This is a genomic window from Pseudomonas sp. 58(2021) (assembly GCF_017491585.1).
GTDB lineage: Bacteria > Pseudomonadota > Gammaproteobacteria > Pseudomonadales > Pseudomonadaceae > Aquipseudomonas > Aquipseudomonas fluorescens_BT.
This window is the reverse complement of record NZ_JAFGYZ010000033.1, coordinates 1-55474: the sequence shown is the minus strand read 5'-3', so window position 1 is coordinate 55474 and position 55474 is coordinate 1. Positions and strand designations below refer to the sequence as shown.

Here is a 55474-nt window from a genome sequence, read left to right as displayed (position 1 = left end):
ATCCAGTGGAGGGCGTTGGGTGTGGGTCGGAATGGAGATGGATTGGTTGGTTCGGGGAGGGAGTTAAATGAATTTGCGTCCGTAGTTTTTATAGCTATTCAGAATTTTGGTTGTTCTGAATAAGTATTAAAAACTGTTATTTCTATCAGGTGCCGTTGTTGCTGTTTGTGTTGATACTTTGTCTGGTGGATGGGGCGGAAAATAAATCTGTCCCCTTTGTTTTCGATTTATTTAATCTTCCCCTTTTGACGTTAAGCTGTTTTTTCTGGCCGTCCTTGTTTTCTGAGAAGAATACGACTTCCGGTGATTTTCTCGATTTCGTCGACGAATCTCATGTTGCCAGTCAGTTGGCCCCGCTGAAGTGCGCCCCTTATGAGTTGCAATTCATTCGTGTGTGTCGCCATCTCAACAAACGATTTATAGCGTTCACGCCGTATGGCATCCGTAGGCCCTAGCTTCAGAAAGCAGGGATCTTTGTCCAGCCATGTGGATTCAGAAAAATCGCACAGGCGCAGAGCAAAACTTGACCAGCGATAATCCTCTGCACGCGCCACCATGCGGGCTCGCACTGGGTTTAACTCGATGTATCGACTACAAGCCAACAGATAAGTGTCGGATTGAACGACACTGGATTTGTAGCGACTTTCCCACAGCGTCCCGGTTCTCCCCTCGACCTTGTTGCGATACCGCGTCATCCGCCCGGCGAGGGCTTTCATGAGCTGCCCAAGGCTGGACGTTGATTCTCCTGGGGCAAGCAGCAAGTGGACATGGTTGGTCATCAAGCAGTAGGCATAAACTTTTATACCTAATGCTTCTTTGAGTTCGCGCAGGTCAGAGAGGTAGCGCTCGAAGTCCGCTGGCTCTGCGAAAACGACCTGTCTGTTGTGGCCGCGCTGCACGATATGGTGCGGATAGTGCGGTAGCACGATGCGTCCCGTTCTGGGCATGAGTCTTCCTACGTCCTTGTTTTGATGGATGAAGCTTAGAAGGTGGCGACGTATAGACAGGCAGGATGTGTCAGAGAATGTAACCGCGGGGGCTGAGGGAATGAATTAAATAAGTCTGTGTCTGCGAGCTCTTATGATTTTTCAGAATTTTGGTTGTTCTGAATCAGTATTAAAAACTGTTATTTCTATCAGGTGTGGTTGTGGTTTTTTGTGTTGATACTTTGCTCGTGGGAATGCAGAAAATAAATCTGTCCCCTTTAATTGAATTTTTAATGTTTGGCAAGCGCGGGAGAGCGTGAAAAAATGGAAAAAATATTAATTTGCAACTTGCCTCTTTCAGAGAATCGGCAACTACTTTCCGAAAGTATTTACTCTAGCCTGAAAGTTGAGTTGCTGGGCGTTGATTTTTTTTGCGGTAAAGAACGAGGATACGCCGTGGCAGAAATTTCGGCTAAGCCTCAGGCATTGACTCTCAAGCGAGCACCTGGGAGGGAGGCGTATCCGGGCGATGTGTTTTATTTACACTCTCGTCTTCTAGAAAGGTGACCCTATGAATCAATCTATCGTGAGTGCATTGGTGGCGTCGATTGTCGCTCTAAGCGGACCTGTGCGGGCGCAAACTACTCCAATCACTTGAATCAAAAGGGGACAGATTTATTTAATCGTCCCCTTTTGATTTTAAGTGGTAGCGAAGACAAACCTCGCCGCTGCGGCTTATTCCGTCGGCACGACTTTATCCAGCACCTGATTCACCGCCAGTTCCGCCAACATCACCACCTGCGCAATACCTTGCGCAGTCTTGCGGTGGGGGCCCTGGAGGAGGTCGGCGAAGTTGTTGAGCATGACGTTGGCCGAGCCGAGGGTTTCGGCGGCGTCGACCAGCAGGGATTCGTTGCTGCTGGTCGGGTTGGTCTGGTAGAGGCGGTTGGGGGAGTAGGGCGCGGACATCATGTGGGCTGTCATCGGGCCGAGGTGGTAGTCGAGGGTGCGGTTGGCAGCTTCGTTGAATTTCTTCGAATCAGGGCATTCGTAGGGGGAAGTTGGGTCGGTGATGCTGGCCGGTTCGGTGACCGGGGGATTTGGCGTTACTTTGAACATGTTCATTCTTTTCCTATGGTGAAGCCGCCAGACCCGAGCTACTAAACAAGGGTGGAGGCAGCTGTGCGCAGGTTAGTAGACCGGGGAAAAGAAGAAAGCCGGCGTGCCCGAGGGCACCCTACGCACAGCCACCATCAAATCCAGGTATGGAAATACCTGACTGACAGACACCTGTGCACTCTTCAATTACCAACGGGCTACTAAACCCGATCACTGCGAATCAGTGACCCGATCCAAGTTACCGGCCGACCCCAGGGCGCACAAGCCGGCGGATTCTGGCGTAGCCGTAGGCGCTGGCGCAAGGATTTGTGGGCAATTGCGCGTAACTCGAAGTGTCTTTAAACACACGCATCGAAACGTGTTTAGCGGCCCACAAAACACACTGAAACATCCGTCAGAATCCACCCTGAAAGCCGCCATGGCTTCAAACCCGCCGTTGTGTCTGTAAACTGGCCGCCCGAAACGGCGCGCGATCGCGCCGTCCTCACTGCCAGCGAAGGACTTTCCCATGGCCAACCAAGACATCACCTACACCCCGGATCCGGATGCAGACTCGATCTCTTCGGACGTGACCGAATTCAACGGCATCCTGATGTCGACCCAGATTCCGACCCGTGCCGATGGCAGCCTGGAACTGGGCGATGTCACTGCGCAAAGCGAATGCACCCTGCAGGCGCTGAAAGTGGCGCTGGAAAAGGCCGGCAGTTCGATGGATCGCGTGCTGCACCTGACCATTTACCTGACCGACATGGCTGATCGCGCTGCGTTCAACGAGGTGTACAAGCGCTACTTCGCCAAGCCTTGGCCGGTGCGAGCGGCGGTGGGTGTGGCGGCGCTGGCGGTTGAAGGGATGAAGGTGGAAGTGACTGCGATGGCTGCCAAGGCCTGATTTACGCGTCAGCGGCTATTTCAGATAACAGCATGGCGGCATTGAGTATCAATCAAACGACTCGGGCCGCCATTTGAAATTCAGATTTGAGATTCAGTTTTTGCGAATTAAATAGATGCTCTAAAGTTCTATGGCAACTCCGTATTTTTTCTTCAGAAGCTCATCGTGAGTAACAATAATCAAACAAGGGATGTTGGCAATCAGCCAGTCCATAATTCTTTTGGCCGTTATTCTGTCCAGTGCCGAGGTGGGTTCATCCAGGATTATTGTTGTTTTCTCTCTTAAAATCGCTCGCCCTATGACAATTCTTTGTCGTTCTCCGCCGCTAAGTCCTCCTCCTGAAATGTCTATGGCGGTGGATAGCAAAGCTTCAATGTCAGCGTTGTCTCTAGAGAATCCTAAAAGTTCAAGAATCAAAGCCAATTTTTGTGGGCTGGCACTTTCAGTTCCATAAAGCAGATTGTCTTTTAGCGTTCCGGGTAATAGCACCGGATTCTGTGGTACAACAGAAACTTCGGACAGTATGTACTCACTTAATGATTCATCTATGGGGTGTCCTTTATAGTGGGCTGTACCTTTATAGCTGTCTTCAAATCCTAGCAGGGTGTTTATGAGTGTCGTTTTTCCAGTGCCGGATCGGCCAGATATTATGTGTATGCCTGGTCCAAATTTATAACTGACGCTGCTTAGGATGATTTTGTTGTCTTTGGTGAGTGATACACCATGCAGGGAGAATAGAAGTGTGTCTTTGTGCTTTGTTGGGTAATACGGTTTATTGATATTCTCTTCGATGTATTTAATTCCAATGTTTAAAGATACGAGATTTGCCTGAAGATTGATTAACGTTCCGGCCAATATATGTAGTTGCATGGTGAATATGGTGATGTAGCCCACAATCATGACAAAGTCACCGGCGGTAAGGCGAGTAGGGTCGCTCATCCCCGAAAGTATGACAAAAAAGGTTAGTGTGGTGCCGATCGCCAGCCCCTGCAAGCCGAGGCGCATTCCCATGTGAAGATTTGCTTTTCTGATTGTCTTCACGTATTTGTCGAAGAAGGATCGCCCCGAAAGAAGTTCTTTGGGGAGGCTGTTGTTGAGCCTGATGTCATAAATTCTTCCGAGCCTTTGAATGGTGTAGCTGGAAAGCTCATTGTCAGCCTCAAATATGGACTTGTGAATATGTGAGCTCGATTTGGCTACGTGGACGGCTATCAAAATCAAACCAATGCAAAAAACAAAAAACAGGATTGCATAGAAATAACCCATGGTCGTAAAAAGAACGCTCATTGCAATAATCATTTCAAATGCGATGGGAACGATTGTCCAAAAGATGCCTATGGTGACCATGCTGAAACTGCCTGCTGATCTGTTTATATCGGCGACAATGTATCCAGGGTCAAGGGTCTGCTGCTTTCGATGGGAGTATCTAAAAACCCTGGAAACTATTTCTTCGTAAAGGGTTGCATCGCATTTGGCCAATATCCACGCTGAAAATACCCCGCGAACATTGGAGAGAATCTGTGATGCTGTCCACAGGATTGCATAGGCACTGGCAAAAACAAGGAATTGAGTCTGTGCGCTCTGTATTTCATTAATAGCGTTGGCTGCATTTTTCAACAAAATGGGGAGGGCCGAACTCAAGGAACTGCATGCAATGAATATCGTGGAGACCCCGATGAAACCCGTCACGAATCCTCGATAGTTCTTCGATATGATCTTGAAAGTTTTTAAGTAGTAACTGATCCAGTTCACTTGCGACCCTTTATGTGTAAGCAACTGCTCGAACTGGGGTACCGCAAACCAGTACGCACTCGATAAATCGATCAGTTCTTTTCTGTGGTCAGGAACGGTAAGGAACTCGCTCTAAACTCTCCAGTCGGCGCATTCCGGTGTAGTTGTAGGTAACGGCGCAAGATTCTGTAGCCGGATTTATAGCAGCCACCCGGCAGCACAGACGTGCCGCCCACGCGTTTCGCGGCTACAATGCGCGCCTCAACCGTGACAGCCTGACTAAAAAAACATATGTCCTTGCCCAAACATCACCTGGAACTGCTCAGCCCCGCCCGTGACGTGGCCATCGCCCGCGAGGCCATCCTGCATGGCGCCGACGCGGTGTACATCGGCGGCCCGAGCTTCGGGGCGCGCCATAACGCGTGCAACGAGGTGAGCGAAATCGCCGAACTGGTGGAATTTGCCCGTCGCTATCACGCGCGCATCTTCACCACCATCAATACCATCCTGCACGACAACGAACTGGAGCCGGCGCGCAAGCTGATCCATCAGTTGTACGACGCCGGCGTCGATGCGCTGATCGTCCAGGACCTGGGCGTGATGGAGCTGGACATTCCACCCATCGAGCTGCACGCCAGTACCCAGACCGACATCCGCACCCTTGAGCGGGCCAAGTTCCTCGATCAGGCCGGTTTTTCGCAACTGGTACTGGCCCGTGAACTGAACCTCAAGGAAATCCGCGCGATCGCCGATGAAACCGATGCCGCCATCGAGTTCTTCATCCACGGCGCGTTGTGCGTGGCGTTTTCCGGTCAGTGCAACATTTCCCACGCGCAGACCGGGCGCAGTGCCAACCGGGGCGACTGCTCCCAGGCCTGCCGTCTGCCGTACACCCTCAAAGACGAAAAGGGTGGCGTGATCGCCTACGAAAAACACCTGCTGTCGATGAAGGACAACAACCAGAGCGCCAACATCCGCGCGCTGGTCGAGGCCGGTGTGCGTTCGTTCAAGATCGAAGGTCGCTACAAGGACATGGGCTATGTGAAGAACATCACCGCCTATTACCGCCAGCGCCTCGACGACGTGCTCAACGATCGTCCGGACCTGGCCCGCGCTTCCAGCGGCCGCACCGCGCATTTCTTCATGCCGGACCCGGAAAAGACCTTCCACCGTGGCAGCACCGACTACTTCGTCAGCGAGCGCAAGATCGACATCGGTGCGTTCGATTCGCCGACCTTCACCGGTCTGGCGGTGGGCGTGGTCGAGAAAGTCGGCAAGCGTGACATGCAGGTCATCACCCACGAGCCGCTGTCCAACGGCGACGGCCTCAACGTGCTGGTCAAGCGCGAAGTGGTGGGGTTCCGCGCCAACATCGCCGAAGCCAAGGGCGAGTTCGAGGAAGAAGGCGAGAAACGCTATCGCTACCGCGTCGAGCCGAACGAGATGCCGGAAGGCCTGTACAAGCTGCGCCCGAACCACCCGCTGAACCGCAACCTCGACCACAACTGGCAGCAGGCCTTGCTCAAGACCTCCGCCGAGCGCCGTATCGGCGTGAGCTGGCTGGCGAAGCTGCGCGAAGAGCGTCTGGAACTGACCGTGACCAGCGAAGAGGGCATCAGCGCCAGCGTCGCGCTGGAAGGCCCGTTCGGCGTCGCCAACAAACCGGAACAGGCGCTGGAGACTCTGCACGACCTGCTCGGTCAGCTCGGCACCACCGAGTACCACGCGACCTCGATCAATCTGGATGCGCCGCAAGCGTTCTTCATCCCGAATTCGCAGCTCAAGTCGTTGCGCCGTGAAGTGATCGAAGCGCTGACCGCCGCCCGCGTTGCCGCCCACCCGCGCGGTTCGCGCAAGGCCGAGACCACGCCACCGCCGGTGTACCCGGAAGCGCATCTGTCGTTCCTGGCCAACGTCTATAACCAGAAGGCTCGCGATTTCTACCACCGTCACGGCGTGAAGCTGATCGACGCGGCGTACGAGGCACACGAAGAGGCGGGCGAAGTGCCGGTGATGATCACCAAGCACTGCCTGCGGTTCTCCTTCAACCTGTGCCCGAAACAGGCCAAAGGCGTGACTGGCGTGAAAACCAAAGTCGCGCCGATGCAGCTGATTCACGGCGACGAAGTGCTGACCCTGAAGTTCGACTGCAAACCGTGCGAGATGCACGTGATCGGCAAGATGAAGGGCCACATCCTGAATCTGCCGCAGCCGGGCAGTGTGGTGGGGCATATCAGCCCTGAAGACCTGATGAAGACCATTCCTCGGGCACCGCACTGATTCAAGGGCAATAAAAAACCGGTGACGCAAGTCACCGGTTTTTTTATGCCTGCCAGAAACTCAACTGGCTTCGTAGCGCGATGCCGTTGGTGGTGCCGCTTCGCCACTCAACGCATCGACCATCGGCGGATGCTCCTGCGCTGCCTGACGCAAGTCTTCGGTCACCCGCAGCTCGGCGCCAGTCGGCGAGAAGGTCGCAGCCGCCGCAAACGGCGCCGGATTGGCCGGCACCGGACGCTTGCCACGGCGCCAGAAGAAGAACGTCACCATGCTCAGGTTGACCAGCGCGAAGGCCCAGAACAGGCCGGTTTCGCCGTGGGCGTTCATTGCCGGCGAGATCAGCAGCGGGCTCATCGCCGAGCCCAGCGAGTTGATCAGCAGCATGCCCTGAATCATCGGTACAAGCGTTTCAACCGGCGCACGGTCGGCGGCATGGCTGACCGCAACCGGGTACAGCGCGAACACGCCGCCACCCAGCAGGAACAGCATCGCTGCGAGCATGGCCGAGGACAGCGGCACCAGCACGATCACCAGCGACAGCACGGTGCACGCGGCGCACAGCACGGTCAGCACTTGCAGGCGATCCTTGCGGTCGGACCAGCGCCCGACCGGGTATTGCAGGAGCATCGCGCCGAGGATCGTCCAGGCCATCATGCTGCCGACTTCGCCGACGTTCAGGCCGATGCGTTGCAGGTACAGCGGCAGCAGGGTGTAGATCGCCGCGATGGTCACGCCGGAGCCGAAGCAGCCGACCAGACCGGTGGGCGACACGCCGAGCAAGGCCCGTGGCTTGAGCGGTTCGACCTGTTCCAGCAGCGGCGAAACCCGCGGCAGGATCACGATCGGCAGCACCGACAGGGTCGCGAGCATGCCGGCGACCATGAACGGCGCGGTGTCGCCGAGCCCGGTGACTTTCCCCAAAAACGCCTGACCCAGCACGCCGGCGCCGTAGAGGACGATCATGTACAGCGCCAGCAGACGGCCGCGAATCTTCGCGTCGCCGGCCAGCAGCAGCCAGCTCTCGATCACCAGAAACACGCCGACCGTGGCCCAGCCGTTGATCAGGCGCAGAACGACCCAGCCCCAAGTGTCATAAAACAGCCCTTGCAGCAGGATGGTCGCGGCGATCAGCGAGGCGAAGCTGCTGTAGGCGCGGATGTGGCCGATGCGCAGGATCAACCGGTCATTGAAAATCGCGCCCAAGGTCAGGCCGATGAAATAGGCCGAGGACACGATGCCGATCATCGTCGCCGATTCGCCGGCAGCGCCCAGGCGCAAAGTGGTCAAAGAAGACAGAAAGCCGTTGCCCAGCGCAACAATGAATAGCCCGAGCAGGGGCGCCAGCGCCATGGCCAGCAAACGCGGTGTCATAAAAACCTCAAGTGATCGAACAGCGGAACGTGCGCCTCTGCGCATGCGAGTGCCAAGCCGAAGTGTGTTGAAGACAAACGACCGCCGAACGGGCAGGACGATTGAGCCAGGCTGACTTCGTGAAAGTCGCCGGCTGTTCAAACCTGAGGGTTGTCATGGCTGCGGGCAGGCGCCGTTCGGGCGACTGCAAGAGGAGGCGCGATTTTAAGCCTTGTGGGGCGTTTGCCAAGGTGCCGGGCCTGCGACGTTGGGACGCAGGCCGCAGGTACGTTCGTTCAGGTTGGGGCAATTGCGCTCATTCCCGAGTATTTCACCGCGGCGCCGGTTAGCATGGCGCTACAACAATGAAACCGATGGACCCCACCTTGATCGAACGACGCCAATTCAGCGGTGGCATGAAGGGCAAGAACCTTCGCTACCTGAACGAGCCCGCCAGCGGGCCGGGACGCATGACCCGCACCGGGTTCGTGCTGCTGGAGCATTTTTCCCTGCCGGCCTTCACCCAGGCGCTGGACACCCTTGTCACCGCCAATCTGCTGCGCCCCGGTCTGTTTTCCACGCGCACCTTCGGCCTCAGTGACGGCGAAGTGATCAGCGATCTGGGGCTGGTGATCCGCCCTGATTCACGACTGGATGCGGGTGCGATACAGGAACTGGATCTGCTGGTGATCTGCGGCGGTTACCGCACGGAATTGAAGGCGAGCGACGAGTTCATCAACCTGCTGAAAATGGCCGCCGAGGCCGGCGTGATGCTGGCCGGGTTGTGGAACGGCGCGTGGTTCCTGGGCCGGGCAGGGGTGCTGGAAGGCTATCGCTGTGCGATTCACCCGGAGCATCGGCCAGCGCTGGCGGAAATTTCCAAGGCGACCCAGGTCAGCAGCGAACCCTACGTGATCGACCGCGACCGGCTGACCGCTTCCAGTCCATCCGGCGCGTTCCACATGGCGCTGGACTGGATCAAGGGCCTGCACGACAAGGCGTTGGTCGAGGGCATCGAAGACATTCTGGCGTTCGAGGAATCGCGTTACCGGCGGATCAAACCGACCGAGAACATCTGCGTCAGCGCGCCGTTGCGTGAAGTGGTGAAGCTGATGGACGCCAACCTCGAAGAACCTTTGGAGCTTGAACAACTGGCGGTGTATGCCGGCCGATCCCGGCGTCAGTTGGAGCGGCTGTTCAAGGAGCAACTGGGCACCACGCCGCAGCGTTATTACATGGAACTGCGCATCACCGAGGCCCGGCGTCTGCTGCAACACACCGAACTGTCGCAGGTGGACGTGCTGGTGGCCTGCGGGTTCGTTTCACCGAGCCATTTCAGCAAGTGCTACAGCGCCTATTTCGGTTATCGACCGTCCAAGGAAAAACGGCTCGTCAAATGACGAGCCGTTTGGCGTGCCGCTTCAGAGGTGATCGGCGTCGATGATCGCCTGAGCGAAGGCTTTCGGGTCTTCCTGCGGCAGGTTGTGACCGATGCCGCCGTTGATCAGGCGGAACTGGTACTTGCCGGTGAAGCGTTTGGCGTAGTCCTCCGGCGCCGGGTGCGGCGCGCCGTTGGCATCGCCTTCCAGGGTGATGGTCGGCACGCTGATCGACGGCGCGGTGGCGAGTTTCTGTTCCAGTGCATCGTACTGGCTTTCACCCTGCACCAGGCCCAGACGCCAGCGGTAGTTGAACACGGTGATCGCGACGTGATCCGGGTTCTGCAAGGCCTTGGCGCTGCGGTCGAAGGTGGCGTCGTCGAAGGCCCATTTCGGTGACGCCAGTTGCCAGATCAGCTTGGCGAAATCATGGGTGTTCTTGGTGTAACCGGCCTCACCACGGTCGGTGGCGAAGTAGAACTGATACCACCATTGCAACTCGGCCTTGGGCGGCAGCGGGTTCTTGCCGGCCGCCTGATTGCCGATCAGGTAACCGCTGACCGACACCAGCGCCTTCACCCGTTCAGGCCACAGCGCCGAGACGATGTCCGCCGAACGCGCGCCCCAGTCATAGCCGCCGAGTACGGCTTGTTTGATCTTCAGCGCATCCATGAAGTCGATGACGTCACTGGCCAGCGCCGCCGGCTGACCGTTGCGCACGGTCTTGTCGGACAGGAAATGCGTGTCGCCATAACCCCTGGCGTACGGCATCAACACCCGATAACCCTTGGCTGCCAGAATCGGTGCGACTTCGTCGTAGCTGTGAATGTCGTACGGCCAGCCATGCAGCAGAATCACCACCGGGCCATCGGCCGGGCCGGTTTCGGCGTAGGCGACGTCCAGCAGGCCGGCCTTCACCTGTTTCAGCGGGCCGAAGGGCAGGTCGGCTTTGACGCTGGCAGCTTCGGTTTTGACCGGCTCGGGTGCTGCGGTTTGCGCCTGAGCGAACGCGCCGAACTGCAACAGCGCGGTGGCAAGAATCGACAGGCCCAGCAGGCGGCGACGGTTTTTCCCGGTGGTGACAGTGGCGTGTGGTGCGTGCGTCATGGCTAGTCTCCTTATGATCGGCGAGGGCCGGGTTCTGGCTGAACCCTTCGAATCTGGAGTCCATTAAAGACTGGCCACGTATCTGCGCTGTTTCCGTTTTCGTTGGCTGATGCGCAGGGATGTATCCGGGAGGTGTTCGTACACACTGGGATACAAACCTGCGGCCAACAAAAAGCCCCGAATGTTCGGGGCTTTTGCTTGCCTTGGGTTTCAGGCCTGAGTGACGTGCTTGGGCCCGGCCAGTGCCCAGGCGATCAGCCCGAACAGCGGCACAAACACGATCAATACGATCCAGACGCCTTTATTGCTGGCTTTCCCCTCACTCTTGCGCACCCGGTTGATCGCCCACAATTCGATGAGCAAAAGAACGACGGCCAGTACGATCCACGTGGTTTCAAGTTGCATGGGCTACCTCCTGATGGTCATTGGGTTAGGCGCGGCATGCCACTCAGGGTTCATTAAATTTGCTTGATGACCTGCCTGGCCCACGTGCACAAATGTTCTAAACCGATCGGCAAAGTCGCGGTAACGTAGACGTCCTCAACGACCAACACTGCCTTCGGAGCCTTGCGTGGACAAACGCAACTGGATCGACCTGTCCCAGGATGCCGACACCGGGATCGAGTCGATTCGTGCCCATTTCCAGGGTCATGCCTACGATCCGCACTGGCATGACAGCTTTCTGGTGGGCGTCACCGAGCAGGGCGTGCAGCAGTTTCATTGCCGGCGCGTGCGCCATCTGAGTACGCCAGGCAAGATCTTCATGCTGGAGCCGGGGGAGATCCACGACGGGCACGCGCCGACGGAGGAGGGCTTCACCTATTCCATGCTCTATCTCGATCCGCATTGGCTGGAGCGCGAATTGCGTGTGCTGTTCGAGCATGCGCCGGACAACAGCCAGCTCGGGTTCACCGATACCCTGAGCCAGGATCCGCGTCTGGCCACTTCCATCAATCAGGCCTTTCAGTCCCTGCATCACGGCGACCTGCGCATCGTCCGGCAGAGCGCTGTCGACCACTTGCTGGGTGCTCTGACGTCCCACCTCGACTGGCGCAAGCGTCAGGCCTTCGATCCACGCTTGCCCCGCGTGGCGCAGGTGGCGCGGGACTATTTGCATGCCCACGCCTTCGAAGACATCGGACTGGATGATCTGGCCCGGGCCTGCGGGGTGGATCGTTTTCGGCTGACCCGGGCCTTCAAGTCGGCCTTCGGGCTGGCGCCCCATGGTTACTTGATCCAGTTGCGGCTGGCTCGGGCCCGGCAATTGCTGGCGCGAGGCGAAACGCCTGCCGACGTCGCCAGTGCGCTGGGCTTTGCCGATCAAAGTCATTTGGGTCGCTGGTTTCGTCGCGCCTATCACCTGACGCCAGCCGACTACCGCAAACGCTGCTCAAACCTTCCAGACTGAACCCCATGCAACCGCGACCATGGACTCCTGTTCTGATCCGGAGTCCATGCCATGGAATCGTTGTTGCCCTTTCTGCTGTTTTCCTTCGTCGCCTCGATCACCCCGGGGCCGACCAATATTCTGGTGATGAGCCACAGTTCGCGACGCGGTCTGACGGCCACGCTGCCGATCATCTTCGGTGCCTGTCTGTCGGCGGCACTGGTGGTGCTGGTGGTCGGGCTCGGCGTGGGGGAAACCTTGTTGCGCTATCCCCGTGTGCAGCAGGCGATGGCCTGGGCCGGGGTGCTGTGGCTGAGCTGGCTGGCGTGGCAGATCTTTCGCAGCACACCGCCGTCGCTGGACTCGGCGACAGCGGCGGATGACGGCTTCAGCGTATTCGGCGCCGTGGGCCTGCAATTGATCAACCCCAAGGTGTGGATGATGGCCGTGGCAGTGGTGAGTGTGTTTGGCGGCAATGGCGACGAGAGTGCGCGGATGCTGCTGTTGTCGGCGGTGTTTCTAATGGTCTGCCTACCGTGCATGACGGCGTGGGCGCTCCTGGGCGTGGGCAGCGCGCGGTTCTTTGGATCGCCACGGGCATTACGGCGGATGAATGCGGGTTTGGCGTTTTTGTTGTTGCTGTCGGCTTGGTTGGCGGTGTTGGTCTAGGTTCAGACTTCAGTTGGTAAACAGCGCAACCCTGTCACTCTGGATAAGGCCGCTGGCGGCCAGCGCTCTGAGCCGTTGTACCAACGCGTTGCGCTGGTCTTTTGAGGTGATCGGGTCGACTACCTGATACTGGCGATCGCACCAGAGATCCACCTGCCGCAGCCAGAATGTCTCGACCACGGGTTCTGCTTCCAGCCGTTTCAGCAGATAGGCGACCTGCTGCCAACTCGACATCAAACGCAAGATCGCCCGGCTGCGTTGCGGGGGCAGGTCATGCCATTCGTAATCCAGTTTCGCGGCGACCCTGGTATTCAGCACGGCCCAAGGCTGCTTGTCTGATAGCGCGTAGGCTGCGAGGTACACTTTTTCCGAAGGATCACTCAACGCCCCGAGCATCAGCGACAGATCTTCATCGCCCAGCACGCGAACAGCAGCCTGCCGCACGGAGGGGTAGATGGAGCTCAGCGCTTCAGTCAGCCAATGCTTCTGGAGCCCGATTTCAAGCTCGGCTGCCAGACCCAGTACGCCAAGCCATTCGCGTTTGCGGGTGGGGAAATCCTGGCTGAGTCGCTGTGCCAGTACCTTAGTTGCATCGATCCCGTAACGTGGCGCAGCCCAACGCGCCAGGCTGCGAATCGAGGGCGAAGGATCGAGCAAAGCCATCGGCAACAGTTGGCCTAGATCATCGGACAAGGGAAGGAGCGCGCGGAGTATGTTGACACGAACCTTGGCACCCGGACGCGACAGGGCCTCAAGCAGTAAAGGCGAGGCCTGCGCTGGCGGTAGATCCTGACAGACCGACACGGCAGCCAGTCTTACGGTCAGCTCTCTATGAGCCAAGGCGCTACGCAAAAGTCTTTGCGAGTCGAAATCCGTTTCCAGCAGCAACATGAACAGGTAGCGCGCGGCTTTGCCTTGTCGCGCGAGAAAGTCTGCGAAGACTTCATCGCGGATTTCCGGTGATTGAAGAACAGTGCGTACGGCGGTGTAGGTGGGGGCATGGTCAACCCGCTGCCGCGCCACCAGCGCCATGATCGAGTTCAGCGCATACAGCAAAGCAGGTGCCTGAGCGGGATTCAGGTAGTTGTTCATCCCGGACAACGCCAGATCGCGAATCTGTGGCACCCAATCGTTGAGCCGTTCTATCAGGGCTACAAGCGCCTGCGGGGAGCAATCGCGACTGAGTTCTCTCACCGCAACTTCCCGGACGAAGCCGTTGTGGTGAGTGCTGAGTTCAATCCATGTAGCGCTGCCATTGGCATTTGCGAGCAGTTCCAGTGCTTCGTTGCGCCGATACTCCGCCCATGTGGGCTCGGTCACGGGTTTGTTCCTCAGCCGGTCCCACCAGTCCTTTGGAGATGTCACGCAATGATCCTTTCTGTCGTTGTCCGGGTGCAGGGTGGCCACTTTACTGATTTTGCGGTCGCAGGCGTAACTGACATTTCGCTCGTGCACGGCGCAGGGGATGCATTGCGCATTCCTGACAGGAATGCACCGCATAAAATCAATGAATTTCTATTATCGATGCTCGTGACGTAGGGTGATTCAAGGACACGGAGAAACTGCCTTGAAATCTGATTCCACTGGAAAATTCGACACCTCCCGCGCCAATGAATACGGCAAGCAAAGCCGAATTGCGCTGGCGGGTTATGACGCTTGCCATGACCTTGCCGCGTGCATGCTGGCGGCCAGCCTCGGTAACGCGGGCTCGGCACGGATTCTGGCGGTGGGCGCCGGCGGGACAGCTCAGGAAATCATCGCCATGGGAGGTCTGGAGCCTGGCTGGCGATTCATGGCGGTTGATCCTTCCGAGCCGATGTTGGCGGCGGCGACCGAGCAGTTGCGGACACACGACTTGCTGGCGCGAACGGATCTGCATCTCGGGCCGGTCGATGATTTGCCTGCCGATGAGTCATACGACGCCGCCACGGTGATCGGGGTTCTGCATCATCTGGAAGGCGATGAGGCCAAGCGAGCGCTTCTGCAATCCATTCGGGCTCGTTTGAAGCCGGGGGCTCCGCTGATCGTGGCCGGCAATCACTACGCGTATGCCAGCCAACCGTTGCTACTGGAAGCGTGGGGACAGCGTTGGCGCCAGAACGGGGCCAGCGCCGATGAGGTGAAGGCCAAACTGGGGAAAATTCTTCAGGGCGCCGATCCTCCGCATTCCGAAGCGGCGGTTCAAAAGCTGTTGCATGAAGCCGGGTTCGGCGAGGCCACCCGGTTTTTCAGCAGTCTGTTCTGGGGCGCGTGGTTGACGCGTCGAGTGCGTTGATCCGGGGCCGAGCGACGAATCCGACCACACGCATTTGAAATCTCCGCCGTTGCCCCCCAGAATCGCGCCCCGATCCGGCCACCCGCGCCGGGCGTTCAGAGTGAAAGGGGTTGCGGTTGAACGAACAGACATTGTCCATGCGCCTGGAGCGGGTGTCGGCGCACGTACCCGCCGGTGCGCGCCTGGCCGATATCGGCTCGGATCACGGCTACCTGCCGGTGGCGTTGATGCGTCGCGGCGCCATCGAGGCGGCGGTGGCGGGGGAGATGGCGTTGACGCCGTTTCGCTCGGCCGAGCGCACTGTGCGTGAGAACGATCTGAGTCAAAAGATCACCGTGCGCCTGGCCGATGGCCTGACGGCCATCGAGCCCCAAGACGCAATCACCGCGATCAGCATTTGTGGCATGGGCGGCGAGACCATCCGCGACATCCTCGAGGCCGGCAAGGTGCGCCTCAGCGGTCACGAACGCCTGATTCTGCAACCCAACGGCGGCGAGCAACCCCTGCGGCAATGGCTGATGGACAACGACTACCGGATCCTCTGCGAAGAAGTCCTGCGGGAAAATCGCTTCGACTACGAAATCATCGTCGCCGAACGCGGCGACCCGGTGACCTACACCGAAGAAGAACTGTACTTCGGCCCGCATCAATTGCAGGCGCGCAGCCCTGCGTTTGTCACAAAGTGGCAGCACCGGTTGCGACACAAGCAGCAGACCCTGAACCACTTCGGGCGGGCGCGGCACGGGGTGTGCGAGCACAAGGTGCAGGATCTGGTGCGGCAGGTGCGCTGGATCAATGACGTGCTGGGGTGAGACAGACCCAACGCTGATATCATTCATCCACTTTCAAGCCAGGCAAGACACCATGAACCGTCAGAAGAAACTGCAACAACTCTTCAAGGAAAAATCCAGAAAGGCCAACGCCAAACTGGCGCCGAAAAGCAACAAACCCAAATACATCAGCAAGGCTGACCGCTTGAAGATGGAAGCTGAAGCCAGCCAGGCGCCGAGCCTTTCCACTGAAGAGTGATGCAGGTTAACGCAGCAGATACAAAGCGCCCGCATCGTACGGTTTTGTCTCCTTGACGCGTGCCAATCAATTGATGGGACAACAGCCCCGCCGCAGTCATTGCGAGCGAGGCGACGACGTGTACCGAAATCGAGCCGAGTGCCCAGAGCAGTAGTCCCTCCTGAATCAAAGCACCGTTTCGGCTGGCCCCTTTTGTGGTCTATTTCAACTCGAGGGTCTTGATGACGGCTTCGCCTTCGGTGCCGCCAGGCCAGCACAGATCGACGGTGATCGAATCACTGTTTTTCACGTGGAAAATGGCGAAGTTCTTGTCTTCCGAATGGCTGAACAGGTGCTCGAACTGGACATTGTCATTACCACTCAGCGTACCGGATTTGGCTATTGCGCCAGAAACAGTCTGCCCGGCGGGCATTCGCGAAATGGCACTCGAGGTAATCTGGTAAACGTTGGCCCTGCGATAGATCTGGTGCTGCAACCTGAAGGCGGCAGCACAATGCACATCGCCGCTTAAAAACACCAGGGTCCGGCCTTCGGCATCGAAGGCGGCGAATATCTTTTCCAGCAGAAGGTTTCTTTCAACATGGTTGGAGGGATGATCCCATTCATCCATGAAGTCGTCCTTGAGACTGTTAATCAAGGACCCTGCCGTCAGGACGATGGATCGCCAGTGAACGACTGGAACGGAACTGACCACAAACACGATTTTTGATTTTTTGACGGGCGGCGTATCCAGCCAGCCTAGAAAGCGGTCAACCTGATCATCTCCAAGCAGCCTGTTTTTGGCCCTTTCAACATCATGATGCCCGCGCAGGTCGAGCACATAGAAGGGGGTTGCCCCCTTCATGAAGTGATAGTCCCAGACGCATTTTTCGGGTGTTTTCAATAACGACCTGACAATGTTGGTGGGAGGGTTGTGACTGTGGCCATATTCAAAATAGGCTGTTCTTGCGGCATTCCACATCGAGTTTATAAGTTGCTGGTCAATGTCTGGGTCGTCTTTCTTGAAGTACCTTGAAAGAATTTCCAGACGCTCCTTGTTGGTTCGCGATCCCCAGCCATCCATGATTTCATGGTCATCCCAAATCATGTATTGAGGCGTTTTCGAAAAGATCTCCTGCATTTGAGGGAAATTCCAGTACACACGGTAATACCAGCGGTAAAGGCTCAGAAGGTAGGCATCAAGACCAGCGGTGAGCAGTTTTCCGTCTTTTGTGAATGCCGTGATCAGATCGTCCTTGTTGTTCTGCAGCCATTCCCAGATGTCTGGAAAGTATTTGTTTTCCTGGCAGTCCACATAGACCTGGTCGCCACCGCCAATGACAAATCTGACTTTCGCGTTATTGGCCCTGCTGAGAAACAATGGCCACGCACCATTGCTGTTATTGGCGTTGAACGGGTCATGGCAGCTATAGAATCCAAAGCTGAAATCAGGCATGGATTGCGCCATGGTGGTAAAGGAGTAGACCTTTTGATATCCGATTTCTGTTCTGCGCCACATACTCTTGGACGTTGGCTTCTGACTCATCAAGTAATAGTAGTAGGTGGTGTTCGGTTTCAGATTGGCTATGTCAAAGGTGTTGGTCAGGTCCGAGTCTTCACTGAACTTGTACGACAGTATGTTTTTCGGGTCGCCCCCCTGGTTTTTGAGGAACAGTTCAATGGGTTTGTCGTCAAGCGTGAACAGGTCCCCGACCAACGCCTTTTCGGACCAGACCAGCGCCCATTCTCCTGCCTTATAGACGCGAATCCAGATTCGAGCACTGTCAGTGCTTACATGCCCGACGATGCTGGCAGTGCCAAGTTTGTTCACGTCGTATTCGTTGTTCCGAGGATCGACCAAGGCCATGACTTTCTCCATTTTCACTTGGGTTGTCAGGGGAACTGGCGTTCTGATCGAACACGGCCAACAGCAAACTTCTGACGAATCCCCATGAGGTGCGCGATTTGACTATAGAGGGTATCGGCTCATTGGGCTCAAGGGCCTCAACCGCCCGACTGCGGTGGCTTGGCCAATTCGATCCCCGCCGCCCCCAGCCGCTTGAGTATCTCGAACAACAGATCACTCTTGGTCTTGCCGACAATCCTTGGGCTGTCGACATAACCCGTCACGGTCAGCGTGATGCCATCGGGTGAAAGTTTGCTGAAACGCACGAACGGCGCCGGTTTGCCGAGGATGGTTTCGTGCTCTTTGTAGGTGTCGAGCAGCAGGCTTTTGACTTGCTCGGGGTCGATGTCCAGCGGGAACATCAGTTCCAGCGTCGCCACGCCCTGGGCGCTGCCGCCGAGGGTGACGTTGCGCAGGTTCTGCGAAATCAGTTGCGAGTTGGGCACGATCACGATGGAGCGGTCGCTGAGCTGGATCTCGGTGGCACGCACGTTGATCCGGCGGATGTCGCCCTCGACGCCGCTGATGCTGATCAGGTCGCCGACCTTGACCGGGCGTTCGGTCAGCAGGATCAGCCCGGAAACGAAGTTCTTCACGATCTCCTGCAGACCGAAACCGATGCCCACCGACAGGGCGCTGACGATCCACGCCAGGTTGGTCCATTGCACGCCCAGCGACGACAGCGTCAACAGAATCACCACGGCGTAGCCGATGTTGGAAAACAGCGTGCTGAGTGACGCGCACATGCCCGGGTCCATGTCGGTCTTGGGCAGGAACTCGTTGTCGAGCCAGCGGCGCAGGGCGCGAATCAGGTAGATACCGATCAACAGGGCCAGCATCGCGTTGAGCAAGTGACCGGGGACGATGTTCAGCTTGCGCAGGCCGGCACCGCCCAGAATGGTGCCGATGTTGTTTGCCAATTGACCCAGCGTGGTGCCGATGCCGCCGACGAACAGCGTGATCACAGCCAGCAACAGCAACGCCGCCCGGCCCACGCCGGCCAGCAGGGTCGAGGCCTGCTCAAGTCGCCGGTCGCCGACACCCAGCAGTTGCTTCAAGGCCTTGCCGCTGGAGTGGCGGGGCGAGAAGAAGTATTCGCAACTGTCCTTGAGCAACTGCATCAGCAGGTAGAAACCGGAGAGCACGATAAACGCCCACACCAACTCATAGGTGATGAACCGCGCCAGCGATACGTAGCCTGTCAACAACGTGCCGAGTGAAATGACCATCGCCAGCGTGGTCACGGTGTAAATCACCCCGGCGAGGGTATTGCCCGTCACCTGCGCATCTCCTGTCGCCGCCAACTCCTTGCGCACCTCGCCGACGCGCATCAGCAGCACCGTGATGATGCCCAACACCACCAATGCGATCACACCGCGGCCGGTGATCACGATCTGGCTGCTCATACCGGACGCATTGCCGACCTGCACCGCCGTCACCAGCACCAGCAGCGTCGCGGCGAGGATTCTGGCGAAAGGCTTGAGCGTGAGGGCCACCGGTTCGGCAATCACCGGCAGCCGCCACGACGGGTGCTCGGTCGACAGCAACGCCCGGCTCAGGCCGGTAATCATCACGCAGGCGTACACGACTTTCTGGAATTCGTCGGAGAACGTCGCCAGCATCGGTGGCAGCGGCACGTGCCGGGTGCAGGCGTAATACAGCAGTTCCAGGGCTATCGCGGTGGTCGCCAGTGTCGCCAGCGCCGAGGCGAAGGCCAGCGAGCTGCGGCGCAACCGGCCTTCGGGCATGCGATGGATGCACACCCACGCCAGCCAACGGTCGGCGAGACGTCGGCCCAGGGTCCAGACAATGAAGGACAGCACCACCAGCACGCCGGTGTAGAACCGTTGCTCCGGCTGCCAGGCCTCGGTACCGGTTTCCTTGATCTGGTCAACGAACATCTGCAAGCGTTGGCGATCGGCAGGATCGGGATCGATCATCGGCGACCAGAAATCAGGGCTGAGCACGCTGTCGGTGCGCAGGGTCAGTTCGCTTTCCAGCAACGTGCGGCGAATGCCGGCGATCTGGGTGATCAGGTCCGTGGCGTTCTGCTTGAGCGTGGCCAGATTTTTCAGTGCGGTATCGACCTTGTTCTTCTGCTCGATCAGCGCCGCCCGCTGTTCGGCGATATCGGCCTGTTCGGCGGCTACCGTTTCCGTCGGCGCTGCGCCCAGCACGCCCAGTTGTACCGTCAGCTGCGCCTGTTGTGGCAACAGCGAGGTCGACAACCGGTCGATGTCCAGAATGAACGCCTGCACCCGATCCTGGGGGCCTTCGAGCTGGTTGTAATTGTTGGCGGACGAGATTTGCTGCTTGAGGCCGTCAAGGCGTTGCTGCAACGCTTGCAGATCATTCTGGGTGACGCCGGGGAGCGGGGCGCCGCTGTCGGCCGCGCCCGGCGCTTCAGCCGCCGACACCATGGCCAGCCCCGGGCCGATCAGGATCAGGGTGACGAACATCAATGACTTCAATGCGTTGCGCATGGGAATGGGCGAGTCCGGTTGATCACACAAACATTGAGGTTAGGTGATGGGGCCGGAGGGTGCGGAAAAGTTTCGGTGACCCGGGCGACGGGCCACCGTTCGCAGTGTTGCGGTTATTCAGATCGACCGCTGATTGACCCGTTGCATCAATTCCTCCGCCGATTCCTTGCGCTCGGAATAGCGATCCACCAGGTCCGGGCGATCACGCAGCAACAGCGTGAATTTCACCAGCTCTTCCATCACGTCGACCACCCGGTCGTACAACGCCGAGGGTTTCATGCGGTTGCCTTCGTCGAATTCCAGATAAGCCTTGGGCACGGAGGACTGATTGGGGATGGTGAACATGCGCATCCAGCGGCCCAGCACGCGCAGTTGATTGACCACGTTGAACGATTGCGAACCTCCGCAGACCTGCATCACCGCCAGGGTCTTGCCCTGGGTCGGACGCACCGCACCGAGGGCCAGTGGCACCCAGTCGATCTGCGCCTTGAACACCGCCGACATCGCGCCGTGACGCTCGGGCGAACACCAGACCTGGCCTTCGGACCATTGCATCAGTTCCAGCAGTTCCTGGACTTTCGGGTGATCGCCGGGTGCGTCGTCCGGCAGCGGCAGACCCGAAGGATTGAAGATTCGTGTCTCGGCGCCAAAGTGCTCCAGCAGTCGTGCGGCTTCTTCCACCAGTAAACGGCTGAAGGAACGCGGGCGGGTCGAGCCGTAGAGCAACAGGATGCGCGGTTTGTGGGCGCCTTCGTCACGCGTGGTTGTTTGAACCAGTGAAGGATCGAGATTGGGCAGGTCGGTCATGTCGGCTCCGGTTACAGCGTGCTGATGCGGTCGAGCTCGCGCTTGAGGGCATCGCGGTCAAGTTCGGCGAAGGGCAGGGCGAGGAAGGCGCGGCAGCGGGTTTCGATCCGGGCGAGGGTGGCGTGAAAGGCTGCATTGATGGCAGCTTCGTCGCCGCGGATTTCCGACGGATCCTCCAGTCCCCAATGGGCTTTCAGGGCCGGGCCGAAGTACACCGGGCAGGCTTCACCGGCGGCCTTGTCGCACACGGTGATGACAATGTCCGGCGGGTTGTCTTCGAAGGCTTCGTTGCCCTTGCTGCTCAACCCGGCGGTGGAAATGCCGGCCTCCTGCAACGTGGTCAGGCTGCGCGGCAGCACCTGGCCCTTGGGAAAACTGCCGGCGCTGACCGCTTCGAAACCTTGCGGTGCCAGGTGATTGAACATCGCTTCGGACAGAATGCTGCGGCAGCTGTTGGCGGTACACATGAATAGAACGCGCATGATCGGTCCTCAGCAGCAGGCAGATGTATTGAGCGGGCGGTCGCCCATGGTGGCCAGACGCGCGCTGTTTGCTTCCAGCCAGGCGGTGTTGGCGGCCAATGTGGTTTCAAGCAGGGTGCGGATCCAGGTGGGCAGGTCAGGGTTGAGCCGGTAATAAACCCACTGGCCCTGGCGACGATCCAGCAACAGACCACAGGTGCGCAGCTGCGCGAGATGGCGGGAGATTTTCGGCTGACTGTCGTCCAGCGCGCAGACCAGTTCGCAGACACATAACTCACCCTCACGAGTGATCAGCAGCGTGGCCCGGGCGCGGGTTTCGTCGGCGAGGCATTTGAAAACGGAGGTAGGGTCAAGCATGGGAGTGCCGTTATATATGTGGAAAGCCGAATATACGGATTTCCGTATGTGTCGGGCAAGGTCTGAATTTTTCTGAGGCGAGTGATAGCATGTGGCCTTCATGGAGGTGAGGCTGGCAAACAGCCTCCTCGGACAGCGTGCAAGGATACAAGGCATGAAGAACAAACTGGCCATCGGCAAACGCAATGAGTTCGCCATCTGGGGTTATCTACTGGAAGCCGGCTTCGACGTTTTCCCATCCCTGGTCGACGATAAAGGCATTGACGGAATCGTCGGGCACAACGGCCGATACTTCGAAGTGCAAGTCAAAAGCGGCGTGAACTGGAACAACCAGCGGGGACTCAGTCGCGCAGCGGTCAGCATGAACCCCGAGCGGATCTTTCTGATCTACAACACCACCGCCGATGAAGTTCGCTACTTCACGGGCCAGCAAATTCTGGCCGAATCCGAGTGGGCGCAATCCATTGATTGGCGCCTGTCTCAGATAAAACTGCCCAAACGCATGCTGGAAAAATACCAGCAGCACGATTGGGCTGGCTTCATTGCTTATTTGCGCGGCGAAACCAGCAACGCTTTGGCTTGATTGCCTTTCAGCGCCTCGGTTTTTTATTTTCAATCAATGCAGATTTACCCATGATCAAGATTGCGATACCGACGCTCGTCCTGCTGCTGTGCCTGCAGGGTTGTGCAGAAATGCCTGCGTATTCGAACGTAAAGTCCGGTGAGCCGAGCGACGAATCCCGTTACACCGTCATCGAAACCGATACCTATGCAGGAAGGCCCCAGCGCTCCTGGGGGGACGGCGAGCCAAACCTGAACATCATTAGAATCAACGACAAGAAAGTGGGGAATATTCCGTTTTCCACTTACTACTACAAGAATGATTCCCCCCAGCGTGCAGTGCTGATCCCGGGGAAATACACGATTCAACTGGAATACAATCTGCCGTTGCACTTCCTGTTCGCCGATCTGGAGTTCGAAGGCAAACCCGGTCAAAAGATCATCGCCCGCTCGCAATATGTGGGTCTCAACCGGCTGGAGGTTTGGCTGGAAGATGCGGCGACCGGTGAAGTCGTTGGTAAGCGTGTGCACTGACAAAATTGACGCGATGGCTGTGAAGTACCGTGCTTTCAGCCATTGAACGAAGAGGGGGGATTTTGAATAAGCATTCAAAATCCCCCTTTTGTTTTTTGACTGTAAGTTCGGGCGATTCAGCGCTTGCTGAAAGCCAGCCGCGCCGCAAACAGCACGAAAATCATCCCGGTGGTGCGATCCATCCAGCGAATCACTTTCTCCCGTCGCAGAAACCCGGACAGCGGCTGTGTTGCGCCGATCAGCACCAGCGACCAGATCAACCCGAGCACCACATGAATGCTCACCAGCCCGAACGTCCACGGCACCAGCGGCTGCCCCTGCGGAATAAACTGCGGCAGAAACGACACGTAGAAAATCCCCACCTTGGGATTGAGCACGTTGCCCAGCATGCCCTTCAAGAACCAGCTGCCCCTCGGCTTGCCATTGACTTCGGCGGGCGCCAGCGAGCGGCGAGGGCGCAGCAGCATGTTCAACCCCAGCCACGCCAGATACGCCGCACCGCAGTACTTCAACAGGTTGTAGGCCAGCTCCGACACCGCAATCAATGCCCCCAACCCAAACGCCACCGCCGCGCCCCACAACAGACAACCGGCATTGATGCCCAACGCCGCGCGCAAGGCCTGTTGCTTGCCTTCGACGGTGGCGGTGCGCAGGACCAGCGCGGTGTCGAGGCCGGGTGTCAGGGTCAGCAGTGTGGCGGCGAGGGTGAAGGCCAGGAGGTTGTCGGCGATGGACATGGCGCTTGGGTTTCCTGTTCTGGATGGGGAACGGTAGCGGTTTCAGGCGGGGGGATCCAGCAGGGAGATGAGGCGGGGTCGAAATTGCCAGCGTGACCGGCAGCTTGAAACGATGAGGGCCGGGGCTGCTTCCGCTATTTGCAAGAACCTCAACCCCTATTCATGCAGAGTGCATGCCTATATTTGGCCATCACCTTGCGCAACCCGTTGATGTTTAATGACCTCTAAAATCTGAGGGGCTGGCACACAATATGCGAGGTCTGTCTGGAATTACGCGAAAATTGCCGACCTGGATCGGCGAACAATAATCCGTGACAGAGGCCTCAAATGAACGCCATCGACCTTCTGAAAACTGACCACGAAAAAGTTAAGGGCATTCTGAATCAGCTCAGTGAATCCACTGATCGCGCATTAAAAAAGCGTGCGGAGTTGCTCGAAAAGCTTGAACTGGAAATTACCATTCATACCCAGCTTGAGGAACAGATTCTGTATCCGGCTTTCAAGGAAGCAGGCGGTAAGGAACAGGATGAAATGTACTACGAGGCGAAAGAAGAGCATCGCACCGTGGATTCACTGGTATTGCCTGACCTGAAATCCACCGATCCTTCTACACCCGAATTCGCCGGCCGCGTGAAGGTGGTCAAAGAGCTTCTGGAACATCATATCGAGGAAGAGGAAACCGAGATGTTTCCCCAGGCCAAAAAGCTTTTGGGCAATGCGAAGCTCGAGGCGTTGGGCAAGGAAATGGAAGTGATGAAAGCTTCACTGAAGAAAAGCCTCAACGGGTCGAATATGGCGGCCTGAACAAATAGACAGACGAACCTGCGGTGCAATCAAAAGCCCGGCTTAATGCCGGGCTTTTCCTGTGGATACGCCTGGCGCATCCATATTTGTCTTGCGCCAACACGCTTCAGAGAAACGGTAAGCCGAGGAGGCAATCAGCCCCAGGGCACGACTTCAACTGGCAACCCGTTTTGTCCGGGAGAAACTTAAGCCTCCGACCGCTGCCCGACAGTGATTTCGAAGAGATATTTCTGGCCGCGAGGACTCAAAATCAGCCGTAGGCCGCCGGCCAGGCGATCACGCAGGATGCCGAACCCGGCTGGCATCTCTGGAGGGCGGGCATCCGAACTGGCGACTGTATTCCCGGCTGAATTGCGAAGGACTTTCGTAGCCCACTCGATAACAGGCGCTTGCCACATCCAGCCCCTCGCCAAGCAACAGGCGGCGGGCTTCCTGCAGGCGCAGTTGTTTCTGATACTGCAGCGGACTCATGGCGGTCACGGCCTTGAAGCGATGATGCAATGTGGAGTTGCCCAAATTGGCGACCCGGGCGAGTTCTTCGATGCGCAAGGGTTGGGTGTAGTGGTTGTTCAACCAATCGATGGCCCGTGTTACTCGCCGTGTTTGCGAGTCGCCGAGGGCAAGCTCGTACAGACGACGTCCATGCACACCCCGCAGGAGGCGGTAATACAACTCGCGAAGAGCAAGCGGTGCCAGCATGCCGATGTCTTTCGGTGTTTCCAGCAGCCGGACCAGCCGCAGCATTGTTTCCAGCAGGGGCACATCGACTTTCTCAAGAAAAAGGCCAAGCTCCGGCTCGTCCGGTACGCCCGCCGGCGGAGCGTCGGCGATGACCTGAGCGATTTCCGTGGCCTCGAAATCAAACCGGATACACAGGTAGGGCGCCTCCGGGCTGGCCATCAGTACGCGACCGGACACCGGAAGGGTGACCGAAACCACCAGGTAGCTGAGGGGGTCGTACAGGTAGTGGTCGTCACCCAGGCCGATTTCCTTTTGTCCTTGCACGATCAGGCAAAGTGCCGGTTTGTGCACGGTATGGATCAGCTCCGAAGGCGCATCGAAACGAATCACATGCAGGGGGGCTATGGCGGTCTCATAGATCCCGGGTGTGGTAAACCGTTGCGTCAGCAGGCGAACCAGTTCGTCACGGTAGATGGCCGTGTTCTGAAGGATGAAAGCATCGCTTTGTTCCATTTCAAGGCTCTCACAAGTGTTCATGAGCGTCTGCCCGGAACTGCCCGGGCAGACGATATTCACCCGACATCATCAAAGTACTCATTGCCGATAGAGGATCATTCCGGCGTGATACAGCACGTCGTCATGAAAGTGGCCGTCAGCGGTGAAGCCGGTGTCGTCCCAGTACTGGATGTAATCACCGACCAGTTCGTAGCGGCCCTGATAGGCGCTCTTGTTTTTACCACGGGCCTCGTCGTAACGACCAGTCGTCAGAAGCTCATGACGGATGAATCCATCTGCGGTGACCCACATGCCTGCGTAACGATGGTCCTGAGTGGTTTTTTTGGCATCTTTCATCATCTTTTCTCCGCGATTGTCCGGCTCAGCAGATACGACCCAAAGCCGTGCGGTCAGAGCCGTTTTCGGCAACGCGAAAACCCGGTGTGCGGTCACTGCCACCTTCAGCTACGCGCATGCCGGGCGTGCGGTCCGAGCCATCTGCGGCAACGCGGAATCCGGGGGTGCGATCACTGCCACCTTCACTTACGCGCATGCCGGGAGTTCGATCAGAACCGTCAGCGGCCAGGTACAGGCTGGTCGAGGAAAGGTTGATCGCGCAGGCCACCATCGCGCCGATCACCAGTGAAAGGGAAAGCCGTTTTGCGTTTTTCATTGTTCAGTCCTCATTGACGTTGTTCATCTGAGCGGCCTGCCGTGGCCTGTGTGTGCATCCGTTGCGTGCTTTCAGATTACGTAGCCGAGCGCAGCGGTGTTAGGACGAAACTGCCGCAGATTTGCCTGATCCTCTCGGGCTGGTCGGGCATGGCGTGCGGCGCGTTTGTGCTGCGGCTCAGCCGGCCGTGACGGTCATGCCGCCGTCGGCCATGACCACCGAACCGACCATGAAGCTGGCCCGATCCGAGGCGATGAACGCGACCACTTCGGCGATTTCTTCCGGTTGGGCGGCGCGGCCGATCGGCGCGGCTTCGCCATGCTGGGCGAGAAAGGCAGGGCCATCATCGACCACATTTTTGAGGATATTGGTCACCACATCGCCGACACCGACTGCATTGACCCGAATGCCGTGGCCAATGACCTCAAGTGCCAGGGTGCGCGTCAGCTGGGCCAGCGCGCCTTTGGAGGCGGTGTAGGCGGCAATGGTGGGGAAGGCGAAATAGGAGGCGTAGGACGCGATGTTGACGATCGATCCGGACTTGTTGGGCATCATCGCTTTGACCGCCTCCCGGCTATGCAAAAAGGCCGCCGTGGCGTTGACCGCCTGAATGCGTTCCCAGTCTTCGCGGGTCATGTCGATCACCAGTTTGTTGATGATGATGCCGGCGTTGTTGACCAGAATGTCCAGCCGTCCGAATTGCTCGACGGCCAGGGCGACCGCGCGTTCGGCTGCGCCGTCCTGAGTGATGTCGGCCACCAGGGGGACCAGGCCGGGGCGGGCCAGTGCTTCGACCTCAGGGTTTATATCTTCAGCAATGACCTGGGCGCCGCGGGCATGCAGCAACAGTGCGATGGCCTTGCCGATGCCACTGGCCGCGCCAGTGACCAGCGCGACTTTGCCGGCCACTTCGTTTGGGGTGCTGTTCTTGAAGTCGGACATGATGTTCTCCAGCGATTTGATCAAGTAGGGACAAGCCGTGTTGGCGCCGGGGAGGCGCTGTCATCGGCGACGGGCCTACTGTCTCGCAGCGAGGCGAACGCGGCTTTCGTGAGATTGCCCACGCTGTCGGGGTTTTGCGCTGAATGTCAGTGAGGGAGGTTCGGCGCTCGATTCAACCAACGGGAAAAGCCCGATATCATCGACCGGTCTGCGTGACGCGGCGTGCGGGCAAGCATCCGAGTCCTGTCTGGCGTTGCACAGCCGAATCTGAAAAGGACAAGTTCATGGCAAATACCGGGCGCACCTCCCAGGAACCGATGTCGACATCTTCTCGAGACTTGCGCATCACCGGCGAGTCGATGGGTGAGTTCCTGCCAGGCGAACCGCAGGCGTTACCCTCGCGCCCGGAAATCACGGACGTCGTGATTCAGCTGTTCACCCATCGCAGCGTTACTGAGCCCATTCTCGTGCCTGCAGTGGTGGAACCGCTGCTCGTTCTGGTTCTGGCCGGGGCGGCGACGGTAGAGGAGCGCGCATTGGGGGGCGAGTGGGAAGCTGCCGAGGTCAGTGCCGGCGATTTTTTCCTCACCAGTTCCGATGAGCCGTATGAAATGCGCTGGCAGACGCACGGAGGCGATACCTTCGAAGTCATGCATCTTTATCTCGGGCTGCCGCTGATCGAGCAAGCGTCTCGAGAGCAATCGGGTCAGGACGCAGGGTCTGTGCGTTTGCGCGATGTTTCAGGGGCACGGGACGGGCGCGTCGCGTTTGTCATGGAGCAGCTGCGCACTGAACTGGTTCTGGAACGCTCACCCAGCGCGCTTTTCGCCCGTTCTCTGGCGCAGGCGCTGGCCGTGCATCTGGTGCGCAGCTATCTCGCTGAAAGCCAGCCCGGGCGTCGGGTCAACGCCTTGCAAGCCTACAAGCTGCGCAAAGTCACCGACGCCATGAACGCGCATCTGAGCGCTGAATTCAGCCTGGCAACACTGGCCGGTCTTGCCGAGCTGAGCGAGTACCACTTCAGTCGCCTGTTCAAGCGTGCGACGGGGCTCTCGCCATCGCAGTATTTCATTCGCTTGCGCATGGTTCGTGCGCGGCACCTGCTATTGGAAACCCGCCTCAGCGTCATCGACGTCGGGCTGGAGGTCGGCTACTCAAGCCCCAGTCACTTCTCTCAGGTATTCCGGCGTGAAGTGGGCGTAACGCCCAGCGAGTTCCGTGGGGCCTGAGCGCCCCTACGCTACAAATTTGCAAGCGATGCACACAGACACGAATAGGCAAAAGTTGCGCAGGTTTCGGCACGCGCCGACGAGGCCCGCGCCCTTAATCTTTTCGACGTACCCCGCAGCAACGAACGCGTCTTGAGCGGTCGGTGCTGAACCTCAATGCAGACAGCAGGAGCTACGGATATGTCGAACATTCAAAACAAAGTCGTCCTGATTACCGGTGCAAGCAGTGGTATTGGCGAAGCGGCGGCCAGGTTGATCGCCGCCAAAGGCGCGCATGTGGTCCTCGGTGCCCGCCGTACGGAGCGTCTGGACAAACTGGTCAGCGAGATCCAGGCCGTAGGTGGTTCCGCAAGTGCCTGCGCACTGGACGTTACGGATCTGCAATCGATGCACGCCTTCGTGGCATTCGCCAAGACGCAACATGGCAAGGTCGATGTGATCATCAACAACGCGGGCGTGATGCCGTTGTCTCCCCTGGCCTCGTTGAAGGTCAACGAATGGAACCAGATGCTCGATGTCAACGTTCGTGGCGTACTGCACGGTATTGCCGCCGTCTTGCCGGACATGCAGGCGCAGGGTTTCGGTCAGGTCATCAACATCTCATCCATTGGTGGCCTCGCGGTTTCTCCGACAGCCGCGGTGTACTGCGCGACCAAATTTGCGGTCAGGGCTATCTCGGATGGCCTGCGCCAGGAAACGGACAAGATCCGGGTCACCGTGGTGTGCCCGGGGGTCGTCGAGTCCGAGTTGGCGGATACGATTTCGGATGATGTGGCCCGCGAGGAAATGAAAGCCTTCCGGCGTGTGGCGCTCAATGCAGACGCTATCGCGCGGGCGCTTGCCTATGCCATCGAGCAGCCCGACGATGTCGATGTGAGTGAGATTGTGGTTCGTCCGACGGCCAGTCCGCACTGAGCCGTGCCGGGCGCAATCCCCCGTGGTTTGTGCCCCGTCCTGCCTGACAACGACTGGGCGTAGACCTCACAACTCAATCGCCCACGTCTGACTCACCAGTTCCTTGCCGAAGCTGTGAATCGGCTCTTCCTCAACCAGCTCAAACCCCGCCCGCTGATACAACCGGCGGGCGTCCACCAGATTGCTGGTGGTCCAAAGGATCATCTTTTTGTAGCCGACATCCCGGGCAAAACGCAGGCATTCCTCGACCAGCCGATTGCCGATCCCAAGGCCCCGCGCACTGGCATCCACGTAGAGCATGCGCAGTTTCGCGGTGGTTTCGTCGTGGCGGATGACGAACACCGAGCCCACCACCTTGCCGTCCTTCTCCGCAATCCAGCAGCGCTCGCCCGTGGGGTCGAATTCGCGCAGGTATTTGGCGACGACCTCTGACACCAGCGCTTCGAACTCTGAATTCCAGCCGTACTCGCGGCTGTAGATTGCGGTCTGCTGATGCACCACCAGACCCATGTCACCGGGTTGCGGGTCGCGCAGCAGGTAGGTCGTCGACTGGCCGCCCTCGAGTAGCGTCTGGATCTGCTTCATCGACGCGATCAGTTGCAGTTGCTGCGGTTCGGACAGGCGTTCGAGCAGGGTGATGACTTCTTGTCGTGATGCCTGTTCCAGCGGGGCGAGGATTTCGCGGCCGAGGTCGGTGATGTGCAACTGACTGGCGCGTGCGTCGGTGGCGCAGGGGACTTTCTGGATCAGGCCTTTTCTGTCGAAGCCGCTGATGAGGCGGCTCATGTAGCCCGCGTCGAGGCCGAGCATCTGGCGCAGGTCGGTGCTGGTCAGATCGCCCCGGGACGCGAGTTCGTAGAGGATGCGCAGCTCGGTGAGCGAGTAGTCGCTTTGCAGCAAGTGTTCCTGCAACACGCCGATCTGATGGGTGTAGAAGCGGTTGAACTGCCGGACGCTGTCGGCGCGGTCGGTGATCGTGGACATGGCGTGATACCCATATGTTTGCCTTAGGCAACTATATAGTTGCCTGAAGCAAACAAGTCAAATGGATGATGTCACGATCCCGAATGCAAAATCAGCCGGATCGAACCGCTCAGTCGTGTCCATTTGTATGTTGCGCAGGCCCACCGTTTCCAGATGCGTTGAGTAGAGCGCTTCGGAAAACCAGGTGATCAACAGGGTGCGCCGGCGTGCACCGCTGGAGTTCAGGCTGCCGGCGTGGATCAGGTCGGCATCGAAGATCAGGATGTCGCCCGCGCTGCCCGTCAGTTGCACGGATCGGGACTCGTCATTTAAATCGAACGGGGGCTCGCTCAGAGCAGGGCGATGGCTGCTAGGGACGATGCGGGTTGCACCGTTTTCCGGGCCGTAGTCGTCGAGATACACCAGCGCGTTGACAGTGTCGCCGGGGCGTTGCGCCGACAAGTCGCGGTGCAGCTGTTGGTGGCCGCCATTGATGAGCGGTTCGCGGCCCTCGACCTGAGAGAGGAAGAAGCGTTCGCCGATCAACTCGCCCACCATCGCCAGCAATGGTGGCAATCGGCAGAGGGCCTGAACAACCGGGTCAGTGTCCAGTTGCGAATGGCGCCAGTCGATGCCGCGGGGCACGGGCCATTGGTTTGAAGGCTTCACGCCCGCATCGAATGCAGCGCGAAGTGTCTCCAGCCATTCCGGCAGAATCGCTCGGCGCAGCAGGATGTAGCCATTTTGGTGGAGTTGCTCGCGGTCAGCCACAGGCGTCCTCGGTATGGTTGGCTACCGCAGAGCGTAGACAAAAGCCTCGACGACGGCGCCGTCGTCTAGCGTCACGGTGATCAGTTCTGCGCCGACCGGCTCAGAAACCCATCAATTAACGCCACCACCTGTTGCTGGATCACCTCACGGGAACGAGCGCCGCCGTCCCCGCAAATAATGCCGTCGCCTGGCGAGTCCTCTTCGAGCAGCGCCACGGCGCCGGGCTTGCACAGGGACATGAAGCTGAAATGGCTGGCGTCGCTGATCTCGACATACTGCGAGGTAGCCGAAGGCAAGCGTTTGGCGAGATTCGCCGATTCCAGTTGGGCGGGAAGTTCTTCGGACGGCACGCCCGCGCCGATCACCAGTGTCGGAACCGCCAGCGCGGCGAGGCTGGCGTCGGTCATCCCGCGTGACAGGCCCAGGTCCAGTGACACGATGGCGCTGACGCGTTTATCGCTCAAGTCTGCACTGATCCGGCTCTTCGCTTGCGGTGTGTCGGCGACGTTGATCGTCTTGTAGACCGAGCAACTGGCGAGTTTTTGATGGACCGCGCAGTCCTCGGCGAAGCGTTCAGGGTCGAAGCGTGTGCCGGCGATTTCCAGAGCGGTCCAGCCGCCAAGGGAATGGCCGGCGACTGCGATTCGCTGCTTCGAGACTGCGCCAAATTGCTCCGGCCGAGCCGTGACCGCATCGATCACACGGCTGATGTCGGCAGGGCGTTGCCACAATTGTGCAGCGGCTTTCGGACTGCGGTCATGAGTCGTGGTGCCGGGGTGATTGACCGCCGCGACGATGTAACCCTGACGGGCCAGCGCGCTGGCGAGCCACGCCTGATTGCTCCAGTTGCCCCTGAAACCGTGCGAGAGCACCAGCAATGGATGATCGCCGGCTGTTGGCGGCGCCTCGCGCACCGCCGACGTCCCGACGAACACCGCGTCGTCGGCAATCAATTGTGCGGGAGCGGTGGTCTTGGCGGGATACCAGACGACCATGTCCAGCGGGCGCTCGTTGCGCGCGTCCGCCAGCGTGGCGGAGCGGAAACCGATGGGGTTTTCATCAGCGTTTGCGCCGGCCGAAAGGCAGATCAGTAGCAGAATGCGGAAAGCGTTTTTCATTGTTTTTATCTTCCTTGATCAAATCGGGCAAACAGGGCGTTCGCCCAGACGTTCTACCAGTCTTACGAGATAACCGTCCGGATCCTGAACGAGAAATTCACGCTGGCCGACTTCGACAGCGTCAGCGCGGTACCAGGTGTCTTTGCAGGTTTTATAGAGTGAGACCTGAGCGGTGCCCAGTCTTTCGATGATGGGGGCAACCGCCTCAACGTCAATCTGCAGATTGACGCCTCTTCCGAAGGGCTTGCTCAGTTCCGCCGTCAGCCACTGGCCTGCATCCGGATCAACCTGCTCGAGCATGACTTGAGCGCCATTCAGGTCGAGGTAGGCGAAGCCATCTTCCGGGCGTTGATAAGCGATGTTGAAGCCCAGGCAGGAGACCCAAAACGCGAGGCTGGCCTGCAGATGCGTGACCATCAATTCTGGAACCAGTTTGTTCCGTTCGAACATGGGGTGAATTCCTTTTCGTTGAAGTCGGGGCGGCGCCAGACTTCTTCCCCGCGATAATACGAGTCGGGCGCATGGTAAGCGCGAATCGGGGAGCACCGAAAGCTGCACGCATCGAAAATCGTCACAAACCGCGATGACAGGGCCATCTCTCCATACCTGTAAAAAAAACTGACTAGAATCCACACACACCCATTCATTCAAGGAGCGACCCATGTCCGGTTTACGCACGTTGATTGCGACCACGACCTGTATTGCGCTGCTGAGCAGTTCGGTGACCGCGCTGGCCGATCCAGGCAACGGAAAGGGGCAGGGCAAAGGCAATCCGCATAACAGCCAGGATCATGGCAATCAGGGAAAAAAAGGCGGAGGCGGTTATCAGGGGCATGGCCCGAGTATCGACCACGCCGGGGTGATCGGGATTGTTGACGGGTATCGCGGCTACTGGACCCCGGGCCCCGCGTTGCCGCCCGGCATCCAGAAGAACCTGGCCCGCGGCAAGCCGCTGCCGCCCGGTATTGCGAAGAAGCTCGATGGTCGACTGGTCGGCAGACTGCCGCACTACGATGGCTACGAATGGCAGCAGGTCGGCACCGATCTGATTCTGGTCGCGCTGGCTACCGGGCTGATTTATGAAGTGCTCAATGGTGCGTTCGATTGAAAAATAAATCTGTCCCCAATAGGACTCAGGCATGAAAAAGCCCGGCGGATAAGGCCGGGCTTTCGTCGGGTACTGCGGTAAAACCCTGCATTCAGGCGTTACGACTTTCGATCAGACGGTCAGAACCACCTTCGGCTACCGCATCACTGAAAAGCGGATCGGTTTCAGTCGCGGCGACGGCGTCACTGAACAGTGGATCGGTTTGGGTCGCAGAGGCAACAGCATCGCTGAACAGTGGGTCAGTCTCGGTCGCCGCAAAAGCATTCAGGGCGAAGAGCGAGAAGGCGATGCCGAGGATAGTTTGGCGTTTCATGGTTCTGTACTCCGTGTGCAATGGGTTGGTATGGAGCAGATCCTACGCTTTGGATTCAATATGAGAATTTCATTGAATTAATGGTTGTTATTGATGCAGTCAATGATTGGGCTCGGTGGTCTCAGGTGTGCTGAACGGCATTCACTGCGTAATAAACCTGCGAATCGCTTGAGTGGTTTCGGGTGCTGTTGCACGGTTTCGGCGACACCGGGGATATATGGGCGCCGCTGGCGCGGGTTATTGGCTGAGGGAGGAAGCGCCCGCCGCTGACCCCTTCTCACAACAGCTTCATCGCCTTGGCCACCCGCCAGAGGATGGATCACTCGGATGAACTCAAAGCTGCAGTGTTATCGTTTGATACTGGTCGAAGCGCTGGCTTGGGGCATGTTGAACGCAGTCCATCTATATGCTCCATCAAGCCATCAGGAATGCTTTGCCACATCGGGTCCAGTATGAAATCAACACCTTCGCGCCGAGCCATCTTCGCCGCAGGTACAAAATCCGCATCACCTGCAATCAGGACAATTTGATCGACCTGTTGCTTGAACGAAAGTGATGCGACATCGACACCAATTCTCATATCAACCCCTTTTTGCCGGGTCTCGATACTGACGTCGGTTTCGGTCAGGTCTGCTATCTGGATTTTTCCCTTGAGCAGCTCGGCAATCCTTGAAGGTTTGATTGTCCATTTCACATCTTTGGAAAGGTGTCCCAGACGCAATGCCAGTTTTCGTTTGCTTCGCAACCGAATGTGCAGCTCTCTTCGAAATACGGCTTCTCTTGATTTGGAGAAATCGACGAGTTTTTTTGTGATGGGGTTGTGCTGCTTGGTGTCCAGAGGAGGGCAGTCGTAGAAGAATATTCTGTAAAGGTCTTTTCTGGAGGGTTGTTGCAGTCTTGAGACCGGGCAGTTTGGACGGGTTGGCACCCTCGATGTCAGATGCGCCGTCGCCCATCGATGGACGAGGTCAGCGGCACGTTCGGCATTGAATGCGTTGTGGGGCTCGATCCTTCGAAATCGCTTGATGAAGTAGGCGCCGTCAACCAGAACCGCTGTGGGCATGCGTTCTTCCTGAAAACAAAAACGCCCAAGGGTTTGGCGCGTCCTGGATGATTAGGACGGCTTACTGCCTTGGGCGGGATGTGGGCAGATTAGGGAGCGATGACGATGGCGTCAACCGTTCACTCTTTGAGTCGATCAAGGGATAACCTTCGACCTTCGACCTTCGACCTTCGACCTTGAATGTCTACCGTGTTCACTCGATGGGCAGTGACGGAAAAAGCATACGGCTTGAGGGCGAGCTCTGTAAGCCGGCGCTTTCTGGCAAATTTGTAGGTACTTGCCCAAGGGTTTGTAGGCTCAAGTATCGAATGTCAGATGTTTAAACGTTGGTGTTTAAGTGCTGAAGCGCCAAGAGCATTCGTAACGCTGATTCATACGAAATCCAGCAACAGTGTTTGTCCAGCCAGCCGATTTTTCAGCACCACTCCAACCCTTAGCATCGTCTCCAATCCGTGAACAAACACGGTCCTCAACGAGACGGTGAACATCATGAGCCTCAAGAAAATCGCGCTGGTCTTAATGCTTGGCAGTTTCGGTGCGCACGCTTACGCCGATAACGCGGACGCGGCGAATCTCCCGGTCGAGACCTACAGCTCTTCGACAAATCTGGACATCGAACACGTCATTTCCATCACTGAACCGGCCAACGAATGCGCCCCGGTGCCGGTGCAGATGACCTACGAAGACTCCCATGGCGAGCGCCACGTTCTGCAATATCAAGTGATGGGCACTGGCTGTTCCAGTTGAGCCCGGTGCAAGGGATGGAGGGTCGACACTCCATGCCAGCCACGCTCAGAATGCTTTCGTTCCAACGACGTCTTCATCCGATGCCAGCAATTGCGGGATCGACTGCTTCAGAAACTCCACCCAGGTCTTGATCTTCGCATCGACGAACTTGCGCGACGGATAGATTGCAAACAGGTTCAACTCCTCCAGCCGGTACTCCGGCAATATCCGCACCAGTGTTCCCGCCCTCAAACCGTCCACGGCCGAAGCAATCGGCTGAATGCCGATACCCATGCCTTTTCTGATCGCGATGGTCATGCCGTCGGCGGTGTTGATGTGAAAGGGCGACACGGGAATGGTGATGGTTTCCATGCCTTCGGGGCCTTCGAACGTCCAGTTTTCTACCGGCATCACCGTGTTGACGATGCGCAGACACTCGTGTTCGCAGAGTTCGCCGGGTGTTTGCGGCAGGCCGCGCTTTGCCACGTAGGCAGGCGATGCGCAGAGGACGCTGTAGGTGATGCCCAGGCGTTGCGCGACGAAGCCGGAATCCGGCAGATCACGGGCCAGCACGATGGACATGTCGAAGCCCTCTTCGAGCAGATCCGGGACGCGGTTGGTCAGGGTCAGGTCGAACATCACCGTGGGGTGGATGTCACGATAGCGAGCGATGGCGTCGATCACGTAGTGGTTGCCGATGGCCGACATGGTGTGAATCTTCAAGCGGCCGACGGGCAGGGTCCGGGCGGTGCCGGCTTCTTCGTCGGCTTCGCGCACGTCATCGAGGATTTTTTCGCAGCGTTCCAGATAGCGCACACCGGCTTCGGTCAGGGCCAGACGGCGGGTGGTGCGGTTGATCAGCCGGGTGTGCAGGCGAGCTTCGAGAGCCGAGATGGCTTTGGAAACGTTGGTGGTGTTGGTGTCCAGCAGCTCGGCAGCGGCGGTGAAGCTGCCGCTTTGGGCGACGGCGATGAAGAAGCGCATGCTTTGGAAGACGTCCATCGGTGTCGTCTCAACAGTCAGAGTGGAAAGAGTATAGGGGCGGCCTCGCAGGAGGCCGCCCCTTTGCCATGTGTCACTTTTTGCGGGGGATAAAACCGGGTACGCCCGTCTCGACCACCGCGTTGAAGCGGATTCGCGTCGTGATCTCTTCCTTGATCTCGCGCATCGCCCGATGCGGCAAGGTCGCGATATCGAAGTTTTCCTGAATCCGGCTCGGGTTGGCCGAGGTCGTCAGGAATGCCGTACCCCGCTGCACCGCCCAGGCCAGGGCTACTTGCGCCGGGGTTTTGCGTACGTGCCGGGCAATCCCGGTGAGTACGGAATCCTCGAGCACATTCGGCTCCATGCCATGCCCCAGTGGGGCGAAGGCGAGCAGGATGATGCCGTATTCCTTGCAGAATTCCAGCATCTCCCACTCGGGCAGGTACGGATGGGATTCGATCTGCACCACCGCCGGCTTGATCCGCGCGGCGGCGACAATGTCCTTCAGCGCATCGAGGGTGATGTCGGAAAGGCCGATGGATTTGCAGCGGCCTTCATCCACCAGCGCTTCGAGTGCACGCCAAGTGTCGATCAAACGGGTTTCGCCATCGTAGATCACGTGCCCGAATACATCCCGCGGATCCTGATCGTCACCGGGCTGAAAGGCAAACGGCGTGTGGATCAGGTAGCAGTCGAGGTAGTCGACCTGCAACCGCTGGCAACTGGCTTCGAACGCCGGTTTCACTCGCTCGGGGCGATGGTTGGTGTTCCACAGCTTGGTGGTGATGAACACGTCTTCGCGGCGGATCTCGCCCACCGAAAACACTTGCGCAAAAGCCTCGCCAATCAGCGTTTCGTTGCGATAGCGCTCGGCGCAGTCGAAGTGGCGGAAGCCCACTTCCAGCGCGCATTTGACCGCTTCGGTGGTGGTGCTCAAGTCGCGAAACAGCGTGCCGAATCCCACGGCCGGCATCGAGCCTGCGCCGTTGTTCAACGGCATGCGGGTGTCGCGAAGTTCATCGTGGAAAGCTTCGTAAGTCATGTTGCGTCTCCGGTATCTGCCGTTAAAGAAGTGTTGAGGTTTTGCGGGCGGCGAGCTTCTGATCGAGCACACCCACCGAGTTGCCACCCAGCGCAACGAACAGGCGCACCGAGTCGAGATAACGCGCGGTCTTCACCTGAATCTGCCCGAGCAGCGCCTGTTGATAGGCGCGTTCGGCTTCCAGCACTTGCAGCAGGCTGGTTTCGCCTTGGGCGTAGGCCTGGCGATTGAGGCGCAGGCTGGTGTCGGCGGCACGCAAGGCGTCGTCCTGCGCCAGGTTTTGTTCGGCGCCGTGGTTGAGCGCCTGCAAGGTGTCCGCGACCTGGCCGAAGGACTGAATCACCGTCTGTTGATAGCGGGCGAGCGACGCGTTGTAGCCCTCGACGGCGCCTTCGCGCTCAGCCTTGAGCGTGCCGCCATTGAAGATCGGCGCCGTCAGACCGGCGGCAAATCCCCAGAGTGCGGCGCCGCCATTACCCGACGCGGCTTGCATCAGCGAGGCCGACAGCTCGACATGCGGGTACAGATTGGCAGTCGCGACGCCCACCGCCGCGCTGGCGATGTGCAGTTCGGATTCAGCCTGGAGAATGTCCGGCCGGGTACGAGCCATGGCCGATGGCAGGCTGACCGGGATGTTCGACGGCAAGGCGAACTCATCGAGGCTGAAGTCCGGCGCGATCCAGTCCGCCGGCCCTTTGCCGGTCAGAATCGACAATGCGTGACGGGCCGCATCGCGCTGTTGGGCGAGGGGTGGCAACAGCGTGCGATCCTGTGCGAGGCGGGTTTCGGCCAGCGACACGTCGATTTGGGTGGTGGTGCCGCTCGTTTGAGCCCTGCGCACCAGATCGAGGTTTTTCGCGTCGTTGGCCAGCAGGGTTTCCACGGCCTGGATTTGCGCGTTGGCCGACGCCAGCACGAGTGCCTGACTGGCAACGTCGCCGGTCAAGGTCAGCCAGGCTGCTTCGTAGCGATGCTTTTGCAGATCGGTCAGCGCTTGTTGCTGCTCGACCGCGCGTTTGTTGCCACCAAAGACGTCCAGATCGAACGCGACCCGTGGCCCGATCCCGTAGAAATTGGAGACCACCGGCTCAGGCCCATTGTGGGTGCGCTGGCGCCCGGCAGAAGCAGCGAAATCCACCTGCGGATACAACGCACCTTCCGCCGCCGCGACCGAAGCGGCGGCCTGGCGAAGGGTGGCATCGGCTGCCGCCAGTTCGAGGTTGCCGTCGATGGCGCGGCGTACCACTTGATCGAGTTTTGGCGAACGGAATGCCGCCCACCAGTCGCCGTTGATCCGCTGGCCCATGGCGAAATGTTGTTCGGCCGCTTGATCGTAATGCTGCGACGGGCTCTCGGCAGGCCGCTGGAAATCAGGGCCGACGGTGCAGGCGGACAACATCACCAGCATCGCCAGCGGGGTGAAGCGAATAGAAGCTTTCATGGTTCAGACTCCACGTCATCAGTTGGCCGCAACAGGCTTGCGCAGGAACATCACCAGCGGACTCACGACGAGCATCGCCAGCATCAGAATCTTGAATTGGCCCATCACCGCGACGAACGCCGCCTGGTGGGTGACCAGATGGTTGAGGCCTTCGAGCGCCGGCAACGACGTCGGCAGGGCCACGCGATAAGGCGTCAGCTGACTGACCAGCGCCGAGTGCACCGTCTGGGTGTTGTTGAAGAAAAAGATCTGCACCACGGCCACGCCGAGGGTGCTGCCGTAGACCCGCATCAGGTTGAAGAAACCGGTGGCTTCCGGGCGCAGCTTGGGGTCGATGGTGCTGAACGCGGTCTTGCTGAGCGCCGGCATCAGGATGCCGAGACCGACGCCCTGGATAAACCCGTTGACCGCCACGGGCGTCCAGTCCATCAGCGGCGAGTAACCGAGCATCAGCCAGTTGGCGTACACCACCAGCGCGATGCCGGCCGCGACGAATAACCGGGCATCGATCCACGCCGGCGCGCGCATCATCAGCAGAAACGCCCCCACCAGTCCGATGCCACGGGGGACGGTCAGCAACCCGGTGGTGTCCGGCGGATAACCGAGGATTTCATCGAGCATCGGCGAGGTCAGGGCCATGGTCGACAACAGCACGAAGCCCAAGGCGAAGAACATCACAGTCGAGAGCATGAAGTTGCGGTCGCCGAACAAGCCCTTGCTGAGAAAGTGCGTCTTGCGGGTCAGCGTATGGACGACGAACAGGTACAGGCCGAGTGCGCAGGTCAGTGCTTCGATCCAGATTTCCGGCGAGTCGAACCAGTCCAGCCGTTCGCCGCGATCAAGCAGCATCTGCAGGCCGATCATGCCGGCGGTGAAGCTGGCGAAACCGAAAAAGTCGAACGTCGGGCGCGGGTCCGCTTTCTTCTCGGCGAGCAATAAAGTCACCACCATGAAGATGTACGCCGTCAGCGGCAGGCTGAGGTAGAACATCGGCCGCCAGTCGAAATACTCGCAGATCAGACCGCCAATGCTCGGGCCGCTGACGATGCCGAACAGCACCAGCGCCGTCCATTTCGGCCCGAACGCAGGGCGCTTTTCTGCTGGCAATGTCTCCAGGGCGATGGCCATCGACAACGGCGCAATCACGCCGCTGGCCAGACCTTGCAGGATGCGGGCAGCGATGAATTCAAGCGGCGTGCCGGCCAATGTGCCGAGCCACAGACCCAGGGCGAACAGCAGCAGTGAGGTCTGGTAAACCCGCTTCAAACCGAAGCGTCCGGCCAGCCATTGCGCGACCGGCATCGTGATCGCGCTCGCGGCCAGATAAGACGTGAAAATCCACCCGGCCTGATCGTCGGTCATCGACAGACTGCCCTGAATCAAGCGCAGCGCGGCGTTCGGCAACGGCAGGTTGGCTGACTGCATATAGGTGGCGAGCAGGACGACAAACCGCAGTGCCCGCGCATCGGCTGTTGAGCTGTTCATCACGAATTACCCGCAGACAACAACGACTTGAGCGGATGCCACCAGGGCGAGCGATGCCCGGTGTCGACTTTGACCGTGGCGCTGGTGCCGGAGAACAGCGGCAGGGCAGAGTCGGCCTCGTCCAGTTCCAGACGCACCGGCACCCGCTGCACCACTTTCACCCAGTTGCCGGTGGCGTTCTCCGGCGGCAGCAGCGCGAAGTCGGCACCGGCGCCGGGGCTCATGCTGATCACGTGCGCCTTGAGCGGAAGATCCGGGTAGGTGTCGAGGGTGACGGTCGCGGTCTGACCGGGGCGCATGTGCGTCAACTGGGTCTCGCGAAAGTTGGCCTCGACCCAGATTTCCCGGTCGGAAATCAGCGCAAACGCCGGTGCGCCATTGTTGACGTAGTTGCCCACCTGCAAATCATCGACCTTGGCGACAATGCCGTCGTCCGGCGCCGTCACCGTGGCGTAGGACAGATACAACTGCGCTTCATCGAGCTGAGCCTTGGCTTCGCGCACGGTCGGGTGATTGTCGAGGGCGATGTCCGGGTTACCGTTCAACGCGACGACGGTGTTGGCGATCTGTTGCTCGATGGACGCGATGCGCTGGCGCGAGACTTTCAGGTCAGTTTCGGCGCGCTCGAAAAGCGCCTTCGACACGAACTCGGTGGCGATCAAGGCTTTCTTGCGGGCGAACTCCTTCTGGTCGTAATCCGCCGAGGCTTTCGCCGATTGCAGCTCGGCTTGCTGCTGGCGATAACTGGCCTTGAGCCCGTCGATGCGCAGGCGTGCGTTGGCCAGTTGCGCTTCGGCCCGGTCAACGGCGATCTGCAACGGCTTGGGGTCGATGCGAAACAGCACCTGGCCTTTGCGTACTGGCTGGTTGTCGTCCACGGCGATCTCGACCACTTGCCCGGAAATCCGTGCGTTGATCGAGGCCTTGGCCACGCGGGCGTAGGCGTTATCGGTGGAGACGAAGGGCTCGTTGGCCACGTACTGGCCGTAGCCAATCGCGGCGCAAAGCGCGGGGAGGCCCCACATGAAGACCGGGCGCAGTCTCTGCTTGAGCGGTATTTTCGGCGGCGCGTCGACGGGGTGCGCGCGGGCTTGTTCTGCGGTGAGATCGAATTGCTGAGTCATGAACGGCTCTCCAAAAGGCTGGGCGCCTGGACGGCATTGAATGCGTGAGTCATCAAATCCATTCGCGGCGGGGGAGGATCACTCCGTGCCGCTGTTTTCGTCGTCGCCGGACCCGGTTCGAGCGCTGTTACAACAAACCTGCCGATCAAGGAATTTCTGATTCCTTAATTTTGTGCGATGGTGTAAGAATATGAGCGACTTCATTTCCCCGCAAGGAATTTGTACGACATGGCACAAAATAAACCGACAGAAGGAAAAGGCCGTGGCCGGCCACGGGCCTATGACCCGCAAACCGCGCTGCAGCAGGCCCTTGGCGTGTTCTGGAACACCGGCTATTCCGGCGCTTCACTGGACAGCATCGCCAGCGCCGCCGGCATGAACCGTCCCAGCCTGTACGCCGCGTTCGGCGACAAACATGCGCTCTACATCAAGGCGCTCGACCAATACTGGGCCTCCGCCCACGCCGCCATGCAGGCCGCGCTGAACGACAGCAGCCTGACCCTGGAACAGGCACTCATCGCATTTTACGAAGGGCAACTGGCGATCTACTTTTCCGGCGACGGCCAGCCACGCGGCTGTTTCGCCATCGGCACAGCCACCACCGAAGCGGTCGAAGACCCGGAAATCCGCAACGTGCTGTCCCGCCGCCTTAGCCAGCTCGATGCCGATCTTGAAGCCCGTCTGCAACGGGCGATCGAATCCGGTGAACTGACCGGCGATGTCGATGCAGCGGCGCGGGCCATGCTCGCATCATCGCTGCTGCACAGCATCTCGATCCGCGCCCGCGCCGGTAAATCCCGCGAAGAACTGGCGGGTCAGGCGCGCGATGCGGTGAAGGTGATCTGCGGTTGAACGGGCTTGAGGACATCCTGACCGAAGGCCTGTCCGTGGTGTTCTGCGGAATCAATCCGGGGTTATTGGCGGCAGAGCAGGGACATCACTTCGCCGGACGCAGCAACCGCTTCTGGCGCACCTTGCACCTGGCCGGTTTCACGCCCCACGAGCTCAGCCCGCAGGACGATCGCTCGATCCTGCAGTTTCACTGCGGGCTGACGGCCGTGGTCGAGCGGCCGACGGCACGGGCGGATCAACTGTCGGCGCAGGAATTCACCGCAGCGGCGGGGGACTTTGAGCGCAAGATCAAACGTTATGCGCCGCGTTATGTGGCGTTTCTCGGCAAGGCTGCCTATGCCGGTTTGTCCGGGAAAAAAACGTTTGGATGGGGCGCGCAGGACAGGACGTTCGGCGGAGCAAATGTGTGGATCCTGCCCAACCCCAGCGGCCGCAATCTGGCGTTCAATCAGGATCAATTGGTGACGGCGTATCGACTGCTTTATCTGGCCTCCCGCGAGGGTGCGCCTGGCTTCGGAAGCGGGCCTTCGAGGCATTTTCCGGTTTGATCCCCCCTGTGCGCGACAGGATTCGTCTATCGTCTAGAAAATCAGTACACGGCCAGGATCAGGGAGCTGATCATGAATCGTCAGGAAGACCTCAACGTTATCTGGAAGCGCATATTCTGGATTTTCATCGCCCTGTTGGTGCTGGCGATTGCCGTCACTTACAGTCTGCCCGACTACAAAGTGCCTTTTATCGTTTGTATCGCCGGGAACGTTGGAGGCTATGTAGGGTTTCACCGACGACTGTCGATACTCACCGACCCGGAAATCGAAAACGTCTCCCGGTCATGGTTCGCGCTGATCCTGCCTTCGTTCATAGGCGGGATACTGGCGGGGCTGTTGTACCTCTTGTTCTTGTCCGGCGTTATCCGGGGCGATCTGTTTCCGGTGATCGTTCCGGATGAAGATCCACAATGTCTGAAGCAAATCTTCAATGACATCTTTTGCCAACATGCAGAAGGGTACGCGGCCTACGCCAAGTTGCTGTTCTGGTCATTTGTCGCGGGTTTCAACCAGGACTATGTGGTTGACCTGATTGAAAACATAAAAGGCAGCGACAAAAAAAGCTGATGAAGGCTGAAGGGGACTGTTGCCCGGCAAACGCCAGCAAAGTCTGTACGTCTTCTGCAGTTCAATCTGTCAGAAATTGCCTTGTAGTCGATGAGGGGATCGACCCGGGCAGCCCTGGATCAACACTTTGGTCACGGCGTGTTTCGCTGCGTTTTCCCCGCGTCAACTGATCGCACGTTGACATCACAAAGCCATCTCCTATCGTTCTCCGCAGACCGCATCCAGGGACCGGATGAGCCGGACAGCCTTTACGGGCGCGGTCGTTTCTGCCATTCCAACAAGGAGCAGCAAAATGTCCAGTGCGACCAATACTTACGACGTGCTCGTCAATATCGATGCCGATTACCTGATTGCCCATCCCGGTGACGTCGGCGGTGCGATTTCCATGCTGGTAACGCGCGATGCCGTCGATCCCCATGCCAGTGGCAACACCGGCGAAGGCGGCAACGAGTTGTGGATCGATGTCAAAACCGGCGACAACATCCGCTGGCGTGCCACTACGCTGTCGCGCAACTTCGACCGCATCGCCCAGATCAAGAACGTCCAGCCCGGCGATCCTCATCAGGGCGGCGATTACAAAGGCACCATCTCGTCACCGGTCTCTTTCAACGTACCGGGTGTGGTGATCTATCTGAACAAGGGGGCTCCCGGCGGTATTTCCAAAACCGATGTAACGTATTCCATGTGGCAAGCCACTGCTCTGAATCCAGGCAAACTCTGGTACACCATCAACTTTGCCCTGTACGACCGTGACCTTAACCAGATTGGCCCGGACCACACCTGGGACCCCTACATCACCGTCAATAACCAGTAACTGAACAGCCAAAAGCCCGGCTGGATACTCTTCGTCAATGACGAAGGTGTCTGGCCGGGCTTTTTATTGACTTTCATCCGTCTTGTTCAGGGAGTGTTGGGGCGCGTCATGCTTGAATAGTCCCTGCCGTGGGCTAGGCTCAAATTCAACTTTCCGGAAAACATAACTTCAATATCTGCGTTATCGGAACTTCAGGATTCTGGCCAAAAAGAACAACTTCACTAAAGGGTTAACGATGGATCGATCTGATGCCCCGCTTGTTGTAGAGCGCACTTGGCGGGCAGGCATGTTGAAAGGATTGATTGCAAGAAATCCATGCCTGAGCATTTTCTTCATGACACTGGCCGTGTTCATGGTGTTGCAGTACAAACCGGCTGTTCTCAACTACACCACACGTTTTGTCGACTTTGCCGAGTACATGTTGCTGCACGGCGTCACGCTGTTCCCCATTGCCGACGACCTCAAGCCTTATCCCGACTACACCGTCCTCAATACCTTGTTGGTCTATCTGGTTTCCTTGCCGTTCGGCCGGGTGTCCATTCTTTCAATGGGATTTCCGTCCTGTGTGGCCGCGTCGCTGATGCTGGTGTTCACCTATCGGTTGGGGGCGCTGCACAGCAAGAAGTGGGGCGCCTACGGCGTACTTTTCAGCCTGTTGACCTGGGCCTTTCTCGATGGCGTGAACTCGCTGGCACTGGATATCTATCCGGCGCTGTTTACGGTGATGTGCTTCTACGTGGCCTATTCGGCCGAAATGAAAAAAGACCCGCGGCGCCTGGCGTTTCTGTTCGTGGGCCTGGCGCTGGGCTTTGCGTTTCGTGGGCCGATCGGTTTGATCGCGCCGGCAAGTGTGATTGGCGCTTACTACGTTCTGAGCCGCCAATGGCGCATGTTGCTGCTGTTTTCATTTCTATCGGGCCTGATTCTGGCCGTTGGAGTTGTGCTGCTGGCATGGGCAGCCTACGCACAAGGGGGGCCATCGTTCCTGGACGAAGTGCTGAACATGCAGGGCATCGGACGCTTCGGTTCCGACCACGCGCCGCGCTATTACTTCTACTTCTCCGCAGGCTTGTTTACCTATGGCATTACGGTGTTTTACGCCATCAACGTGATGCTGAAGAAGTACAAACTGTTCTTCCGCTCGACCCGCGATAAAGACATCGACCTGCTGCTCTATTTAACGGGGTGGCTGTTGGTACTGCTCGTACTGTTCACGATCCCAAGTTCCAAGAAAGCACGCTACATACTGGCAATCACACCGGCCATTTCCCTGTTGGCGGCCTACCTCTTTGTCAGCCATGAAGCGACATTCGTACGCGCTAAAAACGGCTTGATGCAGTTTTGTCTCAAGTTGCCAGTGTTGGGTTTGGGCCTGCTGTTGTCGGTGCTGGTGTACAACAACTTCGCCCAAGTCCCATTGCAGCCCAACTACCTGGGTGCAGGCTCAGGGCTGTTTGCGCTGTTGAGTTTTTACCATGCCAGGCGCGAGTACTTCGCCGGGCATCGCTACCGTGAGTTCATGACACTGTCGTTTGGGGTAGGGGCGTTTCTGATACTGGATATGTTCTTCTTCAACCCCATCACCTACCACCTGGAACTCATGATCGAGCCTACGCCGAAGTTTTTGCCGTATTGGTTTTGGTGAAGCGCTTGGCGTGTCGCAGTCGATACTCTGCAATAAAATTGTACATTTCTGATTTCTTGTATAAGAATTCAAGCCCTCACTTCTTGAAAGCCGTTCTGTGGATCACATCTACGCAGTCATTGGGCCTGTACGCCCCCATCAACTGGAACCTGATTGATGAATACGACTCGCCGATTGTGCCTCGTCCTGGGCGACCAATTATCTTTCGACCTCGCCTCTCTGCAGGGGCTGGATCAAGAGCGCGATACGGTGCTTCTGGTCGAGGTGATGGAAGAGGCCAGCCATGTTCCTCATCATCCACAAAAGATTGTCCTGATTTTCAGCGCTATGCGTCATTTCGCCGAAGCGTTGCAGCAGAGGGGAATCAGGGTGCAGTACGTAACGCTCGATGATCCGGAAAATACCGGCTCCGTGCCGAGCGAATTACGCCGCTGGCAGTCACGCCTGCAACCGGATGAACTGCACATCACGGAGTGCGGTGACTGGCGGTTGGAGCATTCAATCAGGGACTGTGGCTTGGCGATCAAGTGGCATTCCGATCGTCGCTTTCTTTGCTCACGTGCCGATTTCGCTCACTGGGCGCAGGACAAAAAACAGCTGCGCATGGAGTACTTTTATCGAGAGATGCGCCGCAAGAGCAAGTTGTTACTCAATGGTGACGGCACCCCGGTCGGAGGCGCCTGGAACTTTGATGCGGAAAACCGCAAAGCCTTGCCCAAGGGCGTCAGGCCGCCTTCGCCGGCCCGTTTTACGCCAGACGCAATCACCCGGGATGTGCTGGCGTTAGTTGCCAAACACTTCTCCGGTCACTATGGCGCCCTCGACACGTTCGACTATCCGGTCACCCACGCCGAAGCTCAGACCCTGTGGGATTACTTTCTCGATTGGGGCCTGGCAGCCTTCGGCGACTATCAAGACGCCATGGCCAGCGATGAGCCGTTTCTGTTTCATGCTCGTATAAGCGCGGCACTTAATATCGGCTTGCTGGATCTTCGCCAGCTTTGCAGTGATGTGGAGTCTGCGTATTGGTCCGGCAGCATTGCACTCAACGCCGCCGAAGGCTTTATTCGACAACTGATCGGCTGGCGTGAGTATGTCCGAGGGGTCTACTGGCTGAAGATGCCTGACTATGCCCATGGAAATGCCTTTGGTAATACGCGGTCGCTTCCAGAGTTCTACTGGACTGGTAAAACGCAGATGAACTGCATGCGCCAGGCCATCAGCCAGAGCCTGGAACATGCCTACGCGCACCACATCCAGCGACTGATGGTGACCGGCAACTTCGCACTGCTCGCGGGTATCGCACCGAGTGAAATATGTGAGTGGTATCTGGCGATCTACATGGACGCCTTCGACTGGGTGGAACTACCCAATACCCTGGGCATGGTCATGCACGCCGATGGCGGCTATCTCGGTTCCAAACCCTATTGTGCGAGCGGCCAATACATCAAGCGCATGTCCGACTATTGCCGTGGCTGCACTTACAAAGTGAGCGAAAGCACCACAGACGACGCTTGCCCGTTCAACTCGCTCTACTGGCACTTTCTAATGCGTCATGGCGACCGACTGCGCGGCAACCAACGCATGAGCATCATCTACAAAAACCTCGACCGCATGCCTGAATCCAGACAACAGGCGCTTTGGCAACGCGGCGAGTGGTTGCTCAAGCAATTGGACGATGGGGAGTCGCTGTGAAAAAAAGCGAGCTCCCCATTAAAACCTGCGCGACCTGCGGCCTTCCATTCACATGGCGGGATGTGCGTTGGATTATATCCAGACGTCATTCAAGGCCGTTCTTTCGTCATCTTCATGTCCGGTGTTCAAAATACCTCGTGGCTCGATCATCATCAGTTTTGCTTCACCTTTAGCAGCCGTCCGATGTTCAACGCCACGGGGTACCACATAGAGTTCACCCGGATTCACATAGACGCAGCCTTCCGGCAGGTCTATGCGCAGGGTGCCTTCCAGGACAAGAAATGCTTCGTCGGTCTCAGGATGTGAGTGCCAGATGAATTCGCCTTCGATTCGCACAACCTTGAACTGGTAGTCATTCATCTCTGCAACAACCCTGGGGCTCCATTGCTGTTCGATGAGCGAAGCCTTGCGTATCAGGTTTACAGGAACTGATGATTGGTGATGACGGTGCACTGACATGACGGATCCTCTGTGGTTGAAGTCGCCAGCCTATAGCGCATGGAGCAGGGCACTCTTGTACGATCCTGCAAGTCAGCGTGCGGCCCGCAATCGTTCCAGCCAGCGCATGGGGGGTATTCCGTAGCAGCGAGTGAAGTGTCGCGTCATATGACTTTGATCGTGGAAACCCGCGACGAGGGCGGCATCCACCAGAGTGAAACCTTCAAGCACCAATGCGCGGAACCGATCCAGGCGGCGCAGGGTGACGAATCGGTAAGGGCTCGTACCGTAAAGCGTTCTGAAGTCGCGTGACAGGCTCCAGCGTTCGCGCCCACTGGCACGCTCCAGCATCTCCAGCGTAATGCATGAATGCAGATGTTCCAGGATGAACGCTCTGGCGCGCTCGGCTGCACAGTAATCCAGACGCTTGCGCCCGCGTGGCTTGCCACCGACGGCACGCAACGCCATTGCCAAGTCAAATAGCGCGTCCTGTTCCTCCAGTGTCTCCAGTGGATGATCCATTGCTTGCATGAAAGCTGCACTGGCATGGAACAGACGCGGATCGCTCGAAATTCCCCCCGCGATAAAGGGCAAGGGTTCTCCCCCCAGGATGTTCTGGATTAGTGCGGGATCAACGTAGGCCATACGGTAACGAAAGCCTGCATCGGTGCCGGCCATACCATCGTGGAGTTCGTCGGGGTGAAGCACGAGCGTGTTGCCGGGAACACCGTGGCGCAGAGAGCCTTTGTAGTGAAAGCTCTGCACGCCTGCCAACGTTCGACCGATCGAATAGGTGTCATGGCGATGTGGATCGTAGCCGTGGCTGCCAAACCACGCTTCGATTCGCTCGATCCCTCCAGGTTGAACACTGCGGATGACCCAGTCGACATTGCCAGCCTGGCCATTTTTCTGATCCATAAACGTGTGCCTTCCTGATTCAGCGCGTTAGTGGTGAAGATCTGTCTGTCGGGAATATACAAGTGCAGGTATTTAGATGTCCGCTTGGGGCGTGACCATTAAAAAGGGATCTCAATCCTGGTCAGGGCATTTGAAGTTCCAGGAATAGACCTTCATGTCTTTGACCTCTTCCCCTACAGTCGCCACACCCAGGCAGACGCCTTTCCTGACGTAATTGAAACTGCAGAATTGAAGGCCCACCGTGCACGACTCGATTTCAGTGAAACCTTTTCTCTGGAGGATGTTTTCGAACCCGTATTCACCTGTGTAGGTCGGGTTCGGCTTCCAGCCGTTTTTGATCAAGGCCTTTCGGGCATTTACAAAAGGCATGCGTTCTTTGATCGGGACGTCGGTTGCCTGGGACAGGGGGCTGATGCAGCAGAGAAGGCTGATGAGGAGCGGTTTTAGCTTCATGCTTGCGGCAACGCACGAATGACATTCGCCGACATTGAGCCAACGCTGTTTCGAGCCAGCGTGGCCACGCCCGCACACGAAGCCCCTGCAATGTAAATTCGCAATTTTTCCTCCATGAATACAAGCCGGTTTCTTGGCCGCAAGGTATCGCATACCCGGCGAAATCGCATCCGTTCCTGCAACAAAAGCGCTCAACGAATGGCGCTGTAGAAGCAGCCATCGACTGCTTCTACAGGAGCCAACCGGTTACGCCACTTCGACGTGATCCAGCGCTTGATTCACCGCCAGCTCGGCAATCATCACCACCTGCGCAATACCCAGCGCTGTCTTCCGGTTCGACGGATCGAGCAGGGCGGCGAAGTTACTGAGCATCTCGCTCGCAGAGCTCAGGGTTTCGCTGGCATTGGCCAGCAAACATTCGGTGTTGAACTTCGGATTGGCCAGGTACATCCGCTCGGGTTCGTTGCAGGACGACATGACCCCGGCGGCGGGGAAGAGGTAGTGATCCAGCGCACGCTCGGCGGCGTCGTGGAGTTTTTTTGAGTTGGGGGATTCGTAGGGGGAGGTTGGGTCGGTTTCGGGCGGGTTGGGTGTTGGTTTGATCATGGTGAAACTCCTTGTGTCGCTATAAGGAGCCATCACCCACTCGCTACCAAACGATGGGTGGCGGCCATACGCAGGTTGGTAGACCGGGACACAAGGAGACCGGCGCACTCGAAAGTGCCCTGTGCATGGCCACCATAAAACCGAGACGATCGACCGCCACGATGGTGTGCTCTGCATCTTGTGTTTGTCTCGGGCTACCAAACCCGATCACTGTTTTTCAGTGACCGGGAAACGATAAGACCCGCGTCGTAGACACACAAGCCGGCGGATTCTGGCGTAGTCGTAGGCAATGACGCAAGGCGTTGTAGCCTTGGGGAGGTTACGAGTGGTGACTTTAAACGTGGCTGTGTAAACCGCTGATAATCGACATGAGGAACGTGAGCCAGCTCACCTATCAAGGTGCGATTCAAGACCGCGTTGCTCGTTGCGAGCGTCCGCTATCGGCCATTAGCGGACGTTCACAAGCGACCGCTAACGGCCTGAAGCGGATGCTCGGAAGCGACCGCTTATGCCCGAAGAAAGCCAGTCAATGCCGTCTAGTAAATTAGGGCAGATTCAGTCTTTGTTATTTTTTGCAAGGTGGGATGTTTGCTAGAACCTCGTTTCGTTCAAACTAGCTCAATTGACTTCTTTAGGTAGCTCGGCTTCTGCTCTTATCAAATCCAAAATATCGCGGAGGCCGATCATAGTTTCTCGAAGGGGTTCAAGAATTTCAGGAGTATCATTTGCTTGCTCGACCACCCACTCTGCGAAAGTGACCTTATTTTCAGGAACCGGGCTAAGAATGTGGTAATGAAGATAATCATCCCTGTCACGCAAATAGTCAGTAATTTTGGCGTAGTGATCACTAAGGAATTCGTTGTGTGGTGCCTTTGTAACTGCAAGCACCCCTGCTTGAACCGCTTTATGCTTTACCGCTACGGTGAAAAGGTTTTCAAGGCAGCCGGGCCATGCAGACTTTTCAACTTTGCATTTAGCCATAAGCTGACGCAATTCATCGAGAAACGGTAAGCGACACCAATACACTTTGTTTGAGTTGTCTTGCTTCCATATCCCACCATCCCCAAGCTTACCAGTGCTATATAATTCGCGGCCCTCTTTGTCATTATCGACCAACGCGAAAACAGCACGGCCAGGAGCCAGCGCTTTGATTACCTGACCGTTCTTAGCCAATGCATGCATCTTCGTTGTGCCACCTCCAGATTCGAAGATGAATGGCATGTCGCCACCGACGAAAAGCTCCCACGCCTTCTCGAAAACTGCTGCATCAGTCACCCCCTCCACAAATACGATGGACGTGTTGCGCTGTAGCAGTTCGTGCTCAAGAGCCATTCGATCTGCTTTCGATTTTTCGATTTGGGCATGCGCCTCTTGTAGGTAGCTGCTGATAACAGGAAGATGTGGAGTTTCACCCATCAACTCGCCTGGGAGATGACTCGAGTCACTATCAAGCTCCTGAATAACAGAATTTAAGCGGCCTTCATACTTCTGAGTTTTAGAAACAAAGTATTTACTCACCTGATCGTTTTTCAGAGAGAAAAATGCCGGGCTATGGCTAGTCAGGAAAACCTGTTTATTCTTTGATCGGCCTAGCGCCATAAACGTCTTCGCTTCTTCAATCGCATTTGCGAGTTCAAGCGAATTCTCAGGCTCCTCGAAGCCCCAAATATGAAATTCCTTTGAGCTGTGATCCGACAGAAAAGAAAGAATTTGTGGGATGTGTCTAACTTGAATCCCGTCACCGCGCTGTAACGTAAGGCTATAAGAATCTCCGTTTTCGGACTTTGTCTCGAAGTCGAGCGACCTAAATAGGTCAGTAAGATCACGTGGTGTAGAAACAGAACTATTTATACCGAGGGATGCTAACAAGCCTTCCGTTAACTTTTCCGTTCTATTTCGCAAAGCATCTGTGAAGTTTCTCAGCGAGCCAGAAAATTCATCATGCTCGGAAATTACTTTGTAAATCTCCGCTTGAAGCCTTTCAAATATTTTTCGATCTTTAATTGCTGGTATGTAGTGAAACTGAATTTTATTAAGAAATCTCGTCAAATATTGCTGAAGTCGAGGTTCTGAAATTGAAGAGTAAAACTTAGGAGTGTCTTGGTTAGTTACGCTCCACTGTTTCTTAATCCAGAATGACTCTCCCAATGAGGCACGCCAGTTGGCAGGGGGCGTAAACCACACCTTCACGTATACGAATTTTTTAATTTCTTTCTCAGGTGTAGCTTCAGATTGGCGCGTATGAGAAAAGTCGCGCTCAAATCTAAAAACTTGGTTAGGATTTGTTTCATTGTTGAAAAAAAGATTCAACGCTCGCAAAACGTTGCTTTTACCAGCGTCATTTCTTCCAAAAATAATATTGGTGCCGGTACAGTTGTTCAGTTGATCCTTATAAATGGACCGGAAATATGCAATTTCAACTTGCTTGATGAGATTCATTTGCATTCAGTCCTTGATTCAGGCCGCGCTTATGACGGTCTGATATTGGCTAAGCGGAGTATTTTAATTTATGCACGATAGTCGGCATATTTTAAATACAGAGTAAATATTTCCATAAATCAGAATATCTCAGTTTTAGCTAACTTACGAAAAGTAGCTCTTCGAGCATGCTTTTGTCAGGTACTACCTTCCGTTCAACCATCCGGATGATTGCAATACGTAATAACTCTAAGGTTGTGACTAGGTCATCACCACCATGTTTCGGGGATCCATGCGCGGCGGCTGACCTTAAATTATAAAGCTTGACGATTTCCTTCTGTTTCTGCAGACGGCCAACGCCTCGAGGCTCCAAGAATGCAGCTAGCTGAGCAGAAACTCTGAACACAAGTTCTGCTTTGTGAGGCGAGAATATTGCTTCTAGCGCCCCCCAAATAGATACGAGTGCCATGGCAGTACTCGGTATGCATTGCGCGTTATCGAAAGTGTCGATCGCAAGATTGAACTCTGGGCTAAGACCGCGAAGTTCTATCGCGTCTTTCCAGTGATCGACTACCCAATCGATACCATCCAGTACATTTTCATTGTCGATCAAGGCGATATTAACGTGCCGTTCACGCCGGGAATAGAGCAGGGCTACCAACTCCCCGCCATTTTTACTTTGTCGCTCCTTTAATTCCGAAACTGGCCCATGGGCAAGTACCTGCAAAGTAATTTGAGGATCCGCCCAGAGGCGCAACAATGAAATGATGGTATGACCAATTTCTAAATTTGAAAGCCGGGGATGAGCATATTCTTTCGGAATGTAGAGCTCGGCCAGTATGTCGATACCTGCCTTATGAGATACCGCTTGCCACGGCCCTGGATGGAACGACGTGGGGGTGGCTGGTCGCTCGAAAGCGAGAATGTCACTCGAGAAGACATGAGCGAAAGTCGAACGCAGTTGTATACCTTCGCCGAGTTCGAATATCTGACCACCTAAATCTAGCCCTGAGAGACCTAAATACAAGCTTTCCTTTTCTTTCATCTTCAGTTACCTGAACGTTGCGCCGCCCAATGAGTTGATGCATCTAAATGTAGCCGTCTCAGAGACAGAATAATATATCTCTGCTGAAAAACTCGTTTCTTACAATAGACTCCGCAACCACCTATCGAAATATGAGATCACCTCAGATCTACACCGAAGCCGTCTTTCACATAAGCGAATTTCTGCTTTCAAAAAAAATGTAGAATCGAACGGCCGATTCTGCTGTGGGCGTCCGCTTACGAGCCATGGCTGCCAGTTGCCACCGGCAACCAAGTATTGACCCATAACAGCTATCCGTGTGGGATAGATAAATAACTGAGACTAGAAGTCTGACGGCATATCAGTCGCGTCTAGAGGCTCGTGATCCTGAAGGGTATCTGCTGCAGGGGCGCTCCATTCATCCTCATGATCGTGCCAGTCTCGCGTGTCTACCATTAACGAGTCTTCGACGAACTCAAGCGCCTCAGGATCTGGATTTGCCGCTTCACAGGTCAATTCGCAGGTGTATTCGAAGGATTCATCCAGTTCGGCCCCGTCGCCCCTTCTGAGATCAGAATTGGAACCCCACTGGAGTGTCACGCCTAGGCTACCGCTAACTTTGATATGTACGGTCTCCGAGGTGATACAGGTAACCTCATGCGAATCCACATAGATTTGCTCGAGAGAATAATGCGTAGCTAGCTCATCTACAGAGTCCAAGCTTTCCCCGACAATCTGCTGGACTGTTACATCACTGATCGCACGTGATAACCGATCTCCAACCGCGGCTCTGCATTCCTGAATGCATGCCATAAGAACGGCCACGGCTTCGGTTGTTTCCAGTGCGAGGTGCTTGATGTCGTCGTCTTCCAACTGGAAAACTTCCGGTGTGATGTGAACGTACTCGTTCAAACGGATTACGGCATCCCGAAGCTCTTTGAACTCTTGAGCGAAGTCAAGCCGCAGCTTTGTCCGCACATAGTGATTGGAAAGTCCGCCCTGCGTTGCATAAACACACCGCTCGACTCGCGTTACCTGCGGGACAACACCTTCTGCCTTTTGCTGCCACCATATGCACTTTCTCACTTCAGCATCTGGAGCAAGGCGCTTCAGCGTGTGACCCACCAGTTCGCGCATAGCGAAGGCGAAGTTATGAAAACGCAACTTGTTCCTGCTGTCTTCGAGGTTCAATGTCGCGGCTTCATACAGCTCACGCTCGAACTGAGCATCTCCGATTAGCTGCAAAATCCTCTCGTCCATGCTCTTCTCCACGTCTGAGACTATTTAGATAATCTCTCAGAGCTGGGATAGAAGTCACCTGAAAGCTAAGTAGAAGGATGTTGACGCTCCATTCGGGCCCCCCGATTGGTAACCTGCGGCAGCCTTGGATCGCTTGCTGCCCTCCGCTGCAGGCAGCAACCAGCCAGACGAGGTTTTCGAATGGCTGCTTCTGGCCGAAAGCGGACCCCGGCGAACGCCTGCTTTTACTCGGCGTTACTATCCAACTTACGCCTTAACCCACCGTCCCCGACTCCAAGCACTCAACGAATCCACCCCCCACACAAGCACCAACATCGCCAAAATCACCGTCCCCGCCTGCGCCTCCTGAAACAGACTCAAGCTCACATACAA

The 55474-nt window shown here is 57.3% G+C and carries 56 protein-coding genes and 5 pseudogenes; 23 read left to right on the top strand and 38 right to left on the bottom strand.

What is annotated here, in order from left to right; translation table 11 throughout:
* Positions 1 to 251: 251 nt before the first annotated feature.
* Positions 252 to 947, bottom strand: coding sequence for a transposase (locus J5M72_RS27250; protein ID WP_207867997.1), 696 nt, complete (start codon positions 945 to 947; stop codon positions 252 to 254).
* A 465-nt stretch (positions 948 to 1412) separates the two neighbouring features.
* Here J5M72_RS27250 and J5M72_RS29105 point away from each other — a divergent pair.
* A pseudogene (locus J5M72_RS29105) lies at positions 1413 to 1487 on the top strand (hypothetical protein); the annotation flags it as partial.
* Positions 1488 to 1661: 174 nt separating this feature from the next.
* Here the strand turns inward: J5M72_RS29105 and J5M72_RS27245 are convergent.
* Positions 1662 to 2045, bottom strand: coding sequence for a DUF6124 family protein (locus J5M72_RS27245; protein ID WP_207867995.1), 384 nt, complete (start codon positions 2043 to 2045; stop codon positions 1662 to 1664).
* A gap of 508 nt (positions 2046 to 2553) precedes the next feature.
* On the opposite strand from J5M72_RS27245, the gene J5M72_RS27240 reads away from it, so the two are divergent.
* Positions 2554 to 2934, top strand: a complete 381-nt coding sequence (locus tag J5M72_RS27240) for a RidA family protein (protein WP_007955413.1) — start codon at positions 2554 to 2556, stop codon at positions 2932 to 2934.
* A 120-nt stretch (positions 2935 to 3054) separates the two neighbouring features.
* Here the strand turns inward: J5M72_RS27240 and J5M72_RS27235 are convergent, their stop codons facing one another.
* Positions 3055 to 4623, bottom strand: a complete 1569-nt coding sequence (locus tag J5M72_RS27235) for an ABC transporter ATP-binding protein (RefSeq protein WP_207867993.1) — start codon at positions 4621 to 4623, stop codon at positions 3055 to 3057.
* A gap of 333 nt (positions 4624 to 4956) precedes the next feature.
* Here J5M72_RS27235 and J5M72_RS27230 point away from each other — a divergent pair, with 333 nt between their 5' ends.
* Positions 4957 to 6945, top strand: coding sequence for a U32 family peptidase (locus J5M72_RS27230; protein WP_207867991.1), 1989 nt, complete (start codon positions 4957 to 4959; stop codon positions 6943 to 6945).
* Between the two features lie 60 nt (positions 6946 to 7005).
* On the opposite strand, the gene J5M72_RS27225 is transcribed toward J5M72_RS27230, so the two are convergent.
* On the bottom strand, positions 7006 to 8316 hold the full coding sequence (locus tag J5M72_RS27225; protein WP_207867989.1) for an MFS transporter: 1311 nt from the start codon (positions 8314 to 8316) through the stop codon (positions 7006 to 7008).
* Positions 8317 to 8669: 353 nt separating this feature from the next.
* On the opposite strand from J5M72_RS27225, the gene J5M72_RS27220 reads away from it, so the two are divergent.
* Positions 8670 to 9695 (top strand): GlxA family transcriptional regulator, encoded by a 1026-nt coding sequence (locus tag J5M72_RS27220; RefSeq protein WP_207868007.1) that lies wholly within the window; start codon positions 8670 to 8672, stop codon positions 9693 to 9695.
* A gap of 21 nt (positions 9696 to 9716) precedes the next feature.
* On the opposite strand, the gene J5M72_RS27215 is transcribed toward J5M72_RS27220, so the two are convergent.
* A complete protein-coding gene (locus J5M72_RS27215) occupies positions 9717 to 10781 on the bottom strand; it encodes an alpha/beta hydrolase (RefSeq protein WP_207867987.1) in 1065 nt (354 codons plus the stop codon).
* Positions 10782 to 10991: 210 nt separating this feature from the next.
* The gene (locus tag J5M72_RS27210) at positions 10992 to 11186 is read right to left on the bottom strand and encodes a PLDc N-terminal domain-containing protein (protein ID WP_007955366.1); all 195 of its coding nucleotides are present in this window, start codon (positions 11184 to 11186) and stop codon (positions 10992 to 10994) included.
* A 166-nt stretch (positions 11187 to 11352) separates the two neighbouring features.
* Between J5M72_RS27210 and J5M72_RS27205 the strand changes: the two genes are divergently transcribed.
* Both J5M72_RS27205 and J5M72_RS27200 read left to right on the top strand, forming a co-directional pair.
* Positions 11353 to 12189, top strand: a complete 837-nt coding sequence (locus tag J5M72_RS27205; protein ID WP_207867985.1) for an AraC family transcriptional regulator — start codon at positions 11353 to 11355, stop codon at positions 12187 to 12189.
* 51 nt (positions 12190 to 12240) lie between these two features.
* Positions 12241 to 12837 (top strand): LysE family translocator, encoded by a 597-nt coding sequence (locus J5M72_RS27200; RefSeq protein WP_207867983.1) that lies wholly within the window; start codon positions 12241 to 12243, stop codon positions 12835 to 12837.
* A gap of 9 nt (positions 12838 to 12846) precedes the next feature.
* Here J5M72_RS27200 and J5M72_RS27195 read toward each other — a convergent pair whose 3' ends face one another.
* Complete coding sequence (locus J5M72_RS27195; protein WP_347709534.1) at positions 12847 to 14157, bottom strand: PBS lyase; 1311 nt, start codon at positions 14155 to 14157, stop codon at positions 12847 to 12849.
* A gap of 247 nt (positions 14158 to 14404) precedes the next feature.
* On the opposite strand from J5M72_RS27195, the gene J5M72_RS27190 reads away from it, so the two are divergent.
* From J5M72_RS27190 to J5M72_RS27180, 3 genes are all read left to right on the top strand, one after another.
* On the top strand, positions 14405 to 15112 hold the full coding sequence (locus J5M72_RS27190) for a class I SAM-dependent methyltransferase (protein ID WP_207867980.1): 708 nt from the start codon (positions 14405 to 14407) through the stop codon (positions 15110 to 15112).
* Between the two features lie 116 nt (positions 15113 to 15228).
* Positions 15229 to 15924, top strand: coding sequence for a tRNA (adenine(22)-N(1))-methyltransferase TrmK (locus J5M72_RS27185; RefSeq protein WP_207867978.1), 696 nt, complete (start codon positions 15229 to 15231; stop codon positions 15922 to 15924).
* A 52-nt stretch (positions 15925 to 15976) separates the two neighbouring features.
* On the top strand, positions 15977 to 16141 hold the full coding sequence (locus tag J5M72_RS27180) for a DUF2986 domain-containing protein (RefSeq protein WP_169430071.1): 165 nt from the start codon (positions 15977 to 15979) through the stop codon (positions 16139 to 16141).
* Between the two features lie 55 nt (positions 16142 to 16196).
* Here J5M72_RS27180 and J5M72_RS29100 read toward each other — a convergent pair.
* From J5M72_RS29100 to J5M72_RS27155, 6 genes and pseudogenes are all read right to left on the bottom strand, one after another.
* Positions 16197 to 16313 (bottom strand): annotated as a pseudogene (locus J5M72_RS29100) (fluoride efflux transporter CrcB); the annotation flags it as partial.
* Positions 16314 to 16340: 27 nt separating this feature from the next.
* The gene (locus J5M72_RS27175) at positions 16341 to 17987 is read right to left on the bottom strand and encodes an alkaline phosphatase D family protein (protein WP_207867976.1); all 1647 of its coding nucleotides are present in this window, start codon (positions 17985 to 17987) and stop codon (positions 16341 to 16343) included.
* Positions 17988 to 18124: 137 nt separating this feature from the next.
* A complete protein-coding gene (locus J5M72_RS27170; protein ID WP_207867974.1) occupies positions 18125 to 20509 on the bottom strand; it encodes a DUF3772 domain-containing protein in 2385 nt (794 codons plus the stop codon).
* A gap of 117 nt (positions 20510 to 20626) precedes the next feature.
* Positions 20627 to 21316, bottom strand: a complete 690-nt coding sequence (gene arsH / locus J5M72_RS27165; RefSeq protein WP_064595868.1) for an arsenical resistance protein ArsH — start codon at positions 21314 to 21316, stop codon at positions 20627 to 20629.
* A gap of 11 nt (positions 21317 to 21327) precedes the next feature.
* Positions 21328 to 21798, bottom strand: a complete 471-nt coding sequence (locus J5M72_RS27160; RefSeq protein WP_207867972.1) for an arsenate reductase ArsC — start codon at positions 21796 to 21798, stop codon at positions 21328 to 21330.
* 9 nt (positions 21799 to 21807) lie between these two features.
* On the bottom strand, positions 21808 to 22155 hold the full coding sequence (locus J5M72_RS27155) for a metalloregulator ArsR/SmtB family transcription factor (protein WP_169430076.1): 348 nt from the start codon (positions 22153 to 22155) through the stop codon (positions 21808 to 21810).
* Positions 22156 to 22309: 154 nt separating this feature from the next.
* Here J5M72_RS27155 and J5M72_RS27150 point away from each other — a divergent pair, with 154 nt between their 5' ends.
* The gene (locus tag J5M72_RS27150) at positions 22310 to 22738 is read left to right on the top strand and encodes a hypothetical protein (RefSeq protein WP_169430077.1); all 429 of its coding nucleotides are present in this window, start codon (positions 22310 to 22312) and stop codon (positions 22736 to 22738) included.
* A gap of 50 nt (positions 22739 to 22788) precedes the next feature.
* On the top strand, positions 22789 to 23250 hold the full coding sequence (locus J5M72_RS27145; protein ID WP_169430078.1) for a hypothetical protein: 462 nt from the start codon (positions 22789 to 22791) through the stop codon (positions 23248 to 23250).
* A 116-nt stretch (positions 23251 to 23366) separates the two neighbouring features.
* On the opposite strand, the gene J5M72_RS27140 is transcribed toward J5M72_RS27145, so the two are convergent.
* On the bottom strand, positions 23367 to 23987 hold the full coding sequence (locus tag J5M72_RS27140) for a LysE family translocator (RefSeq protein ID WP_207867968.1): 621 nt from the start codon (positions 23985 to 23987) through the stop codon (positions 23367 to 23369).
* Between the two features lie 327 nt (positions 23988 to 24314).
* Here J5M72_RS27140 and J5M72_RS27135 point away from each other — a divergent pair, with 327 nt between their 5' ends.
* The gene (locus tag J5M72_RS27135) at positions 24315 to 24791 is read left to right on the top strand and encodes a hemerythrin domain-containing protein (protein ID WP_169430080.1); all 477 of its coding nucleotides are present in this window, start codon (positions 24315 to 24317) and stop codon (positions 24789 to 24791) included.
* Between the two features lie 42 nt (positions 24792 to 24833).
* On the opposite strand, the pseudogene J5M72_RS29095 reads toward J5M72_RS27135, so the two are convergent.
* The 5 genes and pseudogenes from J5M72_RS29095 to J5M72_RS27115 form a co-directional block, all read right to left on the bottom strand.
* A pseudogene (locus J5M72_RS29095) lies at positions 24834 to 24938 on the bottom strand (DUF1206 domain-containing protein); the annotation flags it as partial.
* A 129-nt stretch (positions 24939 to 25067) separates the two neighbouring features.
* On the bottom strand, positions 25068 to 25985 hold the full coding sequence (locus J5M72_RS27130) for an AraC family transcriptional regulator (protein ID WP_207868005.1): 918 nt from the start codon (positions 25983 to 25985) through the stop codon (positions 25068 to 25070).
* An 81-nt stretch (positions 25986 to 26066) separates the two neighbouring features.
* Positions 26067 to 26324 carry an Atu4866 domain-containing protein gene (locus tag J5M72_RS27125; RefSeq protein WP_039773158.1) on the bottom strand — a complete coding sequence of 86 codons (258 nt, stop codon included), beginning with the start codon at positions 26322 to 26324 and terminating at the stop codon, positions 26067 to 26069.
* A gap of 25 nt (positions 26325 to 26349) precedes the next feature.
* Positions 26350 to 26640: a hypothetical protein gene (locus J5M72_RS27120; RefSeq protein WP_207867964.1), complete on the bottom strand. Its 291-nt coding sequence runs from the start codon at positions 26638 to 26640 to the stop codon at positions 26350 to 26352.
* A 177-nt stretch (positions 26641 to 26817) separates the two neighbouring features.
* The gene (locus J5M72_RS27115) at positions 26818 to 27582 is read right to left on the bottom strand and encodes an SDR family oxidoreductase (RefSeq protein WP_207867962.1); all 765 of its coding nucleotides are present in this window, start codon (positions 27580 to 27582) and stop codon (positions 26818 to 26820) included.
* A 284-nt stretch (positions 27583 to 27866) separates the two neighbouring features.
* Here J5M72_RS27115 and J5M72_RS27110 point away from each other — a divergent pair, with 284 nt between their 5' ends.
* Complete coding sequence (locus J5M72_RS27110) at positions 27867 to 28811, top strand: AraC family transcriptional regulator (protein ID WP_207867957.1); 945 nt, start codon at positions 27867 to 27869, stop codon at positions 28809 to 28811.
* A gap of 180 nt (positions 28812 to 28991) precedes the next feature.
* Positions 28992 to 29726, top strand: a complete 735-nt coding sequence (locus J5M72_RS27105) for an SDR family oxidoreductase (RefSeq protein ID WP_207867955.1) — start codon at positions 28992 to 28994, stop codon at positions 29724 to 29726.
* Positions 29727 to 29792: 66 nt separating this feature from the next.
* On the opposite strand, the gene J5M72_RS27100 is transcribed toward J5M72_RS27105, so the two are convergent.
* From J5M72_RS27100 to J5M72_RS27085, 4 genes are all read right to left on the bottom strand, one after another.
* Positions 29793 to 30710: a helix-turn-helix domain-containing GNAT family N-acetyltransferase gene (locus tag J5M72_RS27100; protein WP_207867953.1), complete on the bottom strand. Its 918-nt coding sequence runs from the start codon at positions 30708 to 30710 to the stop codon at positions 29793 to 29795.
* Positions 30711 to 30767: 57 nt separating this feature from the next.
* The gene (locus tag J5M72_RS27095) at positions 30768 to 31460 is read right to left on the bottom strand and encodes a phytanoyl-CoA dioxygenase family protein (protein WP_207867951.1); all 693 of its coding nucleotides are present in this window, start codon (positions 31458 to 31460) and stop codon (positions 30768 to 30770) included.
* Between the two features lie 80 nt (positions 31461 to 31540).
* Positions 31541 to 32578, bottom strand: coding sequence for an alpha/beta fold hydrolase (locus J5M72_RS27090; RefSeq protein WP_207867949.1), 1038 nt, complete (start codon positions 32576 to 32578; stop codon positions 31541 to 31543).
* Between the two features lie 18 nt (positions 32579 to 32596).
* Positions 32597 to 33028 (bottom strand): VOC family protein, encoded by a 432-nt coding sequence (locus tag J5M72_RS27085; protein ID WP_207867947.1) that lies wholly within the window; start codon positions 33026 to 33028, stop codon positions 32597 to 32599.
* Between the two features lie 211 nt (positions 33029 to 33239).
* Here J5M72_RS27085 and J5M72_RS27080 point away from each other — a divergent pair, with 211 nt between their 5' ends.
* Positions 33240 to 33686 carry an anti-virulence regulator CigR family protein gene (locus tag J5M72_RS27080; protein ID WP_169430089.1) on the top strand — a complete coding sequence of 149 codons (447 nt, stop codon included), beginning with the start codon at positions 33240 to 33242 and terminating at the stop codon, positions 33684 to 33686.
* Between the two features lie 91 nt (positions 33687 to 33777).
* On the opposite strand, the gene J5M72_RS27075 is transcribed toward J5M72_RS27080, so the two are convergent.
* A complete protein-coding gene (locus J5M72_RS27075; RefSeq protein WP_064381893.1) occupies positions 33778 to 33999 on the bottom strand; it encodes a hypothetical protein in 222 nt (73 codons plus the stop codon).
* 319 nt (positions 34000 to 34318) lie between these two features.
* Positions 34319 to 35062: an NYN domain-containing protein gene (locus J5M72_RS27070; protein ID WP_207867944.1), complete on the bottom strand. Its 744-nt coding sequence runs from the start codon at positions 35060 to 35062 to the stop codon at positions 34319 to 34321.
* A gap of 489 nt (positions 35063 to 35551) precedes the next feature.
* On the opposite strand from J5M72_RS27070, the gene J5M72_RS27065 reads away from it, so the two are divergent.
* Positions 35552 to 35809 carry a DUF2790 domain-containing protein gene (locus J5M72_RS27065; protein ID WP_169430097.1) on the top strand — a complete coding sequence of 86 codons (258 nt, stop codon included), beginning with the start codon at positions 35552 to 35554 and terminating at the stop codon, positions 35807 to 35809.
* A gap of 45 nt (positions 35810 to 35854) precedes the next feature.
* On the opposite strand, the gene J5M72_RS27060 is transcribed toward J5M72_RS27065, so the two are convergent.
* The 5 genes from J5M72_RS27060 to J5M72_RS27040 all read right to left on the bottom strand — a co-directional run bounded on the left by J5M72_RS27060 (position 35855) and on the right by J5M72_RS27040 (position 41864).
* Positions 35855 to 36790 (bottom strand): LysR family transcriptional regulator, encoded by a 936-nt coding sequence (locus J5M72_RS27060; RefSeq protein ID WP_207867942.1) that lies wholly within the window; start codon positions 36788 to 36790, stop codon positions 35855 to 35857.
* Between the two features lie 73 nt (positions 36791 to 36863).
* Positions 36864 to 37814 carry an aldo/keto reductase gene (locus J5M72_RS27055; protein WP_207867939.1) on the bottom strand — a complete coding sequence of 317 codons (951 nt, stop codon included), beginning with the start codon at positions 37812 to 37814 and terminating at the stop codon, positions 36864 to 36866.
* Positions 37815 to 37836: 22 nt separating this feature from the next.
* Entirely contained in the window at positions 37837 to 39255 is a 1419-nt protein-coding gene (locus tag J5M72_RS27050; RefSeq protein WP_207867937.1) for an efflux transporter outer membrane subunit, read from the bottom strand.
* Between the two features lie 18 nt (positions 39256 to 39273).
* Positions 39274 to 40740, bottom strand: coding sequence for a DHA2 family efflux MFS transporter permease subunit (locus tag J5M72_RS27045; protein WP_207867934.1), 1467 nt, complete (start codon positions 40738 to 40740; stop codon positions 39274 to 39276).
* A complete protein-coding gene (locus J5M72_RS27040; RefSeq protein ID WP_207867932.1) occupies positions 40740 to 41864 on the bottom strand; it encodes an HlyD family secretion protein in 1125 nt (374 codons plus the stop codon). Before J5M72_RS27040 ends, J5M72_RS27045 begins: the two co-directional genes overlap by 1 nt.
* A gap of 228 nt (positions 41865 to 42092) precedes the next feature.
* Here J5M72_RS27040 and J5M72_RS27035 point away from each other — a divergent pair, with 228 nt between their 5' ends.
* From J5M72_RS27035 to J5M72_RS29090, 7 genes and pseudogenes are all read left to right on the top strand, one after another.
* Entirely contained in the window at positions 42093 to 42716 is a 624-nt protein-coding gene (locus J5M72_RS27035; protein ID WP_169430102.1) for a TetR/AcrR family transcriptional regulator, read from the top strand.
* Positions 42713 to 43264 carry a G/U mismatch-specific DNA glycosylase gene (gene mug / locus J5M72_RS27030; RefSeq protein ID WP_207867930.1) on the top strand — a complete coding sequence of 184 codons (552 nt, stop codon included), beginning with the start codon at positions 42713 to 42715 and terminating at the stop codon, positions 43262 to 43264. Before J5M72_RS27035 ends, mug begins: the two co-directional genes overlap by 4 nt.
* A gap of 72 nt (positions 43265 to 43336) precedes the next feature.
* On the top strand, positions 43337 to 43831 hold the full coding sequence (locus J5M72_RS27025) for a hypothetical protein (RefSeq protein ID WP_207867928.1): 495 nt from the start codon (positions 43337 to 43339) through the stop codon (positions 43829 to 43831).
* Between the two features lie 292 nt (positions 43832 to 44123).
* On the top strand, positions 44124 to 44645 hold the full coding sequence (locus tag J5M72_RS27020; RefSeq protein ID WP_207867926.1) for an AidA/PixA family protein: 522 nt from the start codon (positions 44124 to 44126) through the stop codon (positions 44643 to 44645).
* A gap of 334 nt (positions 44646 to 44979) precedes the next feature.
* A complete protein-coding gene (locus J5M72_RS27015; protein WP_207868003.1) occupies positions 44980 to 46290 on the top strand; it encodes a glycosyltransferase family 39 protein in 1311 nt (436 codons plus the stop codon).
* A gap of 156 nt (positions 46291 to 46446) precedes the next feature.
* The gene (locus J5M72_RS27010) at positions 46447 to 47985 is read left to right on the top strand and encodes a cryptochrome/photolyase family protein (protein ID WP_207867924.1); all 1539 of its coding nucleotides are present in this window, start codon (positions 46447 to 46449) and stop codon (positions 47983 to 47985) included.
* A pseudogene (locus J5M72_RS29090) lies at positions 47982 to 48056 on the top strand (DUF2256 domain-containing protein); the annotation flags it as partial. The gene J5M72_RS27010 and the pseudogene J5M72_RS29090, both read left to right, overlap by 4 nt.
* 1 nt (position 48057) lies before the next feature.
* Here the strand turns inward: J5M72_RS29090 and J5M72_RS27005 are convergent.
* From J5M72_RS27005 to J5M72_RS26970, 8 genes and pseudogenes are all read right to left on the bottom strand, one after another.
* Positions 48058 to 48444, bottom strand: coding sequence for a cupin domain-containing protein (locus J5M72_RS27005; protein WP_207867922.1), 387 nt, complete (start codon positions 48442 to 48444; stop codon positions 48058 to 48060).
* 72 nt (positions 48445 to 48516) lie between these two features.
* Positions 48517 to 49341, bottom strand: a complete 825-nt coding sequence (locus J5M72_RS27000; RefSeq protein ID WP_207867921.1) for an AraC family transcriptional regulator — start codon at positions 49339 to 49341, stop codon at positions 48517 to 48519.
* Between the two features lie 111 nt (positions 49342 to 49452).
* Positions 49453 to 49989, bottom strand: coding sequence for a hypothetical protein (locus J5M72_RS29085; RefSeq protein WP_243433514.1), 537 nt, complete (start codon positions 49987 to 49989; stop codon positions 49453 to 49455).
* Positions 49990 to 50040: 51 nt separating this feature from the next.
* Entirely contained in the window at positions 50041 to 50400 is a 360-nt protein-coding gene (locus J5M72_RS26990; protein ID WP_207867919.1) for a hypothetical protein, read from the bottom strand.
* A gap of 618 nt (positions 50401 to 51018) precedes the next feature.
* A complete protein-coding gene (locus J5M72_RS26985) occupies positions 51019 to 52839 on the bottom strand; it encodes an AAA family ATPase (RefSeq protein ID WP_207867917.1) in 1821 nt (606 codons plus the stop codon).
* A 139-nt stretch (positions 52840 to 52978) separates the two neighbouring features.
* Positions 52979 to 53863 (bottom strand): hypothetical protein, encoded by an 885-nt coding sequence (locus J5M72_RS26980; protein WP_207867915.1) that lies wholly within the window; start codon positions 53861 to 53863, stop codon positions 52979 to 52981.
* 321 nt (positions 53864 to 54184) lie between these two features.
* Complete coding sequence (locus J5M72_RS26975) at positions 54185 to 55102, bottom strand: hypothetical protein (protein ID WP_207867913.1); 918 nt, start codon at positions 55100 to 55102, stop codon at positions 54185 to 54187.
* A gap of 246 nt (positions 55103 to 55348) precedes the next feature.
* Positions 55349 to 55474: pseudogene (locus J5M72_RS26970) on the bottom strand (phosphonate ABC transporter, permease protein PhnE); the annotation flags it as partial.

Coding starts and splice junctions, on each gene's coding strand:
- J5M72_RS27220 (WP_207868007.1), top strand. CDS start 8,670: ATGGACCCCACCTTGATCGAACGACGCCAATTCAGCGGTGGCATGAAG.
- arsH (WP_064595868.1), bottom strand. CDS start 21,316: ATGACCGACCTGCCCAATCTCGATCCTTCACTGGTTCAAACAACCACG.
- J5M72_RS27240 (WP_007955413.1), top strand. CDS start 2,554: ATGGCCAACCAAGACATCACCTACACCCCGGATCCGGATGCAGACTCG.
- J5M72_RS27140 (WP_207867968.1), bottom strand. CDS start 23,987: ATGTCCATCGCCGACAACCTCCTGGCCTTCACCCTCGCCGCCACACTG.
- J5M72_RS27135 (WP_169430080.1), top strand. CDS start 24,315: ATGAACGCCATCGACCTTCTGAAAACTGACCACGAAAAAGTTAAGGGC.
- J5M72_RS27175 (WP_207867976.1), bottom strand. CDS start 17,987: ATGGCCTTGGTCGATCCTCGGAACAACGAATACGACGTGAACAAACTT.
- J5M72_RS27045 (WP_207867934.1), bottom strand. CDS start 40,740: ATGAACAGCTCAACAGCCGATGCGCGGGCACTGCGGTTTGTCGTCCTG.
- J5M72_RS27010 (WP_207867924.1), top strand. CDS start 46,447: ATGAATACGACTCGCCGATTGTGCCTCGTCCTGGGCGACCAATTATCT.
- J5M72_RS26980 (WP_207867915.1), bottom strand. CDS start 53,863: ATGAAAGAAAAGGAAAGCTTGTATTTAGGTCTCTCAGGGCTAGATTTA.
- J5M72_RS27020 (WP_207867926.1), top strand. CDS start 44,124: ATGTCCAGTGCGACCAATACTTACGACGTGCTCGTCAATATCGATGCC.
- J5M72_RS27120 (WP_207867964.1), bottom strand. CDS start 26,640: ATGAAAAACGCAAAACGGCTTTCCCTTTCACTGGTGATCGGCGCGATG.
- J5M72_RS27105 (WP_207867955.1), top strand. CDS start 28,992: ATGTCGAACATTCAAAACAAAGTCGTCCTGATTACCGGTGCAAGCAGT.
- J5M72_RS27110 (WP_207867957.1), top strand. CDS start 27,867: ATGGCAAATACCGGGCGCACCTCCCAGGAACCGATGTCGACATCTTCT.
- J5M72_RS27070 (WP_207867944.1), bottom strand. CDS start 35,062: ATGCCCACAGCGGTTCTGGTTGACGGCGCCTACTTCATCAAGCGATTT.
- J5M72_RS27225 (WP_207867989.1), bottom strand. CDS start 8,316: ATGACACCGCGTTTGCTGGCCATGGCGCTGGCGCCCCTGCTCGGGCTA.
- J5M72_RS27035 (WP_169430102.1), top strand. CDS start 42,093: ATGGCACAAAATAAACCGACAGAAGGAAAAGGCCGTGGCCGGCCACGG.
- J5M72_RS27065 (WP_169430097.1), top strand. CDS start 35,552: ATGAGCCTCAAGAAAATCGCGCTGGTCTTAATGCTTGGCAGTTTCGGT.
- J5M72_RS27100 (WP_207867953.1), bottom strand. CDS start 30,710: ATGTCCACGATCACCGACCGCGCCGACAGCGTCCGGCAGTTCAACCGC.
- J5M72_RS27155 (WP_169430076.1), bottom strand. CDS start 22,155: ATGCTTGACCCTACCTCCGTTTTCAAATGCCTCGCCGACGAAACCCGC.
- J5M72_RS27150 (WP_169430077.1), top strand. CDS start 22,310: ATGAAGAACAAACTGGCCATCGGCAAACGCAATGAGTTCGCCATCTGG.
- J5M72_RS27040 (WP_207867932.1), bottom strand. CDS start 41,864: ATGACTCAGCAATTCGATCTCACCGCAGAACAAGCCCGCGCGCACCCC.
- J5M72_RS27075 (WP_064381893.1), bottom strand. CDS start 33,999: ATGAAACGCCAAACTATCCTCGGCATCGCCTTCTCGCTCTTCGCCCTG.
- J5M72_RS27230 (WP_207867991.1), top strand. CDS start 4,957: ATGTCCTTGCCCAAACATCACCTGGAACTGCTCAGCCCCGCCCGTGAC.
- J5M72_RS26990 (WP_207867919.1), bottom strand. CDS start 50,400: ATGATCAAACCAACACCCAACCCGCCCGAAACCGACCCAACCTCCCCC.
- J5M72_RS27250 (WP_207867997.1), bottom strand. CDS start 947: ATGCCCAGAACGGGACGCATCGTGCTACCGCACTATCCGCACCATATC.
- J5M72_RS26985 (WP_207867917.1), bottom strand. CDS start 52,839: ATGAATCTCATCAAGCAAGTTGAAATTGCATATTTCCGGTCCATTTAT.
- J5M72_RS27130 (WP_207868005.1), bottom strand. CDS start 25,985: ATGGAACAAAGCGATGCTTTCATCCTTCAGAACACGGCCATCTACCGT.
- J5M72_RS27005 (WP_207867922.1), bottom strand. CDS start 48,444: ATGTCAGTGCACCGTCATCACCAATCATCAGTTCCTGTAAACCTGATA.
- J5M72_RS27200 (WP_207867983.1), top strand. CDS start 12,241: ATGGAATCGTTGTTGCCCTTTCTGCTGTTTTCCTTCGTCGCCTCGATC.
- J5M72_RS27055 (WP_207867939.1), bottom strand. CDS start 37,814: ATGACTTACGAAGCTTTCCACGATGAACTTCGCGACACCCGCATGCCG.
- J5M72_RS27160 (WP_207867972.1), bottom strand. CDS start 21,798: ATGCGCGTTCTATTCATGTGTACCGCCAACAGCTGCCGCAGCATTCTG.
- J5M72_RS27170 (WP_207867974.1), bottom strand. CDS start 20,509: ATGCGCAACGCATTGAAGTCATTGATGTTCGTCACCCTGATCCTGATC.
- J5M72_RS27180 (WP_169430071.1), top strand. CDS start 15,977: ATGAACCGTCAGAAGAAACTGCAACAACTCTTCAAGGAAAAATCCAGA.
- J5M72_RS27015 (WP_207868003.1), top strand. CDS start 44,980: ATGACACTGGCCGTGTTCATGGTGTTGCAGTACAAACCGGCTGTTCTC.
- J5M72_RS27050 (WP_207867937.1), bottom strand. CDS start 39,255: ATGAAAGCTTCTATTCGCTTCACCCCGCTGGCGATGCTGGTGATGTTG.
- J5M72_RS27085 (WP_207867947.1), bottom strand. CDS start 33,028: ATGTTCGAACGGAACAAACTGGTTCCAGAATTGATGGTCACGCATCTG.
- J5M72_RS27125 (WP_039773158.1), bottom strand. CDS start 26,324: ATGAAAGATGCCAAAAAAACCACTCAGGACCATCGTTACGCAGGCATG.
- J5M72_RS27060 (WP_207867942.1), bottom strand. CDS start 36,790: ATGGACGTCTTCCAAAGCATGCGCTTCTTCATCGCCGTCGCCCAAAGC.
- J5M72_RS27210 (WP_007955366.1), bottom strand. CDS start 11,186: ATGCAACTTGAAACCACGTGGATCGTACTGGCCGTCGTTCTTTTGCTC.
- J5M72_RS26975 (WP_207867913.1), bottom strand. CDS start 55,102: ATGGACGAGAGGATTTTGCAGCTAATCGGAGATGCTCAGTTCGAGCGT.
- J5M72_RS27080 (WP_169430089.1), top strand. CDS start 33,240: ATGTCCGGTTTACGCACGTTGATTGCGACCACGACCTGTATTGCGCTG.
- J5M72_RS27115 (WP_207867962.1), bottom strand. CDS start 27,582: ATGTCCGACTTCAAGAACAGCACCCCAAACGAAGTGGCCGGCAAAGTC.
- J5M72_RS27000 (WP_207867921.1), bottom strand. CDS start 49,341: ATGGATCAGAAAAATGGCCAGGCTGGCAATGTCGACTGGGTCATCCGC.
- J5M72_RS27145 (WP_169430078.1), top strand. CDS start 22,789: ATGATCAAGATTGCGATACCGACGCTCGTCCTGCTGCTGTGCCTGCAG.
- J5M72_RS27090 (WP_207867949.1), bottom strand. CDS start 32,578: ATGAAAAACGCTTTCCGCATTCTGCTACTGATCTGCCTTTCGGCCGGC.
- J5M72_RS27025 (WP_207867928.1), top strand. CDS start 43,337: ATGAATCGTCAGGAAGACCTCAACGTTATCTGGAAGCGCATATTCTGG.
- J5M72_RS27245 (WP_207867995.1), bottom strand. CDS start 2,045: ATGTTCAAAGTAACGCCAAATCCCCCGGTCACCGAACCGGCCAGCATC.
- J5M72_RS27215 (WP_207867987.1), bottom strand. CDS start 10,781: ATGACGCACGCACCACACGCCACTGTCACCACCGGGAAAAACCGTCGC.